The sequence below is a fragment of the Pseudomonas sp. Pse1 genome, assembly GCF_024519635.1.
In the GTDB taxonomy this organism is placed as follows: Bacteria; Pseudomonadota; Gammaproteobacteria; order Pseudomonadales; family Pseudomonadaceae; genus Aquipseudomonas.
In genome coordinates this window covers 1-53,929 of record NZ_JALJRO010000029.1, presented here as the reverse complement: position 1 = coordinate 53,929, position 53,929 = coordinate 1, and the positions used below count along the sequence as shown (strand labels likewise).

Annotated in this window: 44 protein-coding genes and 3 pseudogenes; 31 read left to right on the top strand and 16 right to left on the bottom strand. The window is 54.8% G+C overall.

Annotated features, from left to right (window positions below; genetic code table 11):
• The 10 genes and pseudogenes from NR126_RS26635 to NR126_RS26590 all read right to left on the bottom strand — a co-directional run.
• Positions 1-471, bottom strand: a pseudogene (locus NR126_RS26635) (electron transfer flavoprotein subunit alpha/FixB family protein); the annotation flags it as partial.
• 16 nt (positions 472-487) lie between these two features.
• Positions 488-1,237 (bottom strand): electron transfer flavoprotein subunit beta/FixA family protein, encoded by a 750-nt coding sequence (locus NR126_RS26630; protein WP_218424833.1) that lies wholly within the window; start codon positions 1,235-1,237, stop codon positions 488-490.
• Between the two features lie 62 nt (positions 1,238-1,299).
• Positions 1,300-2,502 carry a CaiB/BaiF CoA-transferase family protein gene (locus NR126_RS26625; protein WP_256832360.1) on the bottom strand — a complete coding sequence of 401 codons (1,203 nt, stop codon included), beginning with the start codon at positions 2,500-2,502 and terminating at the stop codon, positions 1,300-1,302.
• 73 nt (positions 2,503-2,575) lie between these two features.
• Entirely contained in the window at positions 2,576-3,739 is a 1,164-nt protein-coding gene (locus NR126_RS26620; RefSeq protein ID WP_105756053.1) for an acyl-CoA dehydrogenase family protein, read from the bottom strand.
• A 66-nt stretch (positions 3,740-3,805) separates the two neighbouring features.
• Positions 3,806-4,402, bottom strand: a complete 597-nt coding sequence (locus tag NR126_RS26615; RefSeq protein ID WP_003442218.1) for a thiamine pyrophosphate-dependent enzyme — start codon at positions 4,400-4,402, stop codon at positions 3,806-3,808.
• Positions 4,390-4,929, bottom strand: a complete 540-nt coding sequence (locus NR126_RS26610) for a thiamine pyrophosphate-binding protein (RefSeq protein ID WP_003442221.1) — start codon at positions 4,927-4,929, stop codon at positions 4,390-4,392. Before NR126_RS26610 ends, NR126_RS26615 begins: the two co-directional genes overlap by 13 nt.
• 173 nt (positions 4,930-5,102) lie before the next feature.
• Positions 5,103-6,317 (bottom strand): pyridoxal phosphate-dependent aminotransferase, encoded by a 1,215-nt coding sequence (locus NR126_RS26605; RefSeq protein ID WP_105756055.1) that lies wholly within the window; start codon positions 6,315-6,317, stop codon positions 5,103-5,105.
• Positions 6,314-6,952, bottom strand: a complete 639-nt coding sequence (locus NR126_RS26600) for an RraA family protein (protein WP_003442227.1) — start codon at positions 6,950-6,952, stop codon at positions 6,314-6,316. Before NR126_RS26600 ends, NR126_RS26605 begins: the two co-directional genes overlap by 4 nt.
• Positions 6,952-7,614, bottom strand: coding sequence for an RraA family protein (locus NR126_RS26595; RefSeq protein ID WP_003442230.1), 663 nt, complete (start codon positions 7,612-7,614; stop codon positions 6,952-6,954). Before NR126_RS26595 ends, NR126_RS26600 begins: the two co-directional genes overlap by 1 nt.
• Positions 7,614-8,279: an RraA family protein gene (locus NR126_RS26590; RefSeq protein ID WP_003442233.1), complete on the bottom strand. Its 666-nt coding sequence runs from the start codon at positions 8,277-8,279 to the stop codon at positions 7,614-7,616. Before NR126_RS26590 ends, NR126_RS26595 begins: the two co-directional genes overlap by 1 nt.
• A gap of 105 nt (positions 8,280-8,384) precedes the next feature.
• On the opposite strand from NR126_RS26590, the gene NR126_RS26585 reads away from it, so the two are divergent.
• From NR126_RS26585 to NR126_RS26575, 3 genes are all read left to right on the top strand, one after another.
• On the top strand, positions 8,385-9,278 hold the full coding sequence (locus tag NR126_RS26585; RefSeq protein WP_003442236.1) for a LysR family transcriptional regulator: 894 nt from the start codon (positions 8,385-8,387) through the stop codon (positions 9,276-9,278).
• A 159-nt stretch (positions 9,279-9,437) separates the two neighbouring features.
• Positions 9,438-10,256: an alpha/beta fold hydrolase gene (locus NR126_RS26580; protein ID WP_037001505.1), complete on the top strand. Its 819-nt coding sequence runs from the start codon at positions 9,438-9,440 to the stop codon at positions 10,254-10,256.
• 166 nt (positions 10,257-10,422) lie between these two features.
• The gene (locus tag NR126_RS26575; RefSeq protein ID WP_003442242.1) at positions 10,423-11,877 is read left to right on the top strand and encodes a sodium:alanine symporter family protein; all 1,455 of its coding nucleotides are present in this window, start codon (positions 10,423-10,425) and stop codon (positions 11,875-11,877) included.
• A 62-nt stretch (positions 11,878-11,939) separates the two neighbouring features.
• On the opposite strand, the gene NR126_RS26570 is transcribed toward NR126_RS26575, so the two are convergent.
• Positions 11,940-13,316: an MFS family transporter gene (locus tag NR126_RS26570; RefSeq protein ID WP_169874361.1), complete on the bottom strand. Its 1,377-nt coding sequence runs from the start codon at positions 13,314-13,316 to the stop codon at positions 11,940-11,942.
• 505 nt (positions 13,317-13,821) lie between these two features.
• On the opposite strand from NR126_RS26570, the gene NR126_RS26565 reads away from it, so the two are divergent.
• The 4 genes from NR126_RS26565 (at position 13,822) to NR126_RS29115 (ending at position 17,181) form a co-directional block, all read left to right on the top strand.
• Positions 13,822-14,745: a LysR substrate-binding domain-containing protein gene (locus tag NR126_RS26565; RefSeq protein WP_003442248.1), complete on the top strand. Its 924-nt coding sequence runs from the start codon at positions 13,822-13,824 to the stop codon at positions 14,743-14,745.
• Positions 14,746-14,772: 27 nt separating this feature from the next.
• A complete protein-coding gene (locus NR126_RS26560) occupies positions 14,773-15,492 on the top strand; it encodes an alpha/beta fold hydrolase (RefSeq protein WP_256832359.1) in 720 nt (239 codons plus the stop codon).
• Between the two features lie 119 nt (positions 15,493-15,611).
• Positions 15,612-16,730 carry an MFS transporter gene (locus tag NR126_RS26555; RefSeq protein ID WP_256832361.1) on the top strand — a complete coding sequence of 373 codons (1,119 nt, stop codon included), beginning with the start codon at positions 15,612-15,614 and terminating at the stop codon, positions 16,728-16,730.
• A 328-nt stretch (positions 16,731-17,058) separates the two neighbouring features.
• On the top strand, positions 17,059-17,181 hold the full coding sequence (locus tag NR126_RS29115; RefSeq protein ID WP_369826390.1) for a hypothetical protein: 123 nt from the start codon (positions 17,059-17,061) through the stop codon (positions 17,179-17,181).
• Here NR126_RS29115 and NR126_RS26545 read toward each other — a convergent pair.
• The 5 genes and pseudogenes from NR126_RS26545 to NR126_RS26525 form a co-directional block, all read right to left on the bottom strand.
• The gene (locus NR126_RS26545) at positions 17,178-18,638 is read right to left on the bottom strand and encodes a site-specific integrase (protein ID WP_256832358.1); all 1,461 of its coding nucleotides are present in this window, start codon (positions 18,636-18,638) and stop codon (positions 17,178-17,180) included. The genes NR126_RS29115 and NR126_RS26545 overlap by 4 nt on opposite strands.
• A 286-nt stretch (positions 18,639-18,924) precedes the next feature.
• Positions 18,925-19,173: pseudogene (locus tag NR126_RS26540) on the bottom strand (site-specific integrase); the annotation flags it as partial.
• A 126-nt stretch (positions 19,174-19,299) separates the two neighbouring features.
• The gene (locus tag NR126_RS26535; RefSeq protein WP_256832357.1) at positions 19,300-20,373 is read right to left on the bottom strand and encodes an aromatic ring-hydroxylating dioxygenase subunit alpha; all 1,074 of its coding nucleotides are present in this window, start codon (positions 20,371-20,373) and stop codon (positions 19,300-19,302) included.
• Positions 20,374-20,446: 73 nt separating this feature from the next.
• Positions 20,447-21,400 (bottom strand): PDR/VanB family oxidoreductase, encoded by a 954-nt coding sequence (locus NR126_RS26530; protein ID WP_256832356.1) that lies wholly within the window; start codon positions 21,398-21,400, stop codon positions 20,447-20,449.
• Positions 21,401-21,956: 556 nt separating this feature from the next.
• Positions 21,957-22,859 carry a LysR family transcriptional regulator gene (locus NR126_RS26525; RefSeq protein ID WP_256832355.1) on the bottom strand — a complete coding sequence of 301 codons (903 nt, stop codon included), beginning with the start codon at positions 22,857-22,859 and terminating at the stop codon, positions 21,957-21,959.
• Between the two features lie 167 nt (positions 22,860-23,026).
• On the opposite strand from NR126_RS26525, the gene NR126_RS26520 reads away from it, so the two are divergent.
• The 24 genes and pseudogenes from NR126_RS26520 to pobA all read left to right on the top strand — a co-directional run bounded on the left by NR126_RS26520 (position 23,027) and on the right by pobA (position 53,633).
• Positions 23,027-24,085: a fumarylacetoacetate hydrolase family protein gene (locus tag NR126_RS26520; protein ID WP_256832354.1), complete on the top strand. Its 1,059-nt coding sequence runs from the start codon at positions 23,027-23,029 to the stop codon at positions 24,083-24,085.
• A complete protein-coding gene (locus NR126_RS26515; RefSeq protein ID WP_256832353.1) occupies positions 24,082-25,080 on the top strand; it encodes a VOC family protein in 999 nt (332 codons plus the stop codon). The genes NR126_RS26520 and NR126_RS26515 overlap by 4 nt, the downstream gene beginning before the upstream one ends.
• A gap of 137 nt (positions 25,081-25,217) precedes the next feature.
• Positions 25,218-26,234, top strand: a complete 1,017-nt coding sequence (locus NR126_RS26510; protein ID WP_256832352.1) for a fumarylacetoacetate hydrolase family protein — start codon at positions 25,218-25,220, stop codon at positions 26,232-26,234.
• Positions 26,235-26,263: 29 nt separating this feature from the next.
• Positions 26,264-27,241 carry a C-terminal binding protein gene (locus tag NR126_RS26505; RefSeq protein WP_256832351.1) on the top strand — a complete coding sequence of 326 codons (978 nt, stop codon included), beginning with the start codon at positions 26,264-26,266 and terminating at the stop codon, positions 27,239-27,241.
• A 29-nt stretch (positions 27,242-27,270) separates the two neighbouring features.
• Positions 27,271-28,566 (top strand): phosphopyruvate hydratase, encoded by a 1,296-nt coding sequence (gene eno, locus NR126_RS26500; protein ID WP_256832350.1) that lies wholly within the window; start codon positions 27,271-27,273, stop codon positions 28,564-28,566.
• 12 nt (positions 28,567-28,578) lie between these two features.
• Positions 28,579-29,595, top strand: a complete 1,017-nt coding sequence (locus tag NR126_RS26495; RefSeq protein ID WP_256832349.1) for a phosphotransferase family protein — start codon at positions 28,579-28,581, stop codon at positions 29,593-29,595.
• 29 nt (positions 29,596-29,624) lie between these two features.
• The gene (locus NR126_RS26490; protein ID WP_256832348.1) at positions 29,625-30,758 is read left to right on the top strand and encodes an FAD-dependent oxidoreductase; all 1,134 of its coding nucleotides are present in this window, start codon (positions 29,625-29,627) and stop codon (positions 30,756-30,758) included.
• Positions 30,759-30,911: 153 nt separating this feature from the next.
• Positions 30,912-31,337, top strand: coding sequence for a DUF4440 domain-containing protein (locus tag NR126_RS26485; protein ID WP_256832347.1), 426 nt, complete (start codon positions 30,912-30,914; stop codon positions 31,335-31,337).
• A gap of 16 nt (positions 31,338-31,353) precedes the next feature.
• A complete protein-coding gene (gene ppc / locus NR126_RS26480) occupies positions 31,354-34,032 on the top strand; it encodes a phosphoenolpyruvate carboxylase (RefSeq protein WP_256832346.1) in 2,679 nt (892 codons plus the stop codon).
• A 50-nt stretch (positions 34,033-34,082) separates the two neighbouring features.
• Positions 34,083-35,282, top strand: a complete 1,200-nt coding sequence (fdhA, locus tag NR126_RS26475; protein ID WP_256832345.1) for a formaldehyde dehydrogenase, glutathione-independent — start codon at positions 34,083-34,085, stop codon at positions 35,280-35,282.
• Positions 35,283-35,481: 199 nt separating this feature from the next.
• A pseudogene (locus tag NR126_RS29110) lies at positions 35,482-36,561 on the top strand (HAMP domain-containing protein); the annotation flags it as partial.
• Positions 36,556-37,419 (top strand): methyl-accepting chemotaxis protein, encoded by an 864-nt coding sequence (locus NR126_RS29105; protein ID WP_372827494.1) that lies wholly within the window; start codon positions 36,556-36,558, stop codon positions 37,417-37,419. The pseudogene NR126_RS29110 and the gene NR126_RS29105, both read left to right, overlap by 6 nt.
• 844 nt (positions 37,420-38,263) lie before the next feature.
• Positions 38,264-39,943, top strand: a complete 1,680-nt coding sequence (locus tag NR126_RS26465) for a DUF1302 domain-containing protein (RefSeq protein ID WP_256832343.1) — start codon at positions 38,264-38,266, stop codon at positions 39,941-39,943.
• A gap of 12 nt (positions 39,944-39,955) precedes the next feature.
• Positions 39,956-41,344: a DUF1329 domain-containing protein gene (locus NR126_RS26460; protein ID WP_256832342.1), complete on the top strand. Its 1,389-nt coding sequence runs from the start codon at positions 39,956-39,958 to the stop codon at positions 41,342-41,344.
• A gap of 125 nt (positions 41,345-41,469) precedes the next feature.
• Complete coding sequence (locus NR126_RS26455) at positions 41,470-42,558, top strand: YCF48-related protein (protein ID WP_256832341.1); 1,089 nt, start codon at positions 41,470-41,472, stop codon at positions 42,556-42,558.
• 4 nt (positions 42,559-42,562) lie between these two features.
• The gene (locus tag NR126_RS26450) at positions 42,563-45,064 is read left to right on the top strand and encodes an RND family transporter (RefSeq protein WP_256832340.1); all 2,502 of its coding nucleotides are present in this window, start codon (positions 42,563-42,565) and stop codon (positions 45,062-45,064) included.
• A 283-nt stretch (positions 45,065-45,347) separates the two neighbouring features.
• Positions 45,348-45,938, top strand: a complete 591-nt coding sequence (locus tag NR126_RS26445; RefSeq protein ID WP_256832339.1) for a malonic semialdehyde reductase — start codon at positions 45,348-45,350, stop codon at positions 45,936-45,938.
• Positions 45,939-46,047: 109 nt separating this feature from the next.
• Positions 46,048-47,031 carry a fumarylacetoacetate hydrolase family protein gene (locus NR126_RS26440; RefSeq protein ID WP_256832338.1) on the top strand — a complete coding sequence of 328 codons (984 nt, stop codon included), beginning with the start codon at positions 46,048-46,050 and terminating at the stop codon, positions 47,029-47,031.
• A 9-nt stretch (positions 47,032-47,040) separates the two neighbouring features.
• Positions 47,041-48,051: an NAD-dependent epimerase/dehydratase family protein gene (locus NR126_RS26435; protein ID WP_256832337.1), complete on the top strand. Its 1,011-nt coding sequence runs from the start codon at positions 47,041-47,043 to the stop codon at positions 48,049-48,051.
• Complete coding sequence (locus NR126_RS26430; RefSeq protein WP_256832336.1) at positions 48,038-48,823, top strand: cyclase family protein; 786 nt, start codon at positions 48,038-48,040, stop codon at positions 48,821-48,823. Before NR126_RS26435 ends, NR126_RS26430 begins: the two co-directional genes overlap by 14 nt.
• A gap of 121 nt (positions 48,824-48,944) precedes the next feature.
• On the top strand, positions 48,945-49,679 hold the full coding sequence (locus NR126_RS26425; RefSeq protein ID WP_256832335.1) for a glutathione S-transferase family protein: 735 nt from the start codon (positions 48,945-48,947) through the stop codon (positions 49,677-49,679).
• Positions 49,680-49,738: 59 nt separating this feature from the next.
• Entirely contained in the window at positions 49,739-51,370 is a 1,632-nt protein-coding gene (locus tag NR126_RS26420; RefSeq protein ID WP_372827492.1) for an arylsulfatase, read from the top strand.
• A 64-nt stretch (positions 51,371-51,434) separates the two neighbouring features.
• A complete protein-coding gene (locus NR126_RS26415) occupies positions 51,435-52,286 on the top strand; it encodes a cache domain-containing protein (RefSeq protein WP_256832333.1) in 852 nt (283 codons plus the stop codon).
• Between the two features lie 162 nt (positions 52,287-52,448).
• The gene (pobA, locus tag NR126_RS26410) at positions 52,449-53,633 is read left to right on the top strand and encodes a 4-hydroxybenzoate 3-monooxygenase (protein WP_256832332.1); all 1,185 of its coding nucleotides are present in this window, start codon (positions 52,449-52,451) and stop codon (positions 53,631-53,633) included.
• The last annotated feature ends 296 nt before the right edge of the window (positions 53,634-53,929 follow it).

The following is a 53,929-nucleotide window of genomic DNA, read 5'->3' as shown; positions in this document are numbered from 1 at the left end:
AGCGGCAACCGGGTCGAAACCGGTGGCACGCACGGTGATCACTTTCACTGCAGCGCTCGATTGAACGGTAGCGATGGCGTTACCCGCGTAGATCGGACGCTTGAAAGTGTCGGCACTTTCTACCGAGATGATCTCGGAGATCTGGTCAACGTCCAGTGCAGCGGCAACGCGCGGCAGGATGTTTTTGCCGTTGGAAGTGGCGGCAGCCAGGATGTGGCTGTAGCCATTGCCCAACTCTGCGACCAGAGGAGCGACGTTTTCCGGCAGTTGGTGAGCGTAGGCAGCGTTATCAGCGACCAATACTTTGCTCACGCCAGCCACTTGCGCAGCGGCTTCAGCCACGGCGCCAGCGCCCTGGCCTGCAACCAGAACGTGGATGTCGCCGCCGATTTTGGCAGCGGCAGCCACGGTGTTCAGCGTGGCCGGGGCCACTACTTTGTTGTCGTGTTCAGCGATTACCAAGATAGTCATGATTAGGCTCCTAAGCTCAAAGCACCTTCGCTTCGTTTTTCAGTTTCTCGACCAGTTCAGCCACCGACTTGACCTTGATACCCGCGCTGCGTGCAGCAGGCGCTTCGACTTTCAGGGTTTTGTTGGTGGAGGCGGTGGAAACGCCCAAAGCATCAGGAGTCAGCGTTTCAAGCGGCTTCTTCTTGGCTTTCATGATGTTTGGCAGGGACGCATAACGCGGCTCGTTCAAACGCAGGTCGGTGGTGACGATCGCTGGCAGTTTCAGGGAAACCGTCTGCGCGCCGCCGTCGATTTCGCGAGTCACGGCAACGCTGTCGCCATTGACTTCGACTTTCGAAGCGAATGTGCCCTGACCGTAACCGCTCAATGCAGCGAGCATCTGGCCAGTCTGGTTGTTGTCGCTGTCGATGGCTTGTTTGCCAAGGATCACCAGCTGAGGCTGTTCCTTGTCGACAACCGCTTTCAACAGTTTGGCAACGGCCAGGGAAGTCAGATCTTCGGCGGATTCGACGAGGATGGCGCGGTCGGCACCCAGAGCCAGCGCGGTGCGCAGTTGCTCTTGAGCGGTGGACGGGCCGATGGAGACGACGACGATTTCAGTCGCAACACCCTTCTCTTTCAGGCGTACGGCTTCTTCCACTGCGATTTCGCAGAACGGGTTCATCGACATCTTGACGTTGGTAAGATCGACGCCGGAATTGTCCGCTTTGACGCGAACTTTCACGTTGTAGTCGACCACTCGTTTCACAGCTACCAGGATCTTCATTGGGCAGTGTTCTCTCAAAAACTTTGATCGTTTCAGGCAGGCTTTTTGTTTTCAGCTCAAGGCTAAATCGCCCCGGCTGCGCGCATTTGTTCAATAAGATCCTTATCCAGCCCCAATTCCCTGAGCACCTGTTCGGTGTGCTGGCCGAGGCCTGGTACTGCATCCATACGTGGCTCGAATGCGCTGTTGCTGCCTGGAGGTATCAAGCTAGGAACCGTGCCAGCAGAGGTTTCGACTTCCCGCCAGCGATCACGCGCCTGAAGTTGCGGATGGTCCCAAACACCTTGCATGTCATTGACCCGAGCATTAGCAATTTGCGCATGCTCCAACCGATCAAACACGGCATCGAAATTGAGTGTGGAGAACGATTCAACGATGAGTGCCCGCAGCGCCTGGCGGTTTTCGACGCGCTTGAAGTTGGCAGAGAAGCGTTCGTCTTTCGCTAGTTCAGGAGTAAGCAGTACCTTGTCGCAAAACAGCTGCCACTCTCGCTCGTTCTGCAAACCCAGCATTACTGTGGTGCCGTCACCGATGGGGAAGGGACCATAGGGGTAAATCGTGGCGTGGGCGGCGCCGGCGCGAGGGGGAGGTGTAGCGCCATCGTAGGCGTAGTACATCGGGTAGTTCATCCACTCGACCAGGCTTTCCAGCATCGACACATCGAGGTGGCTACCTTCGCCAGTGCGTCCACGCAACAGCAAGGCAGACAGAATTCCGGTGTAGGCGTACATGCCGGCCGCGATGTCAGCAATCGAGCAACCGGCCTTGGCCATTTCTTCTTCACCCGGTCCGCCGGTGACCGACAGGAATCCGCCTTCGCTCTGTATCAACAGGTCATAGGCTTTTTTCTTTTCATAGGGGCCGCCTGCACCGTAGCCTGAAATGTCACAGACAATCAGGCGTGGAAATCGCTGATGCAAAGCCTCAAATGAAAGTCCCATTCTTGCTGCCGCACCCGGCGCCAGGTTCTGCACCAGGACATCGGCAGTGGCCAACAAACTGTCTAGCACCTCGGTGGCCGAATCTTGTTTCAGATCGAGGGTCAGGCTTTCTTTCGAGCGATTGGTCCAGACAAAGTGCGAGGCGAGGCCGTTGACGCGTTGGTCGTAACCTCTGGCGAAGTCACCCGTACCTGGGCGTTCGACCTTGATTACACGTGCGCCGAGATCGGCCAGTTGTCGGGTACAGAAGGGCGCTGCTATGGCATGTTCAAGGCTGACGACGGTAATGCCGTCGAGCGGACGGATGGCCTTGGATTGGCTCATGATTATTATCTCTCTTGTCATGGCTCCCCAGTAGCGCCTGCTTGAGCCGACGCGCTGGGTTTACGCTGATCCTTTAAAAGGAGCGCGGCAGTTCGAGCAGGTGTTCAGCAACGTACGACAGGATCAGGTTGGTAGAGATGGGCGCCACCTGATACAGACGGGTTTCTCGGAATTTGCGCTCGACGTCGTACTCGCAGGCAAAACCAAAACCGCCGTGGGTCTGCAAGCAAGCATTCGCGGCTTCCCAAGAGGCTTTCGCCGCCAGGTACTTGGCCATGTTGGCGCTGGCCCCGGCGTTGATGCCGCTGTCGTATTCCTCGCAAGCACGCCAGCGCATCAGGTCAGCCGCTTCGATTTCAATGTGTGCTTCAGCGATGGGGAACTGCACGCCTTGGTTCTGCCCGATAGGGCGACCGAACACGACGCGATCACGCGCATAGGCGCTGGTTTTTTCGATAAACCAGCGACCGTCGCCAATGCATTCGGCGGCGATCAGTGTGCGCTCGGCGTTCAGGCCATCCAGGATGTAGCGGAAACCTTTGCCTTCCTCGCCGATGAGGCTATCGGCAGGAATTTCCAGGTTGTCGAAGAACAGTTCGTTGGTTTCGTGATTGACCATGTTGGCGATCGGCTGCACGGTCATGCCGTTGCCGATGGCCTCGCGTAGATCGACGAGGAAGATCGACATGCCTTCGGATTTTTTCTTCACGTCGGTCAACGGCGTGGTACGCGCCAGCAAGATCATCAGATCGGAGTGCTGGACGCGCGAGATCCAAACCTTCTGCCCGTTGATCACATACTTGTCACCTTTGCGCACGGCGGTGGTCTTTATCTTTGTAGTGTCGGTACCGGTAGTGGGTTCGGTGACGCCCATCGATTGCAGGCGCAATTCGCCGCTGGCCAGTTTCGGCAGGTAGTAGCTTTTCTGCGCCTCGCTGCCGTGTCGTAGCAGGGTGAACATGTTGTACATCTGGCCGTGCACGGTGCCGGAATTACCGCCGCAGCGGTTCACTTCTTCCAGGATTACCGAGGCCTCAGCCAGCCCGAGGCCGGAGCCACCATATTCGACAGGGATCATCGCTGCCAGCCAACCTGCGTCGGTCAGTGCCTTGACGAAGGTTTCCGGAAAGCCTTTTTCTTCGTCGACTTTGCGCCAGTAAGCCGCATCGAATTCAGCGCACAGAGCGCGTACGCCCTCGCGGATGGCATTGAGTTCTTCAGAGTTACGGTCAGTCATTTTTATTCTCCTCAACGCGTCACGCACGGCATCTGCCCTGCGTGACCGGGGCCGGGCAAATAGCAATCAGATCGGGTTGAAACCCAAGGCGGCACGAAAGCGATTCTTGACGTAATGACCATCGCGCGGCGGCAGCACCCGAGGCGGGTTCTCCGCTTTGATCTTTATCGTCGCGAGCTTGACGCCGTCGCGGCTCGCAAAGCGCTCGCGCAGGTCATGTACGCCTTCCATGTCGCGGATTTCATCGGTCCAGCTGAAGCCGCAAGTCTTCGCCACCTGGTCCAGGGAAATACCAAAACCGGCGTGGCTGACTTGCATGCCGGTTTCACCAAAGTGACCGTTATCCAGCACTGCAATGGTCAGGTTGGCGGGCTTTTGCAGTGCCACTGTGGCCAGTGCGCCGAAGCCCATGAGCAACTCGCCGTCACCGGTGACCACCACCACCGACTTGTCTGGCTGCGCATTGGCCAGGCCCAGACCCACAGTGATCGCGCTGCCCATGGCAGCCCACAGGTAGTAATTCAGATCGTTGTCGCCGGCGGCCATAACGTCATAGGACGCTGAACCCAGGCCAGTCACGACCAGAACGTCTTTGCGGTCGGCCAGCAAGGCCTTGACCACTTCGCGGCGGCACAGGGTGTGGTTTGCGCTTACTTGACCCATTTCTTTTCTCCAATCAGGCGCTGACCGAGCAGCAGGGCAGTGGACGAATCACCGTTGAAGGCCATGGTCGCGGCACCGTGCAGCAGCGGGGCAACGTCTTCCGGGACGTCCGCGCGCCAGGTCATTACTTTCATCAGATTCAGGGAGGCTTCTGTGGCCTGGCCCATCGGGTTCTGCCACGCGTTGAATTCGGCCCAGTCGCCGCGCATGGTGACCACCATCAACAGCGGAAAGCCGGCACAGACTTGAAGTGCCAGGGTATTGATGCAGTTACCGACGCCGCTGGACTGCATCAAGAGAGCGCCGCGCTCGCCGCCAAGCCATGCGCCGGCGAGATAGCCGATGCCTTCTTCTTCGGTGGTGAGGACAACGGCCTTGATGTCCGGGTCTGCATACGACATACGGATCGCCGCCGAGTGGCCTGCATCCGGTACGAAGACCACGTGTTTGACGTCGTGGGCCTTGAGCACGCGAAACACGTCCTCCTGCCAATCCTGTCCCACGGTGTGTTCAGCTTCTGTTGACATGCCAATCTCCCAAGCAGTGCTGCTTTTGTGTTTTTACACATTCTGGGAGTGCTGGGAGCGGACTACGACTACCGTTTTTGTCTTTGAGATATGCCCATTTTGTATAGCAGGTGGGGTGAATGCGTGGCCTGCCAGGCAACGGCGATAGCCACGCATTATGGGAAGGGAAATTATTAACGCAGAGAAGTACAGAATGTACGGATCGCCTCGCAGGCCCGGCGCAATGAAGCGTCATCCAGGGCGTAGGCAATGCGAATGTAAGGGCCAAGTCCAAAAGCGCTGCCATGCACTACGGCGACATCCGCTTCGTCGAGCAGCGCATGCGCGACATCTTCGTCGGTGTGCAGTACCCGGCCACCCGCTGAGGTACGCCCGATCAATCCGGCACAGGACGCGAACGCGTAGAACGCCCCGGCTGGACTGACGCATTCAAGGCCTGGGGTGTCGTTCAGCAGCGCCACCATCAAATCGCGACGACTCTGGAATGCCACCCGGCTTTCACGGATGAAATCCTTGGGACCTTCCAGTGCCGCGAGCGCAGCCTGTTGCGACACAGAGCTGGCGCCAGAGGTTTGCTGACCTTGCAGTTTTTCCATGGCTTCCAGCAACCAGCGCGGCCCTGTGGCGAAACCGATTCGCCAGCCGGTCATGGCATAGGCCTTGGACACACCGTTCATGGTCAGGGTGCGAGGTGCCAGTCGTGGTTCAACCTGGGCCAGGGTGTAGAACGCTTGATCATCAAAAATCAGATGCTCGTAGATGTCATCGGCCAGAATCAGCACGTGAGGGTGAGCCAACAACACCTCAGCCAAGGCGTGCAGTTCTTCCCGGCTATACACCGCGCCGGTCGGGTTGGACGGCGAATTGAGGATCAACCAGCGGGTCTGCGGTGTGATCGCGGCGGCCAGCGCCGAGGGCGTCAGCTTGAAGCCAGTGTCGGCGTCGCAAGTAACGATTTGGGCTTCACCGCCACACAATTGAACCATCTCCGGGTAACTGACCCAGTACGGCGCCGGCACGATAACTTCGTCACCCTCATTGAGGGTCGCGGCCAAGGCGTTGTAGATCACCTGTTTGCCACCGTTGCAGACAAGGGTCTCTTGCCAGGCAACGTCCAGACCGTTCTCACGACGGAACTTGGCGGCCACTGCTTCTCGCAGTGAACGTACACCGGCGACCTGGGTGTAGCGGGTGTGGCCGTGTTCAATGGCATGAATGGCCGCTTCACGCACATGCTTTGGCGTATCGAAATCCGGCTCGCCGGCACACAGCGAAATAATTTTCGCGCCTTGCCCCCGGCGTTCTGCCACCCGATCCATGATTCGGTAAGTCGCGGACGGCTGCGCATTGGCTAAACGCTGATTTAGACGCTGGATATCGGCGCTCATGCGCGAGTTCTCCACTCAGTCAGGTTCATCAGTTCCAGGGTCGAACGGCCCTCGGTCAACGCCTGCATCATCTGCGCTTCCTTGTCCGCCCGCGCTTCACCTTCTGCCAGGGTGCGTGCGGCATCCGCTTTGGGAATGATGATCACACCATCATCGTCGGCCACCACCCAGTCGCCCTGTGTCACGAAGGCACCATTGAAATTGAACGGCTGCCCCACCGAAGGCGCACTAGCCTTGACTGTGCCTTTCAGCGAGATGCCGCGGGCGAACACCGGGAACTGGCGTTTCTTTAGGGCCGCAATATCGCGTACGCCACCATCGATCACCAGCCCGACCACGCCAGCCGCTTCGGCCGCCACGGTGAGCACTTCGCCCCAATAACCGGCGATGAAACCACCCGTACCGACGACCAGCACGCTGCCACGGGGCACACGTTCCATCGCAAGGTGCAGGGCGAGGTTGTCGCCGGGTGAGCATTCCAGAGGGTAAGCGGGGGCGGAGATAAAGGCACCGTCCCAGATCGGGCGGATCGCGCTGTCGACCGCGCAAGACAGATGAGATGCTTCATACAGCGTCGAACTGCCAAGCACTTTTGCCCGTGCGTAAGAATCCAGGGGGAGGGGGAGCATAGTCATCAGACTTTCCTCTGCAGGTTGTGGTAACCCAGTGCGGCCCGGGCTTCTTTAAGGGTTTTGCCTTGGCTGATCAGGGCGCGAATCTCGGCTTCGACCGATTCGATCTGGCGGGCACATGCCGCCACTTCAGCCGCATGGGCGCGGGGGACGATCACCACGCCGTTGGCGTCAGCGACCACGATGTCGCGGGCACAGACCCGGACGGTGCCGATGGACACCGGCTGGTTGACCGACTGAACCTGTACGCGGTCTTTGCCGGTGCGCATGAAGCGGCCCTTGCTGAAGATCGGGTAGCCATCGCCCAGTGCTTTGTTCACGTCACGGCAAACACCGTCGATGACCGTGGCAGCGATCTGCCGAGTACCGGCGTACTGGGTCATGATGTCACCCCAGACGGTGCAGTCGGTGCGGCCGCCGTTGTCGATGACCACCACGTCGCCCGGTGCCACGTCTTCGATGAAATCGCCCACGGTGCCCGGAGGTACGCTGGCCGTGACGTACTGCACGGTGAACGCGGGACCGACGATGACCTTGCTGTAGTTGTCCAGTGGCGCCACTCCGAGGCATTGGCCGGGCAGGCCGAGTTTGTCCAGCGCATCGGAGACGCCCGGGGTGTCCAGGCCTTCAAACAAGGCGACCAGTTCTTTGTCTTCGATATTCATCAGGCGTGCTCCGTGTGGATCGCTTCGAATTGGGTGTCATGCATCACTTCGGCGACCGAGCGACCGCTGCGGACAGCCTCGACCATGCCGTCCTGGCGGCGGGCAATACGCTCGCCAAGGTCGAGCACTTTCTCGATATAGGCTGAGGGCACGAACACGGTGCCGCAGGTATCGGCGATGACATAGTCGTTCTCGCTGACCTCGACGCCGGCCACGTTGATGGTTACGGCGGCATCGATCTGCACCACCCGATTGCGGGCACTGATCATGGTCACCCCGCGGCCATAAACCGGGTAGCCAATCGACTCGCTGCCGTCGATGTCGCGGCTGAAACCGTCGATTACCGTGCCGCGCACTTTCTTGCTGGCCGCTGCATTGGCGAGGATATCTCCCCAGCAGGAGATGCCTTCGATTCCACCTGCGATCACCAGCACACGATCATCGCTGTCGATCTGTTCCACCACGGGGGTAATCAGGTGCACAGTGGGGACATTGTCGGATTTAGGAGCCAGCAGTACGGTGCTGGCGCGGCCGACAATCTTTGGGCAGTTCCACAGTGGGCGCAGCCCAACAGTGGCACCCGGCAGGCCGAGGAAGTCGAGCGCATCGGAGACCGTGTTGGTATCCAGCGCCGCCAAGCGATCCAGCAAACTCTTATTGATCATGGGAAAGCCCCAGTGGTGACGGAGGCGCCCAGTGTCAGTGAGACAATTTTATAGGTATATTACTAATCACAGATGCGTTAGATACGTTAAACCTATGGATTAATCATGATCAATTTTCGACTGATTCGTCATCTCTGGTTGTTCCTGGCGGTGGCCGAAGAACAGAACTTCGGCCGTGCGGCCAAGCGTTTGGGCATGTCCCAGCCACCGCTGAGCGAGCAGATCCAAGTGTTGGAGCAGGCGCTCAAGGTCAAGCTGTTTGATCGCTCGCGACGCGGTGCGAAGCTGACCCCGGTGGGAGCGGCGATTCTGCCAGCCGTGCGCAAGTTCGCCGACCAATTGGAGCGGTTGGAACTCGCCGTGGAGGAGGCGGTGGCGGGGCAGTCGGGGATGTTGACCATCGGCGCGATTTCTACGGCCATGTTTGATGTCTTGCCGGGTTTGATCGAGCAACTGAAGAGCGATTACCCGCACCTCACCGTGTCTGTACGGGAGATCGACAGCGTCGAAGCGGTCCCGGCGCTGGAAGCCGGGGATATCGACCTGGCTTTCGCCCGGCTGGACGGTGATCTGGGGGCCTCGATCAAATCACTGCCGCTGACTCAGGACCGCCTGGTTGTGGCCCTGCCCAGCGATCACCCCTTGGCTGCGCGCACGCGAATCAGCCTGTCCAGCCTGGCCACTGAACCCTTGGTGATGTTTTCCCGAAAGGTTAGTCCGGTCTACTTCGACAATCTGATCGCGACTTGCCGCGCCAGCGGTTTTTCCCCGCGCGTGCTGCATGAAGTGCGCTCGGTCGCCTCGCAAATTGCCTTTGTCAGCTGCGGCCAGGGTATCGCACTGGTACCAGCGTCGCTGAAAAAACTGGCACCGGACAATGTGGTATTCCGAGCACTGATCCAGAAGCTCAATGTCGTGACCACTGCGGTGGCCTGGAATGCAGATCGGCCCAATCCGCTGGTGCAGGAGCTGGTCACCCGTCTCCAGTCCCGTGTGTGAGTCGACCAAGGCCCTATGCGTGAACAAGAATGATAGGTTTGGCGTATGAAAGCCTTCCCGTATTAGGAATTTACAGAAGGCTCGATTCCCTTGAAATTGCGAGCCTGGCTGCCGGCAACCCAGGTTCGGCGGTACCTTTTCGTTCAAGGAGTCAACAACGTGTCTTCTCCAGAAACGTTCACTCATGTGCAACTCCCTCTGACGGTGGAGGGTGTCCAACTGAACGTGGCCGCCATCCATCGCGACGGCGTCCTTGCGCCGATCGTGTTCCTGCATGGTTTTGGTTCGACCAAGGAGGACTATGCCGACATCGTGCAGCAGCCCGCGTTCGCCGGTCACCCTTTCGTGGCTTACGACGCACCGGGTTGCGGCGAAAGCCAGTGCAGTGATCTTTCCAGAATCTCCATTCCCTTTCTGCTGCAGACTGCGTTGCAGGTGCTGGCGCATTTTGGCATCGGACGCTTCCATTTGGTCGGCCACTCCATGGGTGGGCTGACCGCGCTGATGCTGGCCCACCAGTTCCCGGACCGGGTGCTTAGTTTCGTCGATATCGAGGGCAATATCGCCCCGGAAGACTGCTTCCTCAGCCGGCAGATCATCGACTATCCGAGCAACGATCCCGAGGTGTTTTTCGCCGCCTTCATCGAACGTGCCCGACACGCCCCTGCCTATGCCAGTGCACTCTATTCCGCGAGCTTGCGGCACAAGGTGCGTGCCGGTGCGGTGCGGGGGATATTCCAGTCGATGGTAGATCTTTCAGATAATGCCGATCTGATGAGCAAATTCCTCGGCTTGAAATGTCCACGAATGTTCATGTACGGCGAGCAGAACGCGTCACTGTCCTATCTGCCGCATATCCAGGCCGAAGGTGTCCGGCTGGCCCCCATTCCTGATTGCGGGCATTTCCCGATGTATTCCAACCCCATCGCGATGTGGCAACAGATCGCCGATTTCCAGGTGAGCAGCCTTACCGGGTAAGCCCGGTCGTCCTGAGGGCTTCCTGATCGTTCGCGGGAGCCTGGCCAGGCCACGGAGTTGAAATTCAAAAGCTGATTCAGTCACTTCTCCTGCCTTTGGGCGGCGACGTGTGCAGGCGCGTGCGTGCCTGAAATCCGTGTACCTATAACAACAAGAGGTTCGACCCATGCTTGATGTCATTAATGATTTTCTCTCCGGCAAGCTTCTGATCGTGCTCATCGTAGGCCTGGGCGGCTACTTCACGGTGCGTTCACGCTTTGTCCAGTTCCGCCATTTTCTGCATATGTTCGGCGCCTTCCGCGATAGCGTGCAAAAGAGTGCCGGGCAGATCAGCTCCTTCCAGGCCTTGATGCTTAGCCTGGCGGGGCGCGTAGGTGCGGGCAATATCGCCGGTGTCGGGTTGGCGGTAACGCTGGGCGGGCCGGGCGCGGTGTTCTGGATGTGGGTGACGGCGCTGGTGGGTATGTCCACCAGCTTCTTTGAATGCAGCCTGGGGCAATTGTACAAACGGTGTGATGCGAACGGACAGTTCCGCGGCGGGCCGTCGTACTACATCCAGTACGGACTGAAACAACCCTGGCTGGGCAAGGTCATGGCGTTACTGCTATTGGTGACCTTTGGTTTCGCCTTCAACGGACTGCAATCCCATGCCGTGACTCACTCGCTGAATAATGCGTTCGGTTTCTCTACGACCTACTCCGGCATTACGATTGCCATATTGCTTGGCCTGGTGTTCATGGGTGGCATCAAGCGCATCGCCGCGGTCTCGGACCTGCTGGTGCCGGTCAAAACGCTGGCTTACATTGGCGTGACCGTTTATGTGATCGTGCTCCAGTTTGATCATGTTCCCGGAATGCTGATGACCATCTTCAAAAGTGCTTTCGGCCTGGATCAGGCGTTTGCCGGCCTGGTCGGCAGTGCCATTGTCATGGGCGTCAAACGTGGGGTGTTTGCCAACGAGGCGGGACTGGGGAGTGCTCCCAACGTAGCTGCGGTGGCGAAAGTGGATCACCCGGCGGCTCAAGGGGTGGTTCAGGCCTTCAGCGTTTTTCTCGATACCTTTGTGATCTGTACCTGTACGGCGCTGCTGATTCTGCTGTCAGGCTTTTACACGGCTGGTTTTGAAGGCGATGGCCTGGTGCTGACTCAGAACGCGTTGGCGGCAGTGGTCGGAGACTGGGGACGCACCTTCATCAGCGTGGCGTTGGCTCTGTTTGTCTTCACGTCGATTCTCTACAACTACTACCTGGGCGAGAATAACCTGCGCTTTCTGCTGGGCGACAAGCGCGCTGCAGTCATTGTCTATCGTGGTTTGGTGCTGCTGCTGATCCTTTGGGGGGCCGTACAAAATCTGGGCACTGTGTTCGCTTTTGCCGATATCACCATGACGCTGCTGGCCTTCGTGAATCTGATCGCCCTGGCGCTGTTGTTCAATGTCGGCATGCGCTTGCTGCGCGACTATGACCAGCAACGCAAAGCCGGTATCAAGACGCCTGTCTTCGATTCAAGTCAGTTCAAGGATCTTGATCTTGATTTGCAGGCATGGCCGAACCGGGAACACGCGGCCAACGTCCCCGCCGAAACTATCACTCAAGTTGCACCTGCATCCGCTACCCAGTGATGCAAAAAGGGCCCATGGATCTCATGGGCCCTTTTCAAATACCTGCTGTAATCGTCAGTGCTTCAAACGCTCGCAGCGTGTGACTTTGCGCAACCCTTCAAACCGGTGCGCTCTTCGATCTCACCGGAACCGCTGATGTACCCATAGCGCGAAAGATTCGGCATCAGCATCGCGGCGATGAAAGTGATGGTCACGACGGCCGCGACATAGAAGAAGAAATATTCCTCAATGCCTTGGGACCGGAGCGACAAGGCGACGTATTCGGCGGTGCCGCCGAATGCCGCATTGCCGATGGCATACGGAAAGCCTACGCCCAATGCGCGTACCGCAGGTGGGAACAGTTCAGCTTTGACGATCCCGGCAATCGGGGTGTAGAGCGACGCAATGGCCAGGCCACCAAACACCAGCAGGAACGCCGTAAACGGGCTGCTGACCGATTGCAGTGAATAGAGCAGGGGAATCACCAACAGCATCGCCAACCCGGAAAACATCAGCATGTGCGCCTTGATCCCGATACGGTCCGCCAGCAAGCCGAACAGTGGCTGGCAGAACATGAAACCGACCAGGGCCGCGGTCATGATGAAACTAACCGTTTCCGGGCTGAAACCGGCTGAGATCACCAGGAACTTCTGCATATAGGTGGTGAAGGTGTAGAAGTACAAAGAACCACCGATGGTAAACGCTACCACCAGCGCGACCGCCCGTTTGTGCTTGAACATGCCGCGTAGCGAGCCGGCGTCTTTGCGGCTCATGTCTTTCTTGGTGGCGGTTTCATGCATGGCGCGGCGCAGATACACCACCACGATTGAGCTCAGGGCACCGATGAAGAACGGAATCCTCCAGCCCCAGTCGCGCAATTCTTCGCCGGTGAGGGTTTGCTGGAGAATTACCACGGTCATCAATGCCAAGAGCTGACCGGCAATGATGGTGAAGTACTGAAAGGAGCCATAAAAACAGCGACGCCCAGGTGTCGCGATTTCACTTATGTAGGTGGCGCCGGTGCCGTACTCCGCGCCGACTGACAGCCCCTGAATCAGCCTGGCGACGACAAGCAAAACTGGCGCCGCCACACCGATGGTTTCATAGGTCGGCATGACGGCAATCAACAAGGAACCGGCGCACATCATGAACACCGAGATAATCATCGATACCTTGCGGCCGCGGGTATCAGCAATCCAGCCAAAAATCCAACCGCCGAGCGGCCGCATGAAAAAGCCGACGGCGAAGACGCCGGCGGTTGCGAGCAACTGACTGGTGGTGTCGCCTTTGGGGAAAAACGAGCTTGCAAAATAGATGGCGGTATAGGCGTAAATGAAAAAGTCGTACCACTCCACCAGATTGCCCGAGCAGGCACCCATGATGGCTCTGACGCGATTCGGACTTTTTATCTGATCGGACTTTTCAGTGTGGAGTGTTGAGTCGCTGGTTGATGCAGACATTCTGTTCACCCTTTTTTCAAGGCGAGACGATACGAGGCGCACGCTGATGCGTGTCCGACGTTGCTAGCTCGATGGGTTGATGTGCTTAACGCAGTTGCTGTGACCCTTTGACGACCAAGGCACATGAAGAGGGGGGATGTATATGAGAGGTCAGCTGTTCACTGACTGTGTAAGGCGGGTCGGTCAGGTAACGAGAAAGGTAGTAAATCATGGCGCAAGCCCTCGAATCTTATTCTTGTATTCAGTCGATCGCTCTTGGCGTCGACGTTGATTGCACGCTACCGCAGAGTGACGAGGGTAATAAGCCGTCAGCCAGGCCTAACTGATATACCGAAATTTTATAGCTTGCCTTGCAACCCGTGCGGGCTGGGGGATACAGCTGGCTCGAAAGCCGCGAGGCCCCATGCGGCGCGGGTCCTGTGGCATTCCAAGGAACGCTAATGCGTTTACACTCATACTACTTTCGACGCATTTCGCGCCGAGCCCGACTTTGACTGGCCTGGTAATGGATGTCGTTCAACTCAAGACCCTAATTCATGTGGCCGAGCTTGGCAGTCTCAGCAAGGCCTCCGACCGGCTTCACATCGCACAACCGGCGCTGAGTAGGCAAATTCGTCTGTTGGAAAAGGAACTCGGGGCCTACCTTTTTGATCGGCATGGACGAGGCATGGAAATTACCGATGCCGGCCGTGAAGTCTTGGCGCATGCCACCCGGATCATGGAAGAGATGGAGTCCATTCGAAGTTCGGTCGTGGGCGGGAAGTCTTCTTTTCGGGGCACGGTGATGATCGGTACAACACCGACGGTAGCGGAAATTGTCACCGTTCCGCTGGTGCGGAAAATCAAAGAAGAGCATCCGAATCTTGCCATCAGGTTCTCCTCCGCCTTTAGCGGCTACCTGCTGGATTGGGTTCAGCGTGGCGAATTGGAACTGGCGATTTCTTACGATCCCCAACCCTTGCATACGCTGCGTATCGTGCCGGTGATGATGGAAAACTTGCTGCTGGTCGGACCTGCCAGTGCCAATCTACGCCTGGATGCGCCGGTGTCATTCGAGTCTTTGGCCGAGCAGCAATTGGTGTTGCCAAGCGCCCGCCACAGTCTTCGCGTGATTCTGGATAATTGTGCGCGAGAAGTCGGCATCAAGCTCAAAACCAGTGTTGAAGCTGACTCCTTCGGCGCGATGATTGACCTGGTTCGCAATGGCTTCGGTTTGACAGCTTTGCCACTGGCATCGATTTACACGCAAATTGAATCGGGAGTGCTCAGTGCTGCACCTTTGGTCGACCCTATTCCCATGCGTAAATTGGTCCAGGTATTTCCCGCGGACAGGCGAGTCAGCCCCGCCGCAAAATTTGTTGGAGATGCGTTCATCGAGATTGCCGCCGATCTAGTAGGTCGCGAAATCTGGGCAGGGCACATGCTTTGAACAACATCAATCCTCGACCATGAACCTATGAAGGAAACCCCGTTGTCTTCCAACCTTACGCCGCTCGTGCTTATCCCCGGATTGCTTTGCGATGACCGCCTTTGGGCACATCAAAAATCCGTCTTGGAAAACTCAACGCATATCTGCATCCCTGATGTCTCCCTTGACTCCAGCATTGCTCAGATGGCGGAGCGGACTCTGGATGAAGCACCACCTTTTTTTGCACTCGCTGCGTTGTCCATGGGCGGATATGTAGCCATGGAAATTATGAAAAAGGCACCTGAGCGGGTTTTGAAGTTGGCAATGATAGACACGATGGTGCGACCGGACGATGAAGCCCGTACCAAGGCGAGACGTGGCCTGCTGACTCTTGCACAACTTGGCCGGTTCAAGGGCGTAACACCACAACTGTTGCCCAAGCTTGTGCATCCCCGCTGCATTGGAACTGCGATTGCCGATACGGTGCAGGAAATGGCCGCAGCAGTAGGAAAGGAAGGGTTTGTTCGGCAGCAATTGGCGATTATAGAGCGTCTCGATTATCGACCATTATTGAAGAGCATTGTGGTCCCGACCTTGATCGTTGTTGGTGAAAGCGACGAAATCACCCCTCCAGTTGAGTCCGAAGAAATCCATCGCGGCATACCGCATTCTCGATTGGTGGTGGTGCCTCAATGTGGGCATCTGCCGCCGCTTGAGCAGCCGCAACTGACGACTCTGCTATTGAGTCGGTGGCTTGAAGATAGTTAACACCCTTGAGCCCAGTCGCTTATGCGTTCGTGGCTTTGCATGCATTTCTTATCTTTGATGACATTGTTTTGAGAAATCAAACTCCACTACCTGGAAAGTTCGGCATCGTCTTGTTAGGGATACTGCAAGTTTTGGTCTGGGGAGGTTCGTTCTTCCTTATGGCCGTAATGGCCGATCCGATCATTGAAGAGACAGGCTGGGCTAGCCAGTGGGTCTATGGCGCATTGTCTCTGAGCATTCTTGTTTCTGCGGTGTTGGCTCCGTTGATCAGTCGACTGATTGCCCGCTATGGCGGTCGCCCAATTCTTGCCAGTAGTGGTCTAGGAGTCGCCATTGGATTGTTTCTGATGGCCAATTCCACGTCATTGCCGTTTTTTTTACTGGCTTGGTCAGTCATCGGCATTGGCATGGCGCTTGGATTGTATGAAGCACTATTCGCCTGTTTAGGTTCACTTTACGGTGAGCGAGCGGGCGGTGTGATTACAGGAATTACATTGATCTCAGGGTTTGCGACAACGCTTTCCTGGCCGGCGGTTGCGTTAGTCATCGATTACATTGGTTGGCGCTCAACGTGTTTGTCCTATGGAGCGTTGTTAGTGCTGACTGTGGCACCGCTTTATATGTGGGTGCTACCGAGAGGCTCGGTTTCACTCAGAAAAAATGACGCGTTGTACGATGAAAGTCTGTCGATTGATCGACGGGTTTACTGGCTCCTCACGACGATTTTTGCGTTGGGCGCAGTGATCATGACGGCAATCTCTGTTCAGCTGATTTCTTTGCTTCAAGGTCAGGGGTATTCACTTGCAGCTGCCATCGGATTCAGCGCTTTACTGGGGCCGAGTCAGGTAGGCTCGCGGATTCTGCAAGTATTTTCACGAAAGCGACACCCAATTTGGACGACGTTGATCTCTGTCGTACTAGTGGCAATCGGTCTGTCGGTTGTGACCATGACGCCGGCAATGACGGGTCTTGGCCTCGTACTTTATGGTGCTGGTAATGGTTTGCGAGCGATTGTTCGGGGGCTGCTACCGTTGACGCTGATGTCGCCAACGCATTATGTTTTGCTAATGGGTCGCATGTCTCGACCTTCACTTATTGGACAGGCACTCACACCTCTTGCTGGTGGTTACCTTTTGCAAACGTGGGGGGCGGGCGGTGTGCTTGCTGGGCTAAGTTCGTTGGCTATGTTGAATGTGATACTGGTGTTGTTCCTCCTACAACTAGTTCGAAAACAATGACCAATCTTGGTCCGTTGCAGCCTGTTATGAAAGGGCTGCTATCTACTGTGGATTCAACCGGTCGATGCACCACAATTAAATTCTGTGTAAGCAGAAGGAGTGTTACAGATGAAGCAGAGACCTCGGATCTATTACACCGAAAGTCAGAAAAAATTGATGTGGGATCACTGGTAAAAAGGCGACTATCCAGCAGGTCGCCCTACTATTTGAACGAAACCGCTCATTGATACAGCGCATCCTGACGGAAATAGGCGGTATCAGCCCCTCTGTACAGCGCAGGTCCGGATTGGGCCTGACGTTGGCTGAACGCGAAGAGATTTCGCGTGCAGTGGTGGCAGGTAACTCGATCCGTTCCATGGACACGCTGCTAGGGCGAGCAGACTCTAAGATCAGTCGTGAGATCAGACACAGCGGTGGTCAAGGATGCTACCGGGCTAATCGAGCTGATTAGGCTGATGAAGGCGGCAAGGATTCAGTGGCGGCGTACGCTGGAAAAGACATCATCGACTTGCTTGGTGGATGCTCGTAAGTTGAGGACAGCACGGCACTGAGTCGATCGCCCAACAGGTCCCAGGCGTTTTTCTTCTCTTCGGCATAGTCGTGATGCAGGTAATGACGCCTCACCCTAGAGCCGGCCAACACATGATTTTGGCAGCGATCGATGACGTCCAGGCTGACCCCCAAGGCCTGCATCATGGTCGCGCCGGTACGGCGCAGGTCATGCGGGGTCCAGTCACCGTTCTGGCCGTCAGCAAGCACCAGGGTATCGTCATGACGCCGTCTAGAGAGGGCCTTACGGTTTTTGAACCGAGCCTGACGATCGCCGACCTGTTTGCTCACCACTTTCACATCCACATGCCCATCATCCTGCTTGTTGGGAAAGCACCATTCAGAGTTTCCCGTCAGCGTCTTGAGTTCCTGAAAGAAATGCAGGGCAAATGGCGAGAGGAACACATGGTGGTCCTGTTTCTTGCCCCGGGTGCCTTTGACGTTTTCACTGGGGAGGAACCAGGTCTGCCGGTCCAGGTCGACATTTTTCCATTCGGACTGGAGCAGCTCGCCAATCCGGCACAAGGTGCCCAGGCTGATCCAGAGCGCGAGTTGAGTTTCTTTCTTTAACGGCCGAATGCCCTCGTATTTTTGGCCGGCGGGGAGGGCGTTGTAATCGGCGGTCATTTGCTGGAAGCGGTTGTGCAGTTCCAACAGCTCAGTTGGCGAAAGGATGCGGCTTCTTTCGGCTTCGTAGTCGGCAGGGATCAAGGGGGAGATGTCGACCAGCTCAGTTGGATCACCCTCGATCAATAAGGCCCGCCAGGGCTGACGTTTTCTAGCCCAGCTAAACATCTGGGTGAGGTCGGCGAAGAAGCTGATGGCTTGCCGGTAAGCGCCGCGGTTGACCACGGCCCGGATCAGCACCCGAACATCGTGTTCTGAAACATTGTTCACCGCGGTCTTGCCAAGTGCCGGAAAAAGGTCCTTGTTAAAGCGTCGTTGCAATTCAGCATTGCCATCTTTACGCGCCACGCCATCCAACAGCCAGGCCTTCGCCAAATCTTGGACCGTCAGTGTTTGCACCTTCGTCGTTTTTACTTGTTCGGCCTCTACGTTAGCCGCGGCGTATGCCTGTGCCTTGGCGGTTTTCTTGTGCTCGTTGGGATTGATCTGCACATCAATGAGTGCCCGTGCCTGGTTGCGGGCCTTGCGGATGTCCGTCAGGGATTTGCGTGGCCAGGACCCGCAGGCGTATTCTTTGTTCTGGTCGCCCCACCGATAGCGATAAAAAAAGCTGACCGACACGCCGTCCTTACGCAGGGAAATTCGACCTGCGAGATTGCCATCTTCCCGGAGGATGCGGCCGGCATCGTTGGCGGTCAGCGACTCGAGTTCTTTGATGGTAATTTTGGCCATAAATCAGACTCCCCCTACTTTTACCCCCACAAAAACGTCGGCTCTTGATGGACGTTACTGGACTCTCGTAGAGCAGAACACCGCTGGAGCTCAAGTAAATACTCGCTTGGAAAAATCCAGAGTAAAATTTTGGAAGCTTTCAAGAAGTACGAAAAAGTAGATGGGGTGCTAGGGGTCGAGTGTTCGAATCACTCCGTCCCGACCATATTATTCAATGACTCAGCCGCTTTCGAGCGGCTTTGTTGTTTCTGCCATAGTGACTTTCCGAGTGCCCTGGCGTTTTCGTTCATGCTTCCCTCCTTTTCAGAATCGTCAGCGCTGGTGCGCGCGAGTCGGTTGCTGAAACCTTGTTTGCCGCCGCAATAATCTGATCCAGTTCCGCCGCTGAGTAGTGGCTGGTGATGCTTCCGTTCTTGTGGCCGAGCAGCGCTTTGCGATCCTCTTCCGTCACGCCTGCAGCACGCAGCCTTCTGCCAAAGGTGTGCTTCAGGTCGTGAATGCGGATCCTGACAAAGCCGTCATGTGCCGGCCGCACTCCAACCTAGTCGCGTTCCAGTTGTGGGAAAGGGCCTGAGTGCTGCAAAGCCTCAGGTCGCAGATGGGACGAACGAGCAACACTGTTGCTGTGCCGCGATCACTCGAAAGCCACGCTTGTACGGTGTTATGGGTTGTCCTTCAAAAGACGATCAACGATACGCCGGGCTCGGTTGGGACCCACGTCAACGTGGATGTCGAGCATCGGTTTTGCACCGAAGCGGCACATGTTTGCGTATTGAGCTTCGATGATTTGCTTGTCTTCATCGAAAGTCAGCGTGGTCTGCTCGATGACTTTCCGTTTGGTCTCCTCTGGGTCCGAAATCGGATTGGTCGCCATCGTCCAGAAGTAGTGGCAGGTCGTCTCAGTTTCAGGGGTGATTCCGTGGAACCCTCGCATGTGAAAGCCGCCCCGGTCCGGGGCCGTCACCGACTCGCTTCCAGCGTCCACCGCACCTGTCCAGATCAAGAGATGTGACAGGTGGAATTCAATTTCCTGCCACCGATCGATCCGACCTTTGAAGGGATATGCCGCTGTGTAAGTGGGTGGTGGTTCAGAGTCAGGCATATACCGCACAACCCGGACAGAGTTGTCATCGCCGGTGACCTGCATGTGCGCATTCATATGAATCTTCGCGTTCCCGCCGATAGTGCGCAGATGCACATAACCCAGATGGCTGAGATCCAACAGGTTGTCGTGAATGAGCTGCCAGGGCGCTTCGTAGTGATACACGTCGCCGTCAAAGAGGTACTTTCCGCTGGAGTGATGCGGATACTCTGGCGGTTCACTCTCGGGCGCTTCAGCCGGGTTTTTCCCATGCCATAGCCAAATGATCTGATCGCGCTCGACAACGTGAAACGCGCGCACACGGGCTCCACCAGGAACTTTCACTTGGCCAGGAATTTCCAGGCACTGACCTTTGCCGTTGAAGAGCAGGCCGTGATAACCGCAGCGGATCGCTCCATCTTCAAGTGTTCCAAGAGAGAGAGGCACGGCGCGATGGCAGCAACGGTCTTCAAGTGCAGAGGCTTTGCCATCTTTGTCACGAAAGAGCACGAGCGGTTGGCCAAGAAGCGTGCGTGCGACGGGCTTGTCAGTCAGTTCCCAGGAGAAACCTGCCACATACCACTGATCCTGTGGAAAGCCTGCCGGCGTGGAATTGCTCTGTGGATCGAACTGCTGAATAGTCGCTGTTTTCACGGTGTGTCTCCTATTTATTGTTCGCTTTCGGGCTACTAGCGGTGGCAGTCATAGCGGTGCGCTGGAGTTTTTTTCAAATATCCAGGACGAGCAATGGTGACTTTGATCGAGAGCAGCAGGGTGTGAACTGATTGTTCGCAGCGTGCTCCGAGTCAGTCATGAACATGTCGCGGTGGTCCGGGGTGCCCTGGATGATCCTGGTCATGCACGTTCCGCAAATGCCTTGTTCGCAGGACAGGGGGATGTCGATACCCGCGTCGATCAGTACTTCAGCGACGCTTCGGTCGGCCGGGATAAAATACGAAGTACCGCTGCTGGCCAGCTTTACTTCAAAACTGCCGTCATCATCTTTGGCTACGACGTTTGCGCTGAAGTATTCGCGATGGAGCTGACTTTCTGCCCAGCCATACTTTCGTGCTTCGCTGAGCACAAACTCCATGAATCCGACGGGTCCACACACGTATAGGTGGTCCTGCGGACTAGCACCGGTGAGAACGGCTTCTGTAGACAGTTTCTGAGTCGCATCGCCATCGTCGAAATGGATATGGACCTGCTCGGAAAAGGGCGAGTTACGAAGACGCTCGACGAAGGCAGTTCGTTCTTCGGAGCGGGAGCAGTAGTGGAGTGTGAAGTTGGCATCAGCCTGTGTTAGCCGTTCTGCCATACAAAGAATGGGCGTTATGCCTATGCCTCCGGCAAAAAGAACCGACTTGGCTGCAGCACCTTCCAGAGGAAACAAGTTTCGAGGTTCGCTAATTTTTAGGCGGCATCCCGCATGAACCTGCTCATGCATGGCGCTCGAACCGCCACGGGAGGCTGGATCGAGCAACACGGCAATCAGGTAGCGGTGTACTTCGTTGGGCGAATTGCATAGAGAGTATTGGCGAACCAAACCGTCTGGCAGGTGAACGTCTACGTGTGATCCGGCACTGAAAGGTGGTAAGGATGACCCTTCTACAGCTACCAGTTCGAAGCTGTAAATCCCCTCTGCTTCTTTCGTTTTTTGACTGACAATGACATCTAACATGCGTGTATTTCCTCGGATGATGCACGACTCACCTGCAGTGCGTAAGAGGAGCCGTTTCCCTGGCTGATCTGAATTTTTTGGTTTCCGGTCATGGCCACGGGATATGTCTGATGCACCCATCAACCTGTGAATGCGTGTCCCTGTTCGAATCTGATAATTCAATCGAAAAAGGGATACTCGGCCATAGGCATTGATTTTTGTTGGAGGATTGCAGGGGCTTAGAAGCCAAGCACGGTCTGACTGGCGCAGTGGTGTTTAGCCGTGCCGTGGTCTTTAGAAGGATGCGATGTATTGCGGGTACGAGATCGTCCGCACTTATCTTATTTTTGTTCATGTCACTTCCAGCTCATGAAGAACATGCCGCTTTCATTGGGAGATGAAAGTGCATAGGCCGACTGGACTTGCGACCTTGGAAGAAGGTTAGGGAGGGGAGGGTGTATTTATCAAATCGTTTGTCTGGATGCGAGGTAACCTCAGGGTGGATACCTCGAGCCGTGATAAGTTAGCTCTTCAAATCGCTCGGTGAGAAACCCTCAAGGCATTTGAATTCGCAGTGTCAGACCTTGCTGGCTTCTTCTGCCAGGACATCACATACCCACATGAGGCCGGGATCACTTGAGCGATTTTTGTGCCATTGAAGCATCTGACTTAGCGGCGGAATATCGATGGGAGGTGGCAGGATTCTAATGGGTAAATATGCCGCTGCTTTTGTAGCCAGACGTTTATGAACCGTCGCAATACGCTGTGTTCCTACCACGAGCAAGGGAGGGAAAGTCAGGTTCGAAGTCATGATCTCCGTCCTGCGTAAAACCCCGTAGTGGTTGAGAAACCAGCCATCGAATGCAGGAATGTGATTTGGGCCATGTTGAACCGTCACGTGACCCGCTTCGATGTACTCTTCAAAACTTAAAGTGTCGCCGTATCGGTCATTCTCGGACCACACCACACACTCGTAACTCTCCTCATAAAGTTTGCGTCGCGGATGCTCCGGAGCGAGAAACTGTTCGGGGATTAGCATCAGGTCTGCATCTCCACGTTCGAGCATTTCCTGAGGGGTGTGCTGGGCGATTAGCTCGATTTTGATCAGCGGAGCTTCGTGAGCCAGCCGCCGAACAACCGTGGGTATGAGCAAGAGCATGGTCAGTTCGGAAACGAGAATTCGGTAGGTTCTCTCGTCTGTCGCCGGATTGAAGTCCGGACGAGTAACGATTGTTGAATCTATCGACATCAAAACTTCGCGAACGGGTATGACCAGAGATTCAGCCAGCGGTGTCAGCACTAAATTTCTGCCCACCAATACCAGTAAATCATCCTTGAAATATTCCCTTAGCCTGCCCAGAGCACCGCTCATCCCCGACTGACTCAGGTTTACGCTGTCTGCAGCATGGCTGATGTTTTTCTGTGCGAGCAAAACATCCAGAGCCACGAGCAAATTCAAATCCAAGCCTTTAAAGCGCATCGCTCCTCCAGGTATCCACGTTAGCGATAGCAAGAAACCGAATTAACCATTTTACAGACTGGTCGCTCGAAAAATAGTCTTACCTTCAACGGAGACGAAGATCGCCCGCAGCATCGGGCTGGGCGACTACGTGATTCCTCAAAAACAATAAGATGAGGATGTGGCAGATGAGCCATGTAACAGCGCTTTCACCCTTTGCGCTAGGGACATTTTCAGCGGCTGGAGGGCCTGCATTTCCTGGAATCATTTTGAACGATGAGGTGATCGCGATTGAGGCATTGCGGACGTTGTGCCTCGACCTCGGATGCGGTTTGCCTGAAAGCTCCGGAATGTTTGAACTCCTGCAGGACTGGAGCACGACCATAAGGGCTCTGACTGCTGCAGTTAATCGATTGGTCCTCTCGCAGCTGGATACCGCAGATATTCGAGCGAAGTTTGTTCCAGTGGAGCGCTTGCGCGTCCATGCCCCCCTGGATCGCCCGCGACAGGTTATTTGTTCTGGCGCTAACTACTTCAAGCACGTAGTGGACCTGATTGTTGCGGCGGGTCCAGGTGATAGTCCAGACACTCAGGGCTTTACTCCCGAACAACTGCGGGCACACGCCGAAAACATCATGAAGGAGAGGTCTCTAACCGGCGATCCCTACATGTTTAGTAAGCCTGCCGCCTGCATTACTGGCCCGTACGATCCTATCTTGATTTCTCCTCACACGAAGAAAGCAGACTGGGAGCTCGAGTTAGCCGTCGTGATAGGCAAAGCAGGGCGGCACATCAGTCGGGAGGATGCACTGAGCTATGTCGCGGGATACACCATTGCTAACGACATTACCAACCGCGACCAGATTTGGCGTCGAGACGACATGAAGGCAATGGGGACTGACTGGATTGCCGGGAAAAGTAGCCCTACTTATTTGCCCCTTGGTCCATATCTGGTTCCCAGCGCTTTTGTGGAGGACCCACAGAATCTGCGCCTGACGCTGAAGCTCAACGCTGAAGTGAAACAGGACGAAAGTACCTGCGACATGATTTTCGATGTTGCGAGGCAAATCGAATATTTGTCCAGCCTGGTTCAACTGAACCCCGGCGACATTTTGTGCACCGGATCGCCTGCCGGAAACGGTGCTCACTTCAATCGCTTCCTCCAACACGGGGATATTGTCGAGTCGACTATTAGCGGCTTGGGAATTCAACGAAATACATGCTTAGTAGAAGGAACAGATAAATGATCAACGGTATTGAGACAGTCTTGTATGGCGTTGATGACGTCGAGCTTTGCACTCGTTATTTTGTCGATTTCGGGCTGCCACTTGTTGAGAGTTCGAGTGAGCATGCTCACTTTCGTTTGGACGAAGGATCGAGCGTAATCATCCGCTCCATCAATGACCCGCTTATCCCTAAAAGTAGCATCGTGGGTATTGGTGTGCAGGAAGTGATCTGGGGGGTCGACACTCCACAGAACCTCGACAAGCTGCTTAAGGATCTCGGTCGAGACAGAGAAGTACGATTTGACGAGGACGGCACCGCTCACTGTTTGACGGATGACGGCCTGGCTATAGGTTTCAAGGTTTTCACCAAAATTCCGGTGGTATCTGCGCCAAGCCCTTCGAACTCACCTGGCAACGTCAATCGCATCAACCAGCACCGTAAATGGATCGTTAAGGCTCGCCCCAAGACCATTCAACACGTGGTTTTTCAGACGCCAGACGTGGAGAAAAGTTGGGCGTTCTACCGTGATCGCCTGAATTTCCGTGTGTCTGATATTCAAAAAGGCTTCGGTATCTTTGGTCGCGCATCTGGTGCTCATGATCACCACAACATCTATTTCCTGAACGCCAACCTGCCGTTCAAGGGCCCGGATGTCTGGGGTATGGACGGACAGCTGCGCTTTGATCACGTCAACTTTGGTGTTGATGATGTTGATGAAGTGATGGTGGGCGCGAACCATATGCAGCGTCAGGGATGGCCAAAGTCGGCTTGGGGCTTGGGTCGTCATCGCATTGCTTCTTCACTGTTCCTTTATTTGCCATGTCCTACAGGTGGCCAGGCGGAGTACGGCGCGGACTCTGATCATGTGGATGACAGTTGGGTGCCACGTGTTTGGAATCCGATGTTTGGCTTCTTCAGCTTTGTCACCAACATGGCGCCTTTTATGTTGGACGCTGCGGCATGGGAGTACGAATACGCTCCGGGCTACACACCTGAGAAAAAGCCACACGCGTAGTCGCCTCATAATTCAGTCAGATAACAGCGTCACTAAATTCGACAGTTTTTTCTCGAGCGCAGCAGCACTTGGGTGAGAGCGTTTTGCTTATTGATTTGTTATCTGGCTGGAAATCGCGGATTTAAGGAGAAATGTTCGTGCACAGTTCCATCGCGAGCTCATGCCGAATTGGCAATGTATCAATGGCGGGTTGCCCTCCATTTCCTGCGTTGATTGTGGGCGAAAACGCAATTGCCCTGACGGCACTTAAAGCGTTCGCTATGCAGTTAGGTTTCCCTTTGGTGGGGACCGATTGTATGAACACGCTCCTTGAACATTGGGAGGGTAATCAAGAGGCGTTGATGCAAGTGTCGGCTCACTTTGATTCGTCTGGATTGGATGGGCTGGTTATCCCGCAAAGCGTGCTCAAGTTGCATTCGCCCGTGCAACCAGGACAAGTGTTCTGCACCATCGGTAACTATCGTGCACAAGTGACCGAAGCCATTCTCGACGCTGGGTTATCTCAACGAGATTCCGCATCTGAAGAGCCCTCTGAGGCGATGCTGCTTGAGAAGGCGAAGGCGTTCATTGCCCAGCGTGAAAAAGGTGTTCCGTACGTCTGTAGCAAATCTCCAACGGCTGTCACAGGGCCCCACGATCCTCTGCATTTGCCGGTTACGACTGACCAGGTCGATTGGGAAGTGGAGCTTGCAGTGGTCATTGGTAAGCCCGCGAAAGACGTCCCTGTTGAGCGAGCTCTTGAACACATAGCTGCTTTCACCGTAGCCAACGACATCACCATTCGCGATCGCGTTTTTCGCGCAGAACCCAGTGGGTTTGGTACCGATTGGCTACAGGCAAAAAACGCCCCGGGCTTTCTACCCTTAGGGCCTTACCTGATACCTGCGCGTTGCGTAAGCGATCCTGAAAGTTTGCGATTGAGCTTATTGCTCAATGGTCAGCTTATGCAGAGCGGGGTTGTCGAAGACATGATCTTTGGTATTTCGCAGCAACTTGCCTATATCTCGCGCCACGTCCAGCTATTACCTGGCGACGTGATTTGTACAGGGTCTCCTGCCGGATTTGGAAGTCACCACCAACGTTACCTGCGATCGGGTGATCGCCTGCATGCATCTATTGATGGTTTCGGCAGCCAGCACACGTTGGTCCCATAACCACAGCATTAATAATAAGGACAAGTGAAATGACTTTGACTGCCGATGTTCATAGCGTGTTGCTCACGGACTTCGCCTGGCCAGATGATAGTGTTGAGCGTCAAATCATTGAGTCAGCCGGGTTCAACTTAGTCAGTGGACCGGCTAAACCGTCTTCCGCTGAGGAAATTGAAGCGCTGGTGAAACAGCATCAACCTTCGGCAATCCTCACGTGCTGGGCGCCGGTCTCTGCTCAAGCGATCGCCGCGTCAGAGCAACTTCAGATCGTCGCTCGCTTAGGCGTCGGACTCGACAATATCGCAGTAGACGCCGCTACGCAGCGCGGCCTTTGGGTCACAAATGTGCCGGACTATTGTGTCGAAGAGGTCTCCGATCATGCGGTTGGATTTGCGATCGCCTGGACGCGTGGTCTGGTTCGTTTTGATCGTGATGTCAAAAAGGGTTCCTGGAACCCTGCGAGCGCGAAACTTCGTCGTTTGCGTAATCTGACCTGCGGCATTGTTGGATATGGCCGTATTGGCCGGCGCACTGCTCAGAAGCTTTCGGCATTCAATACTCGTGTTCTGGCTTACGACCCCTATCCGCCGAAGGAAGAAAGTCAGGTCGAGTTTGTCACCCTCGATCAGCTATTGAGTCAGTCAGACATCGTGATTGTGCATGCACCTCTGACGGAGGGCACCCATCACCTGATCAATCGCTCAAATCTGGCAACGGTTAAGCATGGCGCACTCTTGATTAACGTGAGCCGCGGTGGAGTTGTCGATTCTGATGCGTTGATCGAGGCGCTTCAGAGCGGCCGATTGGATGGCGTTGGATTGGACGTCCTTGAAAGTGAGCCGGACGTACCGGCAGCGCTGCTCGATCACCCAGGCGTAATGCTCACTCCGCACGTTGCGTTCTCTTCAGATGCGTCGCTTCTCGAGTTGCGCCGCCGTGCAAGCGAGGAAGTGGTTCGCGTATTGAAAGGTGAAGCACCTGAGCAGGCTCGTAATAAGCCGAACGCCTGACCCTCTCCAATTTATTGAGTCCAAATTCCATGCCTACCCGTGCTATCAAATCACTTCACGCCCGCCAAATTCTCGATTCCCGCGGGCGTCCGACCGTCGAGGTCGACGTTCTTTTAGTCGATGGCACTCTGGGCCGCGCTGCGGTTCCGTCGGGTGCTTCCACAGGGGCCGCCGAAGCTCACGAACTTCGTGATGAAGATGCGAACCTATACGAGGGTCGTGGAGTGCTTCAGGCCGTCAAAAATGTAAATACGGAAATAAACAATGCCTTGAAGGGGGCGGATGCTCTGGATCAGGAAGCTATCGACCGAGCGTTGCTGGAGCTTGATGGCACTTCTCAACTCAGTCGCCTTGGCGCCAACGCAATCCTTGGGTGCTCTCTGGCGATCTGTCGAGCGTCTGCTCTCAGTACCGGGCAGCAGCTGTATCAGCGAATTGCAGAGCTTGCCGGTACCTCTGAGTTAACGATGCCGATGCCGATGGTCAATATCCTCAGCGGCGGTTTGCATGCTGGGCGCGGTATGGACGTACAGGATTTCTTGGCTATCCCTGCGAGCGCGGAGTCGTCCGAGGAGGCTATTCATCTTGTATCGAGAATTCGTAGTGCTGCCACTCGCGTTATGGCCAAGCGTGGCCTAACGACGTTGCTCGCAGATGAGGGTGGACTGTCACCTGGATTCGCCACCGGTCGTGAAGCCTTGGAACTGATGGTAGAGGCCACCCTCGAGGCTGGCTTGGAGCCAGGCAAGGACATGCTCATTGCAATTGACGTCGCGGCTAGCTCATTGAAGGGACCAAACGGTTCCTACCGTTTTGCGCGTGAAGGGCGCGACTACCAAAGCGCTGAGGTTATCGATCTGTTGGATGGCTGGGTTCGCGATTTTCCCATTGCCTCAATTGAAGACGGCCTGGATGAAGAGGATTGGGCAGGCTGGGCAAAGCTGACGTCTCGTTTAGGTGGGAAGGTGCGCCTAGTTGGTGATGACCTTTTTACTACCAACCTCGCGCGCGTACGCCATGGCATATCCAGTGAGGTGGCAAACGGAGTTCTGGTGAAGGTGAACCAGAACGGCACGTTGACCGGCACGTTGAATGTCATTGCAGAGTCTCGTCGACACGGTTACGCCCCCGTTGTGTCAGCACGTTCGGGTGAGACTGAAGACAGCTTCATCTCGGATCTTGCTGTTGGTACAGCCGCAGGGCAAATCAAGATTGGCTCCGTACGTTGCTCGGATCGACTCGCCAAATACAACCAGCTGCTTCGAATCGAGGAGCAGAGCGGTGCCCGGTTCGCAGGCCTTTCCGCAATTGCTCTGAAGCGCTGAAGGGGATAGCTCATGGCCGAAAACAATAATGTGCCTGTTGCCCCCGAGCTTCAGGATTTTTTGATCAGTGCGGGGCTGTCCAGTGCTGGCGTCGTTGGTCGCTGGATTCCCCTGACTGGCGGAGTGTCTTCTGACATCTGGAAGGTTGAACTACCGGATTGCACGTTATGTATTAAGCGGGCACTCCCGAAGCTGAAGGTGGCAGACGATTGGGAAGCCCCGGTTTCCCGAAATGCCTTCGAATGGGAATGGCTGAAGTTTGCCGCAGAACAGGTTCCTGCTGCAGTTCCTGCACCCATTGCCCACGACGTTGAAGCTGGTTTGTTCGCAATGGAGTTTTTGCCTGAGGCCGAACACCCAGTCTGGAAGCAGCAATTACTTGATGGTTTGGTTGAACCTTCGATTGCGCTAGCGCTAGGTAAGGTGCTGGCCAAGCTTCATTCCGCAAGTTCCAACTCTTCTTTACTGGCCAAGGCGTTTGCCACAGATGAGAGTTTTTTTGCGATCCGTCTTGAACCCTATTTGCTGGCAACAGCGAGACGTCATCCTGGCCTCGCGCAGCGCCTCGAACAATTGGTGGAAACAACCGCAGCTCATCATGAAGCCCTGGTTCATGGGGACATCAGTCCGAAGAACATTCTGGTTGGACCGAATGGTCCGGTGATACTAGACGCTGAGTGTGCCTGGTATGGCGATCCCGCATTTGATGTTGCCTTTTTCCTCAATCATATGCTCCTCAAGTGCCTGGTAAATCCGCATTTGAAAACACGCTATTTGGACTGCTACGGCGAGTTTTTCGATGGCTACTTCTGCAACGATGGCATGGAGGCAATCGAGCAGCGCGCTGCTGCACTCTTGCCTGCCTTGCTTCTTGCGCGGGTAGATGGGAAATCTCCGGTCGAATACCTGGTGTCCGAGCAGCCAAAGAGGCTGATTCGAGATTTCGCTCCACCGCTCATTTTGGCACCCCCGCTGAAACTCGCACGTATCGCGCAGTTGTGGAGCGAAGCATTAGATTCACTCGTGTGAATGGAAAATTTGACTGAGGAATTCCAACAATGAATAACAAAAAAGCTCAAAGCATCCTCATCGTGGGCGGTGGAATTGGTGGCCTGTCAACAGCCATTGCGCTTCGTCAGCAAGGCTTTGATGTTGAGCTGATTGAGCTGAACCCTGAGTGGACGGTCTACGGTGTAGGCATCATTCAGCAAGGCAACGTGGTTCGCGAGATGGCCAGACTCGGTGTCGCCAGTGACTGCATGAAACAAGGTTTTTCATTCGACAAGGTTCGCCTTTGTGATGGGGCGGGCAACCCGTTAGCGGTCATCCCAGGTGCTCGTGTGGCAGGCCCGGACTACCCCGTCAATATGGCACTGCCTCGTATTAGTCTTCATACGATTTTGCTGAACAAAGCGACGGAGTTGGGGACCAAAATCACCCTCGGGCTGACCGTCGATAGCCTCGAAAATGGTGAAGATAAAGCACTCGTTAAATTCAGCGATGGTCGCGATGGCGAATATGATTTGGTCATTGGCGCTGATGGGATTTTCTCAAAAATCCGTGGTCTGCTTTTCGGCACTCACCTCAAGCCGAAGTTCACTGGTCAAGGTGGGTGGCGCTGCAACATGCCGCGCATGCAAGAAATCGATTGCCTCACCATGTACCGCGGAAGGAATGGTGGCCAGGCAGGTTTTTGCCCTCTGACAAATGACTTGATGTATTTGCTGCAGACAACCTCTGAACCCGGTAATCCATGGTTCGATCAGGACAAACTGGATGTCCTGTTCAAAGAGCGATTGGCAGAATTCGAAGGCCCAGTTGCACGAGCAAGGGATGAGTTCATCACCAATCCCAAACAGGTTATTTACAAACCATTCGAGACAATCTTTCTGGAGGCTCCTTGGTATCAGGGACGCTTCGTTTTGATCGGCGATGCAGCCCATGCTACCACCCCACATCTGGGGCAGGGCGCAGGCATGGCAATTGAAGATGGCATCGTGCTTGCCGAGGAGCTCAAGGCCAAGTCGGTGGACCAAGCGCTTGAGTCCTTCATGACCAGGCGTTTTGAGCGTTGCAAGTTCATCGTGAACTCCTCACTGCAAATAGGCACGTGGGAGTTGGAGCGCAACCACACAGCGGACTTTAACGGTCTGGTGCAAAAAATGGTTGAGGTTACCGCTCAGCCTATTTAGGGCAAAGCCAGCGGGCAGTTACCACAAGCGTATTCCTTGGCCGCGTTCCAGCGGCCATGGGATCGTGCTGCCTGATTTTTGTAAGACGCAAAGATACCTGTCGGCATTTTCAGCGTTGCAAACAGCGCTCGAACCACTTTGGAAGTCCTATCAATGACTACATCCGATTCAGATCAGCAACCCACTCACCAGAAGCTGCTTGAGCGCGAGCAGCAACGATGCCAGACATTGGTCAACGGCGCGTTTGACCTGTTGGGAGAAGTGCTTTCCCGAGACCTTTTGCATACGCATACCAGGGGAAATAGCGATAGCTATGAAAGCTACCTGGAGTACGTGCAGCAAAAGCTTGAGTTGCTGAATGTCGAGCGAGGTGAGTTGCGTATTCGTGAGTATGGATCTGTAGCCGTAATGACCGGGATTCAGGTGAATACCGCGCGTCTTCGCAGTGGTGACGGGACAGTTATGCGTATCGAGTCGAAAGTCGTCCAGGTATGGGCCAAAGAGTCGGATGGGCAGTGGAGGGTCACCGTATTCCAAGCGACGGCACTGGGTCCTCCAACCCCCGTCAACGCTCAGTGAGCAGGAGATTTTTTCCGTGAATATTCGCGCCAACGCTCAACTCGAGTCGCCTCAGCTACTAATCGATCCACGCTTGCGTCGGAACGTGAATGAATTAGGTACGTTACTGGGCAACACCATTCAGGATGAGTTCGGCACGGACCTTTTGCAGAAAATCGAAGCGATTCGTCAAGGCGCCAAGCGAGCGCGAACGGGCGAGGCTCAAGCTCAGAACGATTTACTCCTTCTCCTTCACGGCCTCAAAGACGAGGAGCTTCTTCCTGTCTCGCGCGCCTTCAATCAGTTCCTGAACCTCGCTAATATCGCGGAGCAGCACCATCAGGTTCGCAAGCGTAGGCCTGATGAAGCGACAAGATTTGCTGACAGCTGTTTCTCTGAACTGATAAGCCGGCTCCGTCTACAAGGGTATTCCGCTGAGCGGATACATGAGCAGGTTTCAGAACTGAAAATTGACCTGGTTCTGACTGCTCATCCTACCGAGGTCACCCGTCGAACACTGATTCAAAAGTACGATGCAATTGCTCACTTGCTCGATCAATCGGACCGGGACCTTAGTCAAACCGAGCGCGCAACGCTTGATCAAAATCTTGCTCGCCTGATCGATGAAATCTGGCACACAAGTGAGATCCGAAAAACTCCCCCGACACCCGTCGATGAAGCGAAATGGGGTTTTGCGTTAATCGAAAATACGCTGTGGGAGGCGCTGCCTCTGTTCCTTCGCTCGCTTGACACCGATTTGAGTGCTGCTACTGGGAAGAGGCTTTCTCTCTCTGCTGTTCCGGTGAGGTTTTCGTCTTGGATGGGCGGCGATCGGGATGGTAATCCCAACGTGACTGCGGCCGTTACCCATGAGGTTTTGCTCTTGGGACGGTGGATGGCGGCAGATCTCTACTTGCGAGATATCGACGCGCTTAGCGCGCAGCTATCCATGTCGCGTGCCAGCGAAGAGCTTTTACTACAGGTGAATGCAGCGACCGAACCGTACCGAGCTGTATTAAAACCCATTCGTGAGCAACTTCATCTTACGCTGGAATGGGCACAAGCCTCTATTCAGGGCAATTCGATCGACCCCAATCGCGTTTTTCACAGTTCCGAAGAACTCCTGGCGCCACTCGAATTATGTTATCGCTCACTTTGTTCTCAAGGCCTGTCGAGAATCGCTGATGGCTTATTGCTCGATACTATTCGTCGCGTTCGTTCCTTCGGTCTTGGACTTGCACGTTTGGATATTCGGCAAGACAGCGGCTTGCATTCCAAGGCGCTTACGGAGCTCACGGAATATTTATCACTGGGCCGCTATGAGGATTGGGATGAGCAGGCACGCAGAACTTTTCTGCTTACTGAGTTACAAGCTCAACGGCAGCTTATTCCTGAGGGCTGGGAGCCATCAGCCGAAACGACTGAATTGCTTGCGTGCTGCCGTGCGGTCGCTTTACAACCAGATGAACTGATCGGCTCTTACGTTATATCGATGGCGAAAAGAGTTTCCGACGTTCTTGCGGTGAAGCTACTGTTGAAAGCGTGTGGATTGGCTCGGTCGATTCCTGTGGTGCCATTGTTTGAAACGCTGGATGACCTCAAGTACGCCTCTACGTGCATAGATCAACTTCTTGAAATCGATGGGTATCGAGCACAGCTCGTAGGCTCTCAAGAGGTGATGATCGGTTACTCCGATTCAGCAAAAGATGCGGGAACCCTTGCTGCGGCCTGGGCGCAGTATCAAGCGCAGGAAAATTTGGTAGCCGTATGCCAGAAACACAACGTGGGTCTGCGTTTGTTTCATGGCCGCGGGGGCACGATTGGGCGTGGAGGTGCGCCGGCCCATCAGGCCATTCTTTCCCAACCACCGGGTTCGGTAGCGGGGGAGTTGAGGGTGACAGAGCAAGGGGAAATGATTCGGTTCAAGTTTGGGGTGCCTGATGTGGCAATCCAGAGTCTTCGTCTCTACTTGAGTGCCGTACTTGAGGCTCAACTGATTCCTCCGCCATCGCCTTGTGACGACTGGCGTCAGTTAATGGATTTACTCGCCGATGATTCGCTACTGAGCTACCGAAGCGTTGTTCGTGACAATCCCCAGTTCATCGATTACTTCCGACAAGCAACGCCTGAGTTGGAGCTGGCAAAACTGCCGCTTGGAAGTCGCCCGGCCAGGCGTCGACATGGCGCAGGTGTTGAGGGTTTGAGGGCTATCCCTTGGATTTTCGCGTGGACCCAAAATAGATTGCTTCTGCCTGCCTGGCTTGGCGCTGCCTCGGCGTTAGGCATTGCAATTTTGCAAGGGAAGACGGCACTCATGAAAGAGATGATTTCCGGCTGGCCATTTTTCAAAACGCGTATCGATATGCTGGAGATGGTCCTCAGCAAAGCTGATATCGACATCTCTCGATTCTATGAGCAGTGCCTTGTTGAGCCAAAGCTTCGGTCGTTTGGCCTGCAGTTGCGAGCGATGCTCATCGAAGCAACTGGCGTTGTACTGGAGCTCAAAGGGATCACTCGACTTCTTGAGGAGAACCCTGAACTCAGCGAGTCGATGAGTATCCGCAATCCCTATACGGATCCGCTTCACCTTCTACAGGCCGAATTGTTGAGCCGGTCACGCGCCGCTCAAGGCTCCGTTGAGCCTTCTTCACATGTTGACCAAGCATTACTCGTTACTTTTGCCGGAGTCGCTGCAGGTATGCGCAACACCGGCTGAGCGCGTAACTCGTTTGAAAGATGACTGCTTCACCAACAAGAGGAATAACAATGTCCGGTAATCGTGGTGTCGTCTATCTAGGCGCAGGCAAAGTCGAAGTGCAAAACATCGACTATCCAAAAATGCAGGACCCGCGTGGTAAGAAAATTGAACACGGTGTGATTCTGCGAGTGGTATCAACGAACATCTGCGGATCCGATCAGCATATGGTGCGTGGTCGAACGACCGCTCAGGTAGGCCTGGTGCTCGGCCATGAAATTACTGGCGAGGTCATCGAAAAAGGTAGCGACGTCGAAAATCTCAAAATCGGTGATTTGGTCTCCGTACCCTTCAACGTCGCCTGTGGCCGTTGCCGCTCCTGCAAGGAACAACATACCGGCGTTTGCTTGACGGTCAACCCGGCCCGCGCCGGCGGTGCATATGGCTATGTGGATATGGGGGACTGGACCGGTGGTCAAGCCGAATATGTCTTGGTCCCTTATGCAGACTTCAATCTTTTGAAACTGCCTGACCGCGATAAGGCCATGGAAAAGATCCGTGACCTGACTTGCCTGTCAGACATTTTGCCAACCGGGTACCACGGGGCAGTGACCGCTGGCGTGGGGCCGGGTAGCACTGTTTACATCGCGGGTGCGGGTCCGGTAGGTCTTGCTGCCGCCGCATCAGCTCGCCTACTGGGGGCGGCTGTGGTCATTGTTGGCGACGTTAATCCTGTTCGTCTGGCGCATGCGAAAGCTCAAGGTTTTGAGATCGCTGATCTGTCGACAGATACACCCTTACACGAGCAGATCGCTATTTTGCTGGGTGAACCCGAAGTGGATTGTGCGGTTGATGCCGTGGGGTTCGAGGCACGTGGACATGGCCATTCCGGGGCACAACACGAAGCTCCTGCGACGGTGCTGAACTCATTGATGGGGGTCGTGCGTGTCGCAGGCAAAATTGGTATTCCAGGTCTCTATGTCACCGAAGACCCTGGTGCCGTAGATGCTGCGGCAAAGATTGGTAGCTTGAGCATTCGATTTGGTCTCGGCTGGGCGAAGTCACATAGTTTCCATACCGGCCAAACTCCGGTCATGAAATACAACCGCCAGCTCATGCAAGCGATCATGTGGGATCGAATCAATATTGCAGAAGTCGTCGGTGTCCAGGTCATTGGCTTGGACGAAGCACCGAAAGGCTATGGTGAGTTTGATGCAGGAGTACCGAAGAAATTCGTAATCGACCCTCACAAACTGTTTAGCGGTAAATAGTCGCCTGCATCGATGTTCTGGTGCGAGCAGCGCCTGAACAGACCAAAATAATAATTTCGGAGTGTCGTGCACCCGTCGCCAGACGGGTGTTTCTGCTGATAAGTCCGGCAAGAGTAAACAGATTTTCCCTACGGTTGATTTAACCGTTGCGCCGCCCCTGATCAGAGCAACCACTCCAAACCATCGAGCTGTGTCTGCCATGTCTGCGCTTATTCGGTTGTTCGGAAATCTATCCGTTGGAACAAAGCTTTCATTCGGCTTTGGATTGGTATTGCTATTCACTGTCGGCGTCGCTGCTACAGCCTTCCATTCTCTTCAATTGCTTCAATTACGCAGCGAGGAGTTGCGGGACGAATCTTCAATTCAGGCCCTCATCATGCAAGCGCGTATCGACGAGAAGGAGTTTGCCCTGAGTCTGGATTCCCAAGTCGCAGAGCAAGTGCATGGGGCGATCAACGAATTGGCGATGTTACTCGGTGGCGGTCGATCCGGCGACGAGTCCAGCGCTCCAATAAAGGGTGCCACGAACGCCTATTTGGAGCAGTTTGTCCGGTATGCAGACGCTCTGCGTGTGGCGCGTACGGCGAGTCTACTGATGCAAGATCGTGCGCAGTCTGCGGGAGACAGTTTTACTGGCGTCTTTCTCGATCAGCTTGACGCCATCAATGCGCAAATTGACAAGCAATTGCTGCCCACTGCTGACGGTATGGAGCTGCTTGAGCGGTTGGCGGGACTGCGTGAAAAGCTGATCAAGCTGCGCGACAGCGAGCTTCAATACTCATTGGATGGCGCCGACCGTTTTCGTCAGGACTGGGAAATGAGTATGAGCGATCTGGTGTCGGCTTTGCAGGCTCAAAGCTCCAATTTAGGTGCTGATGATGTCGAGTCGTTAAAGACTGCGACGGCAGCCTTGGCGGACTACCGTCAGGCGTTTGAACAGTTTGCGCAAAGCCGGCTGCAAATCGCTCACGCCAAGGCTTCCATGACAAATGAAACGCAGCAAGTTGCTGATTTACTCTCAAGTGCCAACCAGCGGCAAAGAGAGGCAATTGAGGCTGACAGTCAACACGCCTACCGACAGCTGGCACTGATAACGTTGTTGGCACTTACATTAGGCGTGGGGGCCGGCCTGTTAATTCGCCATTTGATTCTGCAGCCATTGAATTACGCCGTGGAACTGGCGCGGCGGGTCGCATCTGGCGATTTGGGTGGCTCTATCAATAGCGCAAAACGCCAGGACGAACCAGGTCAGTTACTGAATGCAGTTGGCGATATGCTTAGTAGCTTGCGTGGGTTGGTGGGGCGGATTGGACAAGGTGTCGGATTGCTCAATGTAACCGCAACCGATTTGGCTGACGTTATAAAACGTAACAGCCATGGCGTGGAAATGCAGCGCCAGGAAACCGAACTCGCTGCTGCCGCGATGCGGCAAATGACTGCGACTGCATTCAGGGTCGCAAGCAATGCCGATGAAGCTCGCATCGCAATGGCGCAAGCCGACAGCGAAGCCCGTGAAGGTGATGAGCTTGTGCGCCTGGCGGGTAGCAAAATTGACCAGCTAGCTCAGGAGATGGTCGGTTGCGCGGAGTCTATGCAATTGTTGCTCAATGAAAGTGCCTCTATTGGTGGGGTGCTCGATGTCATTAAGTCTGTCGCTGAGCAAACAAACCTGCTGGCACTCAATGCCGCGATAGAGGCCGCCCGTGCCGGTGAACACGGCCGAGGTTTCGCCGTTGTCGCCGATGAGGTTCGTGGATTGGCCAAGCGTACGCAAAAATCGACGTTAGAAATCGAGAGCCTGATTTCAAGGTTGCGCACAGTTGCGCAACAGGCATCAGAGCGAATGAAAGGCAGCCATGTGTTGACTGAGGAGACGGTCGCCTTGGCCGGTCAAGCCTCGAACGCTCTCGCTCGCATCACCAGAGCAGTATCCAGTGTTGAGCAAATGAATAAGCAGATTGCAGGCGCTGCAGAGCAACAAAGCCGGGTGGCCGAACAAGTCAGCTCTAGCATGCAACGTGTTCGAGAGGTTGCTGAGGACAATGCTCGGGAAAGTATAGCGCTGCAGAAATCGACGGTTGAATTGCAGCGTGTGGGTGGGGAGCTCAATACGGCAGTCTGGCACTTTCAAACATGATCGAACCGGGCCTGGCACCTGTTCCGATGCCTGGCATTGCGCGCTGAGTAAGTGCTACTGCGGCATCGATTTTTAAATCTCCACCCTGAGTGAGTAGGCGGAGCTTTGCTCTGAAAAATAGTTACATTTTCAACAGCCCTGCCAGTTAGCCGTTTCTACAATTCATACCCTGGATTTGGGTATTTGCCCTAGCTCTTGCGCATCATTTTCTTTGAATCCCCAACCTACAAAGCAGGGTTAACAACCCCCTGTTTTGGGTGTCTGGTTGACTCACCCGTCCACTTGATTTTTTCTTCGCCCGATTCTTCGGTGACCCTCTGATCCTGCCTCAAATGTCGCTTTAGATGGGTCTGTGGCGATTAGACAAGCTAACGCTTCTGACGATACATCGCATCCTTACAAGCGATTTCCCAAATTCTTGAGATTGCTACAAGCTCCCTTTCAACGCACCGCCAACCATCTCAACTCAAGCTGTAGGTGGCAGGTGAACGTAAGATTCGTGGAGCTAATAATGAATAAACAATCCATGCAGTCCTCCGCCTTTACAAATGCCTTGCATGTCGACAGCACTGCCCGAGTCTCGGACAAACACGGCTGTCGCACTCGTCGCTCCCAGAAATTTGTATTGCGTCAAGCGTGCAGAAGAGAAGTGCAGCGCTCAATTCTGATCAGTTGTTAACAGGGATTTATTTCTACTCCTGATTCAGTTGTGCACCTGAGTGTCCTGATTGGCTCGCTCATGGGTAACGGAATAACCAAACCAATATTGACCTGATGTCCTCGATTGGTGCGGTTACGCAAGAAAATGCTGACACACACAAGAATAATAAAGAGGGTTAATTCGATGGTTACTCGCAAACCGGCGGCCCTGCGACGCGCGCCTTTCACACTAACAATAGCGGCCGGCTTAGTGCTCGGAATGCCAGTTGCTCAAGCATTTCAGGTTGACACCGGTAATCCGGATTTCAGCCTGCGGTGGGATAACACCGTGAAGTACAGCGCCGCCTGGCGTACCCAAAATCCCAGCAGCAAACTAAGTGAGGGGCGGGTTGCGCTCAATCAGGACGATGGCGATCGGGCGTTCAAAAAGGGCCTGATCTCCAACCGCACGGACATCCTCTCCGAGTTGGACATGTCGTTCAAAAACGTTGGCGCTCGCCTCAGCGGCGCCGCCTGGTACGACAGCTCATACCAGCACGACAACGATAACGACGACCCGGCTCGGGCTAACGCGCGTTCGGTGGCCTACGACGAATTTACCGACGACACCCGCCATTTGCATGGCGGCGACGGTGAATTGCTCGATGCGTTCGTGTACTGGAACGGCGAGCTGGCCGATCACGCCACGTCCGTGCGTGCCGGTCGCCACGGCTTGATCTGGGGCGAGAGCCTGTTCTTCGGGGCCAACGGCATTGCCGGTGGCATGGCGCCGGTCGACGTGGTGAAAGCGCAGTCCGTACCCAACACCCAGTTCAAAGAAATCACCCGGCCGGTCAATCAACTATCGGGGACTTTCCAGCTGACCGACGACGTCTCGCTCGGCGCCTTTTACCAGCTGGAGTGGGAGGAGACGCGCCTGCCGGGTGCCGGCAGTTACTTCTCCACCAGCGACACCATCGGTGAAGGCAACGAACGATTGATCGTGGGCGCGCCATTTCCTGCTTTCCTTGGCGGCAATCCCGGCAGCCCGGCGGCGTTCTTCCACGGCAATGACAAGGAAGCGAAAAGTTCGGGGCAGGGTGGCCTGCAGTTGAAGTACAGCGCCGAGACGGTCGAGTACGGCCTTTACGCGATCCAGTATCATGACAAAACCCCCAAACTGTATCTCAAACCCTCCACCGGTGCGCCGAACTTCGGCACTGGTCAGATCGGCGAGTACTACTGGGTGTACCCGGAAGACATTCGCGCGTTTGGTGCCAGCTTTTCCACCACCGTCGACGAATACAGCTTCGCCGGTGAAGCCTCGATGCGCTGGAACATGCCGCTGGTTTCCAACGGTCAAACCGTCTTGCCCGGTGTGGTCGCCGACAACGATGACGACGCCCTCTACGCAGTTGGCCGTACCGCCCACGTCAACCTCAACGTCCTGGCTTCGTTCGGGCCGAACTTCATCGCCAGGGAATCCGGACTGGTCGGTGAGATCGCCTGGAACCGCCTGCTGAACGTCACCAAAAACCGTGCTGCCCTTGATCCCAATGCCACCGATGACGGCCTCGGTTTCAAGGTGGTTTACACCCCGACCTACCGCCAGTTTTTCTCCGGCATCGATATCAGCATCCCGGTCGGCCTCAGCTACTTCCCCCTGGGCAAATCGGCGGTGGTCAGTTCGTTCGGTCCGGACAAGGGCGGCGACATGAACATCGGCATCACCGCCACCTACCTGGACCGCGTCACCGCCGGCCTGACCTACACCCATTACTACGGCGCCGAGGACACCAACCTCAACGCGGCAAGCCAATTCAATTACAAGCAATCGTTGAAAGACCGGGACTACCTGGCTTTCTCCGTCAAGACCACGTTTTAAGAGGACTTGCGCATGACCAACAACAAAAAAAGCGGCGCTTTCACACTCAAAGCCTTGTGTTTCGCACTGCTCGGTACCTTCTCAATGGCCAGTCAACTGACTCTGGCAGCCACTGCTGAAGAAGCAGCCAAACTGAACACCAGCCTTACGCCTTTTGGTGCGGAGCGTGCCGGTAATGCCGATGGCACCATTCCCGCCTGGGACGGTGGTTATACCAAGGTTGACCCATCGTTCAAGGAGGGCGGCAAGCGTTCCGATCCGTTCGCGGCAGACAAACCGCTGTTCAGCATCACCTCGAAAAACCTTGCGCAATACGCCGGCAAACTGACCGATGGCACCAAGGAGATGTTCAAGCGCTATCCGGATACCTATCGCGTCGATGTCTACCCTACTCGCCGAACAGCAGCAGCACCGCAGTGGGTTTATGACAATACGTTGAAAAACGCTACCCGCGCCAAACTCGTCGATAGCAGCGCTGGCCCAGTTCCGGAAGGCGCCTTTGGTGGCATCCCGTTCCCGATCCCGAAAAATGGCGCCGAAGCCATGTGGAACCACCTGCTCAATTGGCGCGGTACGTCAGTATCGATGCATATCCGTCATTACCTGATGACTGCTGATGGCAAGCAGGTGATGACCACTGAAGGCCAAGCCATCCAGGAAATGCCTTACTACTATCAGGACGGCAAGCCAGAAACCTTTACCGGGGATTATTGGCTGTTTCGCTTGCTCAATGTTGGCCCACCCATCCGTGCGGGCGAGCAGATACTTGGGCGCACCAATATCAACGGTGACTTGTCCCAGGCGCACGTATACCTGAGCGGCCAACGCCGCGTGCGCAAGCTGCCGAATGCCTGCTGCGATACACCGACACCGGCAACTGCCGGGGTGATGTCGTTCGACGAGTTGAGCGTGTTCCAGGGCCGTATGGACCGCTTTGACTGGAAGCTGGTCGGTAAGCAGGAGATGTATATCCCTTACAACACCAACAAAGTGCAAACCGCCAGTAAGCCTGAACTTCTGTTTTCTGATCACCACATGAATCCTGACTACGTGCGTTGGGAATTGCACCGAGTTTGGGTGGTGGAAGCTCAACTCGCACCAGGTAAGCGTCACCAACTGCCGAAGGGCCGTTACTACCTCGACGAAGACACCTGGCAAGCCATGTTGGGTGATCGGTGGGATGCCAACGGCCAACTGGCCAAGACGCTATGGTCGTTGCCAGCGGTGATGCCTGATCTTCCAGCACAAGCACAGTTGTCTGCCGGTTTTTACGACCTGACCTCCGGATCTTGGTTTATCCAAAGTGTTTATGCCGGCATGAATGATCAGTACAGCGTGGTTGATCGATTCAAACCCGCGGAGTTTTCTCCCGCAGCTATGGCCGGTGCAGGTGTTCGCTAGTCGCACTGTCTGGTCTGGCGCGACCCAGGGCGTATCTGCTGAGCAATACGAACTGAGTTGAAGAGAGTTGAGCTTGAACGGGTTGCTTCGAAGCAACCCTTTTAAATGTTTTCTCGAGGTTGGGAATGAACAGAATCTGTCAGGCAGGCCGTTTGTTGTGGCTGATGGTCTTTATGCCGCTGTGCTTTGCCGATGCTGCCGTGAGCGACGCTTTGCACACTCCAGCCATGCAGGTGCCGCAGGCGCAACATGCAGTGCTGCTGGATTTGGCTCGTGCTGAAAAGCGCTTAGTAGCGGTCGGCGAACGCGGCACTGTGCTGCTCTCTGATGACAATGGTTTGAGTTGGCGCCAGGTTGAAGTACCGGTTTCCGTCAGCCTCACCGCTGTACAGTTTGTCGATGCTAACCATGGTTGGGCTGTTGGCCATTCAGGTGTGGTGTTGGCCAGCCAGGACGGTGGTGAACACTGGGCTGTGCAGTTGGACGGTCAAAGGGCTGCGCAATTGGAGTGGGATGCGGCCAGGCAGCAGGCAGATACTGCTATGGACAAGGATGCTGCTGATGCGCGCGTACAAACGGCTGAACGTTTCCTTCGAGAGGGTGCCGATAAACCTTTCCTCGCGTTGCGGTTTACCGACGCTCAGCACGGCTTGATTGTCGGTGCTTACGGTCTGGCTTTTCAGACCGACGATGGTGGCGAGACCTGGCATTCCGTAATGGGGCAAATCGATAACCCCGCAGGCCTTCATTTGTATGCGATCGCACGCCAGGATGCGCACTGGTTTCTCGCTGGCGAGCAGGGGTATCTGGCTCGATCGAATGATGCAGGTAAAACCTACACCCAACTCACAAGCCCCTACGCGGGCAGCTTTTTCACCTTGCAAATCGCTCAGGACGGCACATTGCTGGCCGCGGGGCTGAGGGGCAATACGTTTGTCTCCAGGGACCTTGGCAATAGCTTCGTTACTGCGCCAGTTCCAGTGCCTGTCTCGTTCAGCGATGCCATCCGCACCGCTGACGGCCAACTACTACTCGTCAATCAGGGCGGTGCGTTGTTTCGAACCAGCAGCCAATCCACTTCGCTGACGCCTTATGGCAAGCCGCTGGGCATGCCTGTCTCCAGTGTGATCGAAGCCGCCGATGGCAGCTTGGTGCTGGCTGGTTTCACCGGTGTGCTGCGTGTTGCACCACCTACCGTTACTGCTTCGGAGTGAGATTATGAAGTCTTCTGGTAATTCCATTTCGAACCTGGATGAGGCTAGCCAGGCTACGACGAGCCTTGCCAATTTCGACCCGCGCTCTGGCTCGGTGGTGGAACGGATTCTGTTCAATCATCGCCTATGGGTGCTGCTGGTATGCGTGCTGACGACCTTGGTGCTTGGCTACCAGGCAACCCGGATCGAGTTGAATGCCAGCTTTGAAAAAATGATTCCGACTCAACATCCCTATATCGCTAACTACCTTGATCATCAGAAACAACTGAGTGGTTTGGGTAATGCCTTGCGCATTGTGGTGGCCAACAAAAATGGCGATATCTACGACGCGCAGTACCTGAAAACCCTTCAAGCGTTGAGCGACAAGCTATATCTGCTGCCTGGTGTCGACCGCGCCTACATGAAGTCGCTGTGGACACCGGCCACCCGCTGGGTCGCGGTAACCGAGGATGGCCTCGACGGTGGTCCGGTAATTCCTGATGACTACAACGGCAGTCCAGGCAGTCTGGATGACCTGCGGCGTAACGTGCAGCGTTCAAACGAGCTGGGGCAATTGGTGGCCTTCGACCAGACCTCAACGATCATTTATGTACCTCTGCTAGCTAACACTGCAGATGGCAAAGCGCTGAACTACTCAACGCTGTCCGATCAACTTGAGGCACTGCGCAGCACTTATCAAAACGACAAGATCGATATTTACATCACTGGTTTTGCGAAAAAAGTCGGCGACCTGATTGCCGGTTTGAAACAGATTCTGCTGTTCTTTGCCGTCGCGATCCTGATCACCACCGTCGTGCTGTTTTGGTACACCCGTTGCCTGCGCAGTACGCTGCTGGTTGTGCTCTGTTCGCTGGTGGCGGTGGTCTGGCAGCTGGGTTTGTTGCCGCTGTTGGACTATCAGCTGGACCCTTATTCTGTGCTTGTACCGTTCCTGGTGTTTGCCATCGGCATGAGTCACGGCGCGCAGAAAATGAACGGCATCATGCAGGATATTGGCCGTGGCATGCACCGTGTGGTCGCTGCACGCTTCACCTTCCGGCGTTTGTTCCTGGCAGGCCTGACAGCGCTGCTGTGCGATGCCGTTGGATTTGCCGTGCTCATGATTATCAAAATCCAGGTCATCCAGGATTTGGCGGTGATTGCCAGCATTGGCGTAGCGGTGCTCATTTTCACCAACCTGATTCTGTTGCCGGTGCTGCTCTCGTATGTTGGTGTTTCCCCGCGCGCTGCGCAGCTGAGCCTCAAAAGTGAACAGGCCGAGGAGGCCGGGCAACGTCGCCATGCTTTCTGGCGCTTCCTTGATTTGTTCACTCACCGACGCGCGGCCAGCCTGTGCATTGCTGTCAGCCTGGGCTTGGCGGTGATGGGGTTCATCGTTAGTTTGCAACTGAAAATCGGCGATTTGGATGCCGGAGCCCCAGAGCTTCGTCCAGACTCGCGCTACAACCAGGACGATGCGTTTCTCACCCGTCATTACGGTGCCAGCAGTGACTTGTTTGCAGTGATGGTGCAAACCCCGGCCAGCAATTGTTCGCGGTACGACATTCTGGCCAAGGTTGACAATCTGGACTGGCAATTACGTGCGCTGCCGGGTGTGGACTCGACCAACTCCTTGGCGCTGCTGAACCGCCGCATGCTGGTGGGCCTCAGTGAAGGCAACGCGAAGTGGTACGAGCTACAGAACAATCAGGCAATGCTGAACATGATCACTGCCAGTGCGCCGCGTGGTCTGTACAACGAAGATTGCAGCCTGCTAACGCTGTATGCCTACCTCACCGACCATAAGGCGGAAACCCTTACACGGCTCGTGGATGTCGTAGAGAAATTTGCCGCCGCCAACAATACGGACGAAGTGAAATTTCTCCTCGCCGCTGGCAACGCCGGTATCGAAGCAGCAACCAACATTGTAGTCAAACAGGCTAACCGCGAGATGCTTTTCTGGGTCTACGGTGCGGTGATCTTGCTGTGCCTGATCACCTTCCGTTCGTGGCGAGCAACGCTCTGCGCGGTGATTCCGTTAATGCTCACGTCCATCCTTTGTGAAGCATTGATGGTCTGGCTAAACATCGGTGTGAAGGTTGCCACGCTGCCGGTCATCGCCTTGGGTGTGGGTATCGGCGTCGACTACGCACTCTACGTGATGAGCATTTTGCTAGGGCATCTACGCCAAGGCGCGAGCCTGTCTGAAGCCTATTACCGCTCTCTGGTTTCCACCGGCAAGGTCGTCATGCTCACCGGCATCACGCTCGCCATCGGTGTCGCTACCTGGATGTTTTCACCGATCAAGTTCCAGGCCGACATGGGCGTGCTACTGGCCTTCATGTTCATTTGGAACATGGTTGGCGCCTTGGTGCTATTGCCTGCACTGGCTCATTTCTTGTTACCGGTGAGCCGTGTGGTCATCCGTGCGCAAGCTACGACGAGCGCGGTCAAAACGGTTAGCGCGGTTCCAATAGAGGTTCATCACAAGGTCGTGCAGTCGACGGTCACCGGGTCGGCCGTTTAAGGAATCCGTTCGGTAACGGAAGGAGCGCTTATGTCCATCATTCGCCATCTTGCTGGCATCTGGTACCAGGGCATTAGCGCCTATGGCGCAGCGATCTGTGCGGTAGAGATGCATCACATATCTAGCAGGGAGAATCAGAGTGATGGCTAAGTGCGTTGATAAAGCTGAAACAGGTTCGACTTGTCCGAGGGCATTAATGCGCGTTGGTTTAACAAGATTTTCTTGTCTGGATGCTGTGGTTCCTGATCCCGGCTCACTGCATTCACTCGAAAGGAATTAGCTCATGTCTTTTGCATTGGATTCATCTGTTATCGACCAACTTTTTTTGCAGGCACGGTCACATAACGGCTGGCTCGAAACACCTGTATCGGACCAGCTTTTGCGTCGTCTTTACGACACCCTAAAACAGGGCCCGACCAGTAATAACTGCTGCCCTGCACGTTTCGTATTCGTACGAAGTGATGTGGCAAAGCAGCAGTTGCTACCTGCACTGAAGGGCCACAATGGCGAAAAAATGCTGGCAGCGCCTGTCACTGCAATCGTCGCGTACGACTCGCAGTTTTACGAGCATTTGCCTGAGCTTTTTCCTGTCTACGACGCTGGCGCCGCTTACCGCGATAACCCACAAGCGGCCGCTATAGCAGCTTTGCGTAACGGTAGTTTACAGGGGGCTTATCTGATCCTCGCTGCTCGTGCCCTGGGTCTTGACTGCGGTCCGATGTCTGGATTTGACAATGCTTTGGTAGACACGAGTTTCTTTCCAGATGGTCGTTGGAAATCCAACTTTCTGTGCAGCCTTGGCTATGGCGATGTTGCAAGACTGCGCCCGGTTGGACCACGCCTTGAGTTTGACCAAGCATGCAAATTGGCTTGAGGGAATTGGCGCTGCTGGTGGGTGGAGTAACTCCTGGGGATTTTGATATTTGCCCTCTGCGACAAGGCTTGGTCCTCGAGAAAAAAAACAATAGTCAAGGAACCGCGAAATGAAACTGGCAACGCTCAAAGATGGGAGTCGGGACGGCCGCCTGGTTGTTGTCTCTCGTGATTTAACCCATGCGGTAGCTGCTGTGCATATCGCGCCTTCCCTGCAGTTGGCAATTGAAAATTGGTGGGGTGTAGAGCCTGAGTTGCAAGCGCTTTACCAAGAGCTTAACAACGGGCGCTTAAAAGATGCTTTCACTTTCGACCCAACAGTGGCGATGGCGCCGTTGCCACGCGCTTATCAATGGTGCGATGGCTCAGCATTCCTGAGTCACGGTCATCTAATGGAGAAAGCTTTCAATATCGACCCGGTTGAAGGGGCCGATGTCACGCCACTTATGTACCAGGGCGCTGGGGACGACTTTATCGGTGGGCGTGATGATGTGGCGTTGCCTTGTGAAGCCCACGGCATCGATTTCGAGGGCGAGTTTGTAGTGTTAGTGGATGACGTTCCGCTGGGTTGCTCTGCAGATCAGGCTGGTGAACACATCAAGCTTATTTTGCAAGTAAACGATGTCAGTCTTCGTGCTTTCGGACCTAGAGAAATGAAGACTGGCTTTGGTTTCTTGCATGCCAAGCCGTCGTCCAGCTTTGCTCCAGTCGCCATCACGCCAGACGAACTGGGCGACGCCTGGAGCAATGGGCGAGTGAATTTGCCACTTCAGGTGGAATGGAATGGTGAGTGGTTCGGCAACCCGCACGGTAGTGCAATGCATTTTAGCTTCCCAGAACTGGTTGCTCATGCCGCGCTCACTCGGCGACTCGGGGCCGGCACCTTAATCGGCTCGGGAACTGTCTCGAATAATGATCGCCGAGTCGGATCAGCTTGCATCTCCGAACGCCGGGCCATCGAAACGATTGAGCACGGAGCACCAAAAACAGGATTTATGCGCTTTGGAGATCGCGTTCGCATGGATGTGACAGGTAGTGACGGCCAATCTGTTTTTGGGGCCATTGATCAACGCATCGTATCTGCATCTGTGTAAGGAGAGCGTATGCGTGTAATGGTCACAGGTGCCAACGGATTTATCGGACGGGCACTGGTAGAGCAGTTGCTCGAACAAGGAACGCTTGGCCTTCGCACCATCAATGTTTTGATGTTGCTAGACAAGGAGCTGGTTGGATTTCCCGAAGATAAACGCCTGCGTCGTCTCTGCGGGAATATTGGCGACCCCACATTTATACGCCGAGCACTCGCAGACGGGGTTGACGTAGTTTTTCACTTGGCTTGCATCCCGAGTGGTACTGCCGAAGCGCAATACGCGCTGGGGTATCAGGTCAATCTTTTGGCTAGCTTGGAGTTGCTCAGTCAACTGCGCTGTCTGCCCGTTGCTCCGACATTGGTTTATGCCAGCAGCATCTCGGTTTATGGCATCCCCGTGCCAACTCGTATGGATGAGTCCGCTTGCTTGGACCCTTCAATCAGCTACGGGGCCCACAAACAAATGATCGAAGTTGCCATCAATGATCTCGCCCGGCGCGGCGAAGTAGATGGTCGGGTCCTCCGCCTGCCTGGAGTGGTCGCCAGACCGCATGGGTCGAGTGGGTTGTGTTCAGGTTTTATGAGTGACTTGATGCGCCATTTTGCCATGGGAGAGCCTTATACATGTCCTGTTTCACCGCAGGCTAGCGTCTGGTGGATGTCGGCAAGCTGCTGTGTGGAGAATCTGCTGCTCGCAGCCGAACTTGAGGCGTCGAAGTTGGGGCGGCAGCGCGTTTGGCAATTGCCCGTGCTGCGGCTATCGATTGCCCAGGTGATCGATGCACTTGCCGTGATCTTTGGTCAGGACCGACGTGAGCTAATCGATTTTGTTCCGGACGTTCGGCTGGAGTCTTTATTCACCGCCTTCCCGGCAATGAAAACACCACTCGCAAAGTCCTTGGGCTTTCGTCATGACGGGACTGCCGCTGCTCTTGTTCGTAACTCCCTCAATCCGTTGTCTTCTGTACATCGTACGCGTGTATCGAAGACTGTATCGCGAGTGACTACTGATGAAATCAACTAAACGCCGCCTAGTGGACCTCTCTGTAACGTTGGATAACAACCCCTATACCGATCCACCACCTCTGCTACCGAAAATCGATTACATCGATCACCAACAAGGCTGGCCGGAAATGGCGGCGATGTTTCCAGGGCTCTCGATGGACCAACTACCGGGTAATGAATCCTGGGCTGCCGAGCGTTTGCAAATTACCACCCATAGCGGCACACATATGGATGCTCCCTGGCACTACGCGTCGACTACCGATGGCGGCAAGCCTGCATTTGGTATCGATGAGTTACCGCTGGACTGGTGTCTGCAACCTGGAGTGAAGCTGGATTTTCGTCATCTTCCCGATGGCCATGTAGTCACAGCAACGGAAATCGAAGCGGAGTTGGACCGCATTGGGCACGTGCTACAGCCTCTGGAGATTGTTCTGGTCAATACACGAGCAGGCGCATTGTTCGGGCAGCCCGGGTATTTGGATGCCGGCGTAGGTATTGGGCGTGAAGCGACGCTCTATTTACTCGAACGGGGCGTGCGTGTGGTGGGCACTGATGCCTGGAGTTGGGACGCACCATTCAAATACACGCGGGAACGTTTTGCCACAGACGGCGACCCTTCGATTATTTGGGAAGGGCACAAGGCTGGACGTGACATCGGCTATGGCCAGATGGAGAAACTCGCGAATTTAGACACTCTCCCGGCTAACGGATTTCAAGTGTCCTGTTTCCCTTACAAGATCAAACATGCATCAGCCGGATTTGTCCGCGCGGTGGCAATTTTCGAGGATTGATCCTTGGCGATTACGCATCTGGATCAGTTTCCGATTGCGTATCTGCGTAGGCGTTTTATTTCATGCCCTGCATGGCTGTGCGGTCGATTGCAGTAGCTATCTAATCAGTTAGGAGTTGGTTATGAGTACCCTTGAACTCTACAACGCTGGTGTTTCAACCTGCAGCCAGCGTGTGCGTTTTGTCCTCGCTCAAAAAGGGCTGGCGTATACCGATAAACGTATTCATCTCGAAAAAGGGGAGCATCTGACCCCTGAGTATTTGGCAATCAACCCTAACGGCTTGCTTCCTGCATTGGTTCATGACGGCCGAGCAATCGTAGACTCGAGCGTGATCAATGAGTATTTGGAGGAAGTGTTTCCTGAAGTCGCTCTGATCCCAAAAAAACCGTATGAGCGAGCTCAAATGCGTGCTTGGGTCCAGTACCTCGATGAGGTTATGACTCCAGCCATTCGTTACCCATCTTTCCAGAAGTTTTTCGGTGGTGGGCTTCGTGCCATGTCCTCTGAACAGCGTGAAGCATTCGCTAACCGTCTACCTCTGCGTAAACACTTCGCTTTAGAAATCGGGTCTGAAGGTTTTCCACAAAAGAAACTGGATGATGCGATGGAGCGGATACAGCAGTCTCTGCAGCGTATGGAAACAGCGCTTAAAAAGAACCAGTGGATTTCGCATATCGATTTGACGTTGGCTGATATCGCAATGATGCCGAGCATCGTTCGTCTTGAAGATCTTGGCCTGGCTTCGTTATGGGCCGACATGCCCAACATCGCCGGCTGGTACGCGCGGCTCCAAAAGCTTCCGGCCTTCGCACAAGCCTATTCTCCTGGCTCGCGGTTGGGTATCGGTGCCAATTAAAAATCTCCAATCGTGAATCCGTCAATTCAGAAGGTGTAGTAATGCGATACGGCCAATTGATGTGCAGTCTATTGCTCGGCTTATTTGTGCAAGGAACCGCTTGGGCTGCCACCCCATCAACGCGACCCAACATTCTTTTGATATTGGCGGATGACTTGGGTTATTCGGACCTTGGGTCTTTTGGCGGGGAAATAAACACGCCTACCTTGGATCAATTGGCTGCGGAAGGACTGCAGATGACGGGGATGTATGCATCTCCGACGTGCTCACCGTCACGCTCAATGATGATGTCTGGGACGGACAACCATTTGGCAGGGCTAGGCACCATGGCAGAGGCCCTGCAACCATTTCAAAAAGGTATGCCAGGTTACGAGGGTTATCTGAACCAGAATAGCTATTCGATTGCGCAGCTGTTGAAGGCCGGGGGATATCACACTTCCATGGTCGGTAAATGGCATTTGGGTTTGGAGCCTGATCAAGCCCCATCTCAACGTGGGTTTGAGAACTCTTTCGCTCTGATGGAAGGAGGGGCGACACACTTCAAACCGGCCAACCAAAACCCAAGCAAAATCGAGGACGTACACTACCGAGAGAACGGTCAGATCGTGCAAGTCCCGGATGATTTCTACTCGACCGATTTCTACACCGATAAGCTCATCAGCTACTTAAAAAACACCAGTAAGGATGGCAAACCGTTTTTTGCCTACGCCGCATTCACGGCTCCACACTGGCCGCTTCAGGCTCCCGATGCTTATTTGGACAAGTATCGCGGACGTTATGACCAGGGCCATGACAGCGTTCGAATTGCACGCATCGAGCGTATGAAGACACTCGGTTTGTTGCCGGAAGACTTCAATCCCGCGCAGCCTCTCCCCACTACTGCGCAAACGCCAAACTGGGATCAGTTGAGTCCCGAGCAGAAGCGCATCGAAGCTCGCAAAATGGAAATTTATGCAGCGATGGTGGACAACCTCGACCACAACGTCGGGCGCTTGATTGATTACCTGCGTGAAAGCGGTCAGTACGACAACACACTTATTGTTTTCATGTCCGACAACGGCGCAGCAGGTGAAAACCATGCGCTGTTCTATCCAGCTGGAGAGCACACCGATAATAGCTACGGCAATCTCGGCCGTCGCGGTTCTCAAATTGACTATGGCATGCGCTGGGCTGAGGTTAGCGCGGCACCATTCCATTTGTTCAAGGGAAGTACTGCTGAGGGTGGGATCAGTGTTCCGGCGATTGTGCACCTGCCTAAGGGGTTGCTTCGCCAAGGGGTCGAGCGCGGTGTAGCCCGCATAGATGACCTTGCTCCTACCTTTCTCGAGCTCGCGGGAATTCCAACGCCTAACGAGCTAGGAAAAAATCCGATTACCGGACAATCATTACTCCCAATGCTTTCCGGAAAGGCCAGCCCTCACGCTGATTCACCTCTCGCGGGTGAGCTGTTTGGTAATGCTTATTACCGAGAGGGAAGCCTCAAGCTGCTCGGGCTTCGTCCACAAGTAGGTTTTAACGCTCCTCCCCAGCCGTTGAAATGGCAGTTATTTGATATCGCAAGTGATCGAGGCGAAACCCGTGACATCGCCCCTGAACAGCCTGAAACCGTACAGCGGTTGAAGGATGCCTGGCAGAACTATGCAAAGCGGGTAGGCGTGGTCTTCCCGCCAACAGGCCAAGGTTCGAAATGAGCGCCGGTGAATAGATGTCTCGAGTGCTTTTACACAGTCCATTTTTAAATCGGAGTTAGTGAATATGCGTTTCCCTAAGTTTATGGGTGTGGCTACGGTACTTTGGGTTATTGCATGCTCATCGGCCAGCGCCAACTCCCCGGTTAGCTCGGACGATCAGCAAGCTCAACAGTTGCTAAATAACGCAGTGGATTACTACCGCGTTCAGGGAGATTCCGCACTTGCGGCTTTTAGTCGGCAGGGGGAGTTTGTTGATGGAGAGCATTATGTCTTCGTTGTGGATACCCATGGGACAATGCTTGCGAGTGGAGGCGCGTCAGCTGTTCTGATTGGACGTGATGTTTCTAAAGTCTTAGAGCCAGAGTTGCGATCAGCGTTTGATCAGGCACTGAAGTCGCCGGAGGGGATAATTGGTTCGGCAAAATATCGCTGGATGAACGTAAAAGACGGCCGAGTTGAGCAAAAGCAGGTTTACTACCAACGCGTAGGCGACCGAGTCATTGCAGTTGGCGACTACTTGCCTAGAGCATCTGCCGATCAGGCGAAAAATTTGCTTGAACGAGCTTCTTCGTCACTGAAAAAAGACCCTAAAGTTACCCTCCGCTCAATCAATGACTTATCGGCGAGTTTCCGTGAGGATGATTTGTATGTCTTCGTGGTCGACCTGAAAAGCCATCGTTACCTGGCTCATGGTTACAACGTGCGCCTGTTAGGTGTGGATTTCACCACTATCAAGGACCCAGAGGGAAAACCCGTAGGTGCCCCTATTTTAGCGATGGTTGATCGGGTCGACAGTGGGGGTTATGACTATCGCTGGCGAAATCCCGTGACAGGTAAGGTCGAAGATAAACATGCGCTCTTTCGTAAGGTTGGAAACTACCTTGTAGCAGTTGGGTATTACGTCGATCCTCGCTAAAGGTTTCGTTGTTGCAGGAAAATTAACTGACTGGGGTAAGTGTTTTAAATCATGCTCTGGAAGCAACCAGTGTGTTGTTTTCATGGCTTCTATCAGCTTGGAAAAGTACTTTAGAGGCACTTGCTCGAGCTGTTTTGATTTAGGTGTTCAGAGGAAATAAGAATGAAAACACAGGTTGCGATAATCGGTGGCGGGCCATCGGGTCTCCTGCTCGGTCAGTTACTTCAAAAAGCTGGCATCGGAAACATAATCATTGAGCGTCAATCTCAAGAGTATGTATCAAGCAGAATTCGGGCCGGAGTGCTTGAGCAGGGCATGGTCGATCTTCTTCGTGAAGCTGGCGTTGGTGAACGCATGGATCGAGAAGGTCTGGTTCATGATGGATTTGAATTGGTCTTCGACGGTCGGCGCGAACGTATTGATCTCAAGGAGATGACTGGCGGTAAATCAGTGGTGATTTACGGTCAAACAGAGGTAACTCGCGATCTCGTGGCTGCACGAACGGCCAGTGGTGCAACCACTTTCTATGAAGTGCCGGATGTTGAACTGCATGATCTCAAAAGTGCTCACCCGTACGTCACCTTTACTCACAATGGTGAGCTGTTCAGACTTGATTGTGACCATATCGCCGGGTGCGATGGCTACCATGGTATTTCTCGCAAGTCGATTCCAGAGGGCGTGCTGACCGAGTACGAGCGGGTTTATCCATTCGGATGGTTAGGTGTGCTCGCCGATACGCCACCCGTCAACGAAGAGTTGATGTACGCGAACCACGAGCGGGGCTTCGCATTGTGCAGCATGCGCTCACACACTCGTACCCGCTATTACGTGCAAGTAGGGGCTGACGAGAAGGTAGAAGATTGGTCCGATCAGCGTTTTTGGGATGAATTGAAATCTCGCCTTCCTGAAGAAACTGCTGCGCGACTGATTACTGGCCCGTCAATTGAAAAAAGCATAGCGCCCCTGCGAAGCTTCGTTGTTGAACCTATGCAATATGGGCATCTGTATCTCGTCGGAGACGCCGCTCATATCGTTCCTCCAACGGGTGCCAAAGGATTGAACCTGGCGGCCAGTGACGTCAGTACCCTCTACCAGATTCTTCTCAAGGTGTACCGGGAAGGTCGTGGCGACTTGCTTGAGCGTTACTCTCAGGTTTGCCTCAAGCGTGTATGGAAAGCCGAGCGCTTTTCCTGGTGGATGACCTCAATGTTGCATAAGTTTCCTGGAACGGACGCCTTCAGCCAGCGCATGCAGCAGACCGAACTCGAATACTTCGTCGGCTCTGAAGCCGGCCGTAAAACCATTGCGGAAAACTATGTTGGTCTCCCTTACGAGCCGATTGAATAGTGATCCCAACTCCCTTGGCGATGGTGCCAAGGCGGTTTTTTACAGCAGGCAGAAGCTACGCGTTCCACGGCGTTAGTGGCCCTGCCTAATCGGAGAGCTTTACCAAAGTTTCTCGCTGTCGGCGCGCCCTCCACAAGAGGGCCGTTATCTTACCTCTGTGCATGTCCGAAGGTCGTTGCTACCCGCAGCGATCTACATGGCACCGAGATTGCGATCTGCGAGCTCGGAGTGGCGTTATCGTGGATGGGCTGAGTAAACCATTTATCGTAGATGGCGTTGATTTCGCCCGAGACGAA

What these genes read in the sequence shown, in the direction of transcription:
- NR126_RS26570 (WP_169874361.1), bottom strand. Translation starts at nt 13,316, where the DNA reads ATGTCTGCATCAACCAGCGACTCAACACTCCACACTGAAAAGTCCGAT.
- NR126_RS26610 (WP_003442221.1), bottom strand. Translation starts at nt 4,929, where the DNA reads ATGTCAACAGAAGCTGAACACACCGTGGGACAGGATTGGCAGGAGGAC.
- pobA (WP_256832332.1), top strand. Translation starts at nt 52,449, where the DNA reads ATGAAAACACAGGTTGCGATAATCGGTGGCGGGCCATCGGGTCTCCTG.
- NR126_RS26465 (WP_256832343.1), top strand. Translation starts at nt 38,264, where the DNA reads ATGGTTACTCGCAAACCGGCGGCCCTGCGACGCGCGCCTTTCACACTA.
- NR126_RS26530 (WP_256832356.1), bottom strand. Translation starts at nt 21,400, where the DNA reads ATGTTAGATGTCATTGTCAGTCAAAAAACGAAAGAAGCAGAGGGGATT.
- NR126_RS29105 (WP_372827494.1), top strand. Translation starts at nt 36,556, where the DNA reads ATGCTTAGTAGCTTGCGTGGGTTGGTGGGGCGGATTGGACAAGGTGTC.
- NR126_RS26495 (WP_256832349.1), top strand. Translation starts at nt 28,579, where the DNA reads ATGGCCGAAAACAATAATGTGCCTGTTGCCCCCGAGCTTCAGGATTTT.
- eno (WP_256832350.1), top strand. Translation starts at nt 27,271, where the DNA reads ATGCCTACCCGTGCTATCAAATCACTTCACGCCCGCCAAATTCTCGAT.
- NR126_RS26625 (WP_256832360.1), bottom strand. Translation starts at nt 2,502, where the DNA reads ATGAGCCAATCCAAGGCCATCCGTCCGCTCGACGGCATTACCGTCGTC.
- NR126_RS26455 (WP_256832341.1), top strand. Translation starts at nt 41,470, where the DNA reads ATGAACAGAATCTGTCAGGCAGGCCGTTTGTTGTGGCTGATGGTCTTT.
- NR126_RS26505 (WP_256832351.1), top strand. Translation starts at nt 26,264, where the DNA reads ATGACTTTGACTGCCGATGTTCATAGCGTGTTGCTCACGGACTTCGCC.
- NR126_RS26420 (WP_372827492.1), top strand. Translation starts at nt 49,739, where the DNA reads ATGTGCAGTCTATTGCTCGGCTTATTTGTGCAAGGAACCGCTTGGGCT.
- NR126_RS26490 (WP_256832348.1), top strand. Translation starts at nt 29,625, where the DNA reads ATGAATAACAAAAAAGCTCAAAGCATCCTCATCGTGGGCGGTGGAATT.
- NR126_RS26600 (WP_003442227.1), bottom strand. Translation starts at nt 6,952, where the DNA reads ATGACTATGCTCCCCCTCCCCCTGGATTCTTACGCACGGGCAAAAGTG.
- NR126_RS26565 (WP_003442248.1), top strand. Translation starts at nt 13,822, where the DNA reads ATGGATGTCGTTCAACTCAAGACCCTAATTCATGTGGCCGAGCTTGGC.
- NR126_RS26430 (WP_256832336.1), top strand. Translation starts at nt 48,038, where the DNA reads ATGAAATCAACTAAACGCCGCCTAGTGGACCTCTCTGTAACGTTGGAT.
- fdhA (WP_256832345.1), top strand. Translation starts at nt 34,083, where the DNA reads ATGTCCGGTAATCGTGGTGTCGTCTATCTAGGCGCAGGCAAAGTCGAA.
- NR126_RS26520 (WP_256832354.1), top strand. Translation starts at nt 23,027, where the DNA reads ATGAGCCATGTAACAGCGCTTTCACCCTTTGCGCTAGGGACATTTTCA.
- NR126_RS26605 (WP_105756055.1), bottom strand. Translation starts at nt 6,317, where the DNA reads ATGAGCGCCGATATCCAGCGTCTAAATCAGCGTTTAGCCAATGCGCAG.
- NR126_RS26560 (WP_256832359.1), top strand. Translation starts at nt 14,773, where the DNA reads ATGAAGGAAACCCCGTTGTCTTCCAACCTTACGCCGCTCGTGCTTATC.
- NR126_RS26425 (WP_256832335.1), top strand. Translation starts at nt 48,945, where the DNA reads ATGAGTACCCTTGAACTCTACAACGCTGGTGTTTCAACCTGCAGCCAG.
- NR126_RS26615 (WP_003442218.1), bottom strand. Translation starts at nt 4,402, where the DNA reads ATGGGTCAAGTAAGCGCAAACCACACCCTGTGCCGCCGCGAAGTGGTC.
- NR126_RS26450 (WP_256832340.1), top strand. Translation starts at nt 42,563, where the DNA reads ATGAAGTCTTCTGGTAATTCCATTTCGAACCTGGATGAGGCTAGCCAG.
- NR126_RS26630 (WP_218424833.1), bottom strand. Translation starts at nt 1,237, where the DNA reads ATGAAGATCCTGGTAGCTGTGAAACGAGTGGTCGACTACAACGTGAAA.
- NR126_RS26460 (WP_256832342.1), top strand. Translation starts at nt 39,956, where the DNA reads ATGACCAACAACAAAAAAAGCGGCGCTTTCACACTCAAAGCCTTGTGT.
- NR126_RS26445 (WP_256832339.1), top strand. Translation starts at nt 45,348, where the DNA reads ATGTCTTTTGCATTGGATTCATCTGTTATCGACCAACTTTTTTTGCAG.
- NR126_RS26595 (WP_003442230.1), bottom strand. Translation starts at nt 7,614, where the DNA reads ATGAATATCGAAGACAAAGAACTGGTCGCCTTGTTTGAAGGCCTGGAC.
- NR126_RS26545 (WP_256832358.1), bottom strand. Translation starts at nt 18,638, where the DNA reads ATGGCCAAAATTACCATCAAAGAACTCGAGTCGCTGACCGCCAACGAT.
- NR126_RS26525 (WP_256832355.1), bottom strand. Translation starts at nt 22,859, where the DNA reads ATGCGCTTTAAAGGCTTGGATTTGAATTTGCTCGTGGCTCTGGATGTT.
- NR126_RS26440 (WP_256832338.1), top strand. Translation starts at nt 46,048, where the DNA reads ATGAAACTGGCAACGCTCAAAGATGGGAGTCGGGACGGCCGCCTGGTT.
- NR126_RS26620 (WP_105756053.1), bottom strand. Translation starts at nt 3,739, where the DNA reads ATGACTGACCGTAACTCTGAAGAACTCAATGCCATCCGCGAGGGCGTA.
- NR126_RS26590 (WP_003442233.1), bottom strand. Translation starts at nt 8,279, where the DNA reads ATGATCAATAAGAGTTTGCTGGATCGCTTGGCGGCGCTGGATACCAAC.
- NR126_RS26575 (WP_003442242.1), top strand. Translation starts at nt 10,423, where the DNA reads ATGCTTGATGTCATTAATGATTTTCTCTCCGGCAAGCTTCTGATCGTG.
- NR126_RS26435 (WP_256832337.1), top strand. Translation starts at nt 47,041, where the DNA reads ATGCGTGTAATGGTCACAGGTGCCAACGGATTTATCGGACGGGCACTG.
- NR126_RS26415 (WP_256832333.1), top strand. Translation starts at nt 51,435, where the DNA reads ATGCGTTTCCCTAAGTTTATGGGTGTGGCTACGGTACTTTGGGTTATT.
- NR126_RS26585 (WP_003442236.1), top strand. Translation starts at nt 8,385, where the DNA reads ATGATCAATTTTCGACTGATTCGTCATCTCTGGTTGTTCCTGGCGGTG.
- NR126_RS26485 (WP_256832347.1), top strand. Translation starts at nt 30,912, where the DNA reads ATGACTACATCCGATTCAGATCAGCAACCCACTCACCAGAAGCTGCTT.
- NR126_RS26515 (WP_256832353.1), top strand. Translation starts at nt 24,082, where the DNA reads ATGATCAACGGTATTGAGACAGTCTTGTATGGCGTTGATGACGTCGAG.